This is a genomic window from Leptothoe spongobia TAU-MAC 1115 (genome assembly GCF_018739885.1).
In the GTDB taxonomy this organism is placed as follows: Bacteria; Cyanobacteriota; Cyanobacteriia; order Phormidesmidales; family Phormidesmidaceae; genus Leptothoe; species Leptothoe spongobia.
The window spans coordinates 57,672-98,605 of sequence record NZ_JADOES010000017.1 but is presented as its reverse complement, the minus strand read 5'-3'; the positions used below and the strand labels follow the sequence as shown (position 1 = coordinate 98,605).

At 47.2% G+C, this 40,934-nt stretch carries 25 protein-coding genes (1 of these 25 only partly in view); 14 read left to right on the top strand and 11 right to left on the bottom strand.

Features of this window, described 5'->3' with window-relative positions; translation table 11 throughout:
- Positions 1-231: 231 nt before the first annotated feature.
- Complete coding sequence (locus IXB50_RS10710) at positions 232-1,020, top strand: hypothetical protein (RefSeq protein ID WP_215608958.1); 789 nt, start codon at positions 232-234, stop codon at positions 1,018-1,020.
- 99 nt (positions 1,021-1,119) lie between these two features.
- On the opposite strand, the gene IXB50_RS10705 is transcribed toward IXB50_RS10710, so the two are convergent.
- Positions 1,120-1,491 carry a hypothetical protein gene (locus IXB50_RS10705; RefSeq protein WP_215608957.1) on the bottom strand — a complete coding sequence of 124 codons (372 nt, stop codon included), beginning with the start codon at positions 1,489-1,491 and terminating at the stop codon, positions 1,120-1,122.
- 414 nt (positions 1,492-1,905) lie between these two features.
- On the opposite strand from IXB50_RS10705, the gene IXB50_RS10700 reads away from it, so the two are divergent.
- Positions 1,906-4,059 (top strand): NAD-binding protein, encoded by a 2,154-nt coding sequence (locus tag IXB50_RS10700; RefSeq protein ID WP_215608956.1) that lies wholly within the window; start codon positions 1,906-1,908, stop codon positions 4,057-4,059.
- 166 nt (positions 4,060-4,225) lie between these two features.
- Here IXB50_RS10700 and IXB50_RS10695 read toward each other — a convergent pair whose 3' ends face one another.
- From IXB50_RS10695 to IXB50_RS10675, 5 genes are all read right to left on the bottom strand, one after another.
- Positions 4,226-8,452 (bottom strand): TIR domain-containing protein, encoded by a 4,227-nt coding sequence (locus IXB50_RS10695; protein WP_215608955.1) that lies wholly within the window; start codon positions 8,450-8,452, stop codon positions 4,226-4,228.
- 348 nt (positions 8,453-8,800) lie between these two features.
- Positions 8,801-12,775, bottom strand: coding sequence for a CHAT domain-containing protein (locus tag IXB50_RS10690; protein ID WP_215608954.1), 3,975 nt, complete (start codon positions 12,773-12,775; stop codon positions 8,801-8,803).
- A 288-nt stretch (positions 12,776-13,063) separates the two neighbouring features.
- Complete coding sequence (locus tag IXB50_RS10685; protein ID WP_215608953.1) at positions 13,064-14,167, bottom strand: tetratricopeptide repeat protein; 1,104 nt, start codon at positions 14,165-14,167, stop codon at positions 13,064-13,066.
- A 5-nt stretch (positions 14,168-14,172) separates the two neighbouring features.
- Positions 14,173-18,684: a TIR domain-containing protein gene (locus tag IXB50_RS10680; protein WP_215608952.1), complete on the bottom strand. Its 4,512-nt coding sequence runs from the start codon at positions 18,682-18,684 to the stop codon at positions 14,173-14,175.
- Between the two features lie 118 nt (positions 18,685-18,802).
- Positions 18,803-19,996, bottom strand: a complete 1,194-nt coding sequence (locus tag IXB50_RS10675; RefSeq protein ID WP_215608951.1) for a D-Ala-D-Ala carboxypeptidase family metallohydrolase — start codon at positions 19,994-19,996, stop codon at positions 18,803-18,805.
- Positions 19,997-20,605: 609 nt separating this feature from the next.
- On the opposite strand from IXB50_RS10675, the gene IXB50_RS10670 reads away from it, so the two are divergent.
- The 4 genes from IXB50_RS10670 to rpsU all read left to right on the top strand — a co-directional run bounded on the left by IXB50_RS10670 (position 20,606) and on the right by rpsU (position 24,134).
- Positions 20,606-22,153: a DUF4231 domain-containing protein gene (locus IXB50_RS10670; protein ID WP_215608950.1), complete on the top strand. Its 1,548-nt coding sequence runs from the start codon at positions 20,606-20,608 to the stop codon at positions 22,151-22,153.
- Between the two features lie 299 nt (positions 22,154-22,452).
- A complete protein-coding gene (locus IXB50_RS10665) occupies positions 22,453-23,268 on the top strand; it encodes a hypothetical protein (RefSeq protein ID WP_215608949.1) in 816 nt (271 codons plus the stop codon).
- A gap of 279 nt (positions 23,269-23,547) precedes the next feature.
- The gene (locus tag IXB50_RS10660; protein WP_215608948.1) at positions 23,548-23,826 is read left to right on the top strand and encodes an RNA recognition motif domain-containing protein; all 279 of its coding nucleotides are present in this window, start codon (positions 23,548-23,550) and stop codon (positions 23,824-23,826) included.
- Between the two features lie 95 nt (positions 23,827-23,921).
- A complete protein-coding gene (gene rpsU / locus IXB50_RS10655; RefSeq protein WP_006515070.1) occupies positions 23,922-24,134 on the top strand; it encodes a 30S ribosomal protein S21 in 213 nt (70 codons plus the stop codon).
- A gap of 184 nt (positions 24,135-24,318) precedes the next feature.
- On the opposite strand, the gene carB is transcribed toward rpsU, so the two are convergent.
- Positions 24,319-27,570: a carbamoyl-phosphate synthase large subunit gene (carB, locus tag IXB50_RS10650; RefSeq protein WP_215608947.1), complete on the bottom strand. Its 3,252-nt coding sequence runs from the start codon at positions 27,568-27,570 to the stop codon at positions 24,319-24,321.
- Positions 27,571-28,076: 506 nt separating this feature from the next.
- Entirely contained in the window at positions 28,077-28,472 is a 396-nt protein-coding gene (locus tag IXB50_RS10645) for a hypothetical protein (protein ID WP_215608946.1), read from the bottom strand.
- Positions 28,473-28,780: 308 nt separating this feature from the next.
- Between IXB50_RS10645 and IXB50_RS10640 the strand changes: the two genes are divergently transcribed.
- Complete coding sequence (locus IXB50_RS10640) at positions 28,781-29,890, top strand: ABC transporter ATP-binding protein (RefSeq protein WP_215608945.1); 1,110 nt, start codon at positions 28,781-28,783, stop codon at positions 29,888-29,890.
- A 96-nt stretch (positions 29,891-29,986) separates the two neighbouring features.
- On the opposite strand, the gene IXB50_RS10635 is transcribed toward IXB50_RS10640, so the two are convergent.
- Entirely contained in the window at positions 29,987-31,156 is a 1,170-nt protein-coding gene (locus IXB50_RS10635; protein ID WP_215608944.1) for an acyltransferase family protein, read from the bottom strand.
- A 245-nt stretch (positions 31,157-31,401) separates the two neighbouring features.
- Positions 31,402-32,289 carry a shikimate dehydrogenase gene (locus tag IXB50_RS10630; RefSeq protein ID WP_326520770.1) on the bottom strand — a complete coding sequence of 296 codons (888 nt, stop codon included), beginning with the start codon at positions 32,287-32,289 and terminating at the stop codon, positions 31,402-31,404.
- 142 nt (positions 32,290-32,431) lie between these two features.
- Between IXB50_RS10630 and trpB the strand changes: the two genes are divergently transcribed.
- The 7 genes from trpB (at position 32,432) to IXB50_RS10595 (ending at position 40,405) form a co-directional block, all read left to right on the top strand.
- Positions 32,432-33,688 (top strand): tryptophan synthase subunit beta, encoded by a 1,257-nt coding sequence (gene trpB, locus IXB50_RS10625; protein WP_215608943.1) that lies wholly within the window; start codon positions 32,432-32,434, stop codon positions 33,686-33,688.
- A gap of 80 nt (positions 33,689-33,768) precedes the next feature.
- Entirely contained in the window at positions 33,769-34,392 is a 624-nt protein-coding gene (locus IXB50_RS10620; protein ID WP_215608942.1) for a ribonuclease H-like domain-containing protein, read from the top strand.
- Positions 34,393-34,906: 514 nt separating this feature from the next.
- Positions 34,907-35,680: a glucose-1-phosphate cytidylyltransferase gene (rfbF, locus tag IXB50_RS10615; protein WP_215608941.1), complete on the top strand. Its 774-nt coding sequence runs from the start codon at positions 34,907-34,909 to the stop codon at positions 35,678-35,680.
- Positions 35,681-35,834: 154 nt separating this feature from the next.
- Positions 35,835-36,359: a dTDP-4-dehydrorhamnose 3,5-epimerase gene (gene rfbC, locus IXB50_RS10610; RefSeq protein WP_215608940.1), complete on the top strand. Its 525-nt coding sequence runs from the start codon at positions 35,835-35,837 to the stop codon at positions 36,357-36,359.
- Positions 36,360-36,464: 105 nt separating this feature from the next.
- Positions 36,465-37,778, top strand: coding sequence for an NAD(P)H-dependent oxidoreductase (locus tag IXB50_RS10605; protein WP_215608939.1), 1,314 nt, complete (start codon positions 36,465-36,467; stop codon positions 37,776-37,778).
- Between the two features lie 176 nt (positions 37,779-37,954).
- The gene (locus tag IXB50_RS10600; RefSeq protein WP_215608938.1) at positions 37,955-39,067 is read left to right on the top strand and encodes an NAD-dependent epimerase/dehydratase family protein; all 1,113 of its coding nucleotides are present in this window, start codon (positions 37,955-37,957) and stop codon (positions 39,065-39,067) included.
- Positions 39,068-40,405: a UDP-glucose dehydrogenase family protein gene (locus IXB50_RS10595; RefSeq protein ID WP_215608937.1), complete on the top strand. Its 1,338-nt coding sequence runs from the start codon at positions 39,068-39,070 to the stop codon at positions 40,403-40,405.
- 362 nt (positions 40,406-40,767) lie between these two features.
- On the opposite strand, the gene IXB50_RS10590 is transcribed toward IXB50_RS10595, so the two are convergent.
- Positions 40,768-40,934, bottom strand: the final stretch of a protein-coding gene (locus IXB50_RS10590) for a helix-turn-helix domain-containing protein (protein WP_215608936.1). The gene runs 439 nt beyond the window's last position; only the last 167 of its 606 coding nucleotides appear in the window; its start codon lies beyond the right edge, outside the window — the gene reads right to left on this strand; the stop codon is at positions 40,768-40,770.

The window sequence follows — 40,934 nt, the reverse complement described above, 5'->3', positions numbered from 1 at the left end:
TCTCTATTGAGCGTGATTGAAACTTGTCGATTGCGAAAGGTGAATCCTTGGCCATACATTGCTGAGGTGATTGCTCAAGGTCGAAAAGGCCTGCCTCCACCGTCTCCTCCTCAACTCCAAGAAAGTATTGGTTAGGGGAGGAAGTGAATTTATACAAATTTGCTATATCCTCGGCCATTAATAGGGTATTTTTTTCGCCCTAAGCATTTACCTCCAAGGAACACACATTCTATGGTTTTCACTCCAACCGCCCCCGCTCAGACTCTGACCACTATTCAAGGCGAGCCCGCTGTCCCCCTCGACGCCATGCCCGCTAGCTGGCAGCGCATCGCCACCGGAAACTGGATGAGTGAACCCAAGGTATATACGGCCATGGCCCAGGTATTTTTGGCTAAACACCAGCAGGGCAATGTGCTCTTTTGCGAGCGCCCAGAAGCAGCCCATCTCAAAAACGCCTACTGTGAAGGAAATGGCCAGCTAGCCTATGAAGCTGTCGAACACTATGGCAAGGCTTTTCTACCCGAAAGTTATCCAAACTTTAACGAGATTCGTCGCCAGGTAAGTTCATCCCAAACCCCAGAACGTATGGCTCTGATCGATACGGTCAGTGAATTGTTTGAGGAGCTGGGCTACGATGTCCCCGCTACATTTTATTGGACATTTTTACATCCGCTACAGCGAGACAATTTATTTGAAATTCGCTCCTTCCGTTTTAGTGAACAAGATCTAGGCGTTGCCCGACAGTTTGACGCCATTTTACACGGGGGCTATGTATCGATGTTACGACGGCTGATCGACAGTATTTCCAGTCGCCATGGCTATTTTATTGAGCATGGCTGTGGCTGTGAAAACCATCTCGCCAAGCTCAAACCCTGCGACTCTCCCTTTGAGTACCAGCTACCAGCTACCACTCGACGCAAAACTCTCCGGGCCTTTTTCTGGAGCATCATGGAAGAGTATCTCCTGTTTGAACAGCGAGCCGCGACAAAGCTAGTCTACGCGGATAGTGTTGATTTTTAGGCAGATATCAAAAGACAGGAGAGAACGTTAGGAATCAGGGTTCATAGGATCCAAAACAACGTAGAGTCGTTCCATGGAACGACTCTACGTTAAAAGAAATTACCTTGTACTTTTAACCGCTAATGCAGGCTGGACTGGATTGACATCACCAGCATTACAATAAACCTTCCAAGGGCTATCGTTACGGTGGAGCAAAGAGCCCTGTTCAGTAATACAAATAGCCACCGAAGCATCTTCGTTAGGGCCACGAAACAATGTGGCAAAGTGATATTGACTACCGCCTAGCTCGTACTGATTACAGTTGATCGTGATCTCACGAACAATAAAATTTTTCTCATAGGTAGCACAGTAGTCTTGAATATTCTCCAGGCTTCGTCGAATATATTGCTGACGCCTGGCCACAGGTAACTTTTGAGCTATGGTTAGAGTCTCTTGTAATAGACGACGTATTGTTTGTTTAACATGCTCCATGGTCTTCACCACCTAAAGGACTGCGGTGATGACCCTGATATTGATTATTAATAAAATGAGTGCGTTGCTGATTTACTAAAACCTGGCAACAACGAAGGTAGAATTACTGAAGATTTTCCGCTCTAATGAATTCTCCCAAGGGAGTTGAAACGACTAGCAATAGAGAACACGGGGGTAAAACTTAGTTTATAAAGTTCAGATGAACGATGTTTAAATTTCGCTGAACTTCCTAAGCCAGAAACAATATAACCAGTGGATTTTCAAATGGCAATCGCGGGTAGTCCAGAAGCTATAGTGTCTATTGATACTACATATTTAATCTCACAATCTGTTTTGTCGCTTAAGTGAGCCGCATGAGAGGATTGTAGATTTTCAGGAAATTTTGCCAAAAAAGTGCCACGTCAATAGTTCATAATGACTGAACCCTGTAAGTATATTGGACAGTCCATGGCGGGTGATGACAGCAATCTCAATCCTGTAACCTATATTCCCGATTTATCGCCTTCGGCGGAAGTACATCAGGATCACTTCATTGTCTGTGGCTTAGGCAGCTTGGGACAGCAGATTATTGTCAATCTGACTAAGTTTAGTCTTGATTCTTTCGAGGTACAGATTGCCGGTATTGATCGAGTACCGGTAACTGAGTGGGAATTAGAAGAACTACCCAATATGCTAAGTCAACCGCCCATTGTGGGGGACTGTCGCCGTGATCATATATTGCAAAAGGCAGGGATTGAACGATGCCGTACGGTGCTGATCGTCACCAGCGATGAAAGCATCAATGTGCAAACGGCGATTGCGGTGCGACGATTAAATCCTAAAGTGCACATTGTTGTACGGTCATCACGTCAGGGATTAAATCGGTTGCTAAGCCGTCAGCTGGGGCAATTTGTGGCGCTGGATGCCACCGAGCTACCGGCGATGACCTTTGCCCTAGCAGGGTTAGAGGACAATACCCTGAGTGTATTTAATATTGATACGTTTCAGTTTCGGGTAGTGGAGCGGCAAATTTCCGTTCAGGATCCTCAGTATTGCAAAATGCCAGTGCATCAACTGCATCGGCAGCATACACGACTGCTCAATCTAAAACCTTTTAGTAATCCGCATCAACCCATTGGCTGGGCCACGACGGCATCATCGATGTTTCATCGCTGGCAGCCCCACGTGCGGGTGCAGGCGGGTGACCAGGTTGCTTATGTAGAGGTGAAGACGCTTACCCCTAGCCAGATTATCAATATACCTAAACGCCCCGGTCCATGGCATAAGCTACGTCAGGGGATTGGGGATGTCCTTGATGGTGAGTGGCGACGACGACTATGGAATTTTTGGCGGAGTTCGGAACAGCAGTCATTACGACGGGTGGTTGCGATCGCACTTACCACCGCCCTCATTCTCTGGACCACCGGCACCTTCCTGCTTAAATTTAATATCATCGATATCAGCTGGACCCAGGCCATTGCACTGGGTGCTGTCCTCATCCTTGGTGGCTACGGAGATGTCTTTGGTGGATTTGAAGACAGTGGAGCCCCCGGCTGGGTGTTGATCGCCTGTTTGATGATTGCCACCACCAGTTTGCTCATGGTGATCGGTGTCTTAGGTTTACTAGCCGATCAGCTGCTCAGCTCCCGGTTCGAATTTCTACAGCGTCGTCCCAAATTGCCCAAAGCAAACCATGTGATTGTGGTAGGTCTGGGTCGAGTGGGTAAGCGTGTGACCCGGATTTTGAAAGATCTGCGTCAACCCCTGGTAGCCATCACCCATAATTTGGACAATCCGGCCCTGCGCAATCAAATCCCGCTGTTGGAAGGCCCCATGTTGCAACAGTTACAAGCGGCCAATCTCTCCACCGCCCGTAGCGTCATTGCCGTCACCGATGACCCCGTCCTCAACCTGGAAGTCGCCCTAATTGCAGCAGAAGCCTTAGAAAGCGAAGATCGCCCCTTTACCCCCGTCATTCGTACCCTCAGCCAGCTGTTTAGCGATAATATCAAATCGTTTTTACCCCAGGCTCGTTCGTTTTCCGTCTATGCCCTATCGGCAGAAGCCTTTGCTGGAGCTGCCTTTGGAGAAAACATTCTGGGACTATTTCGCCTTAACCACCAGACGATTCTGATTACGGAATACACCATCGAACATGGAGACACCCTCAACGGCAAGCCCCTGGCAGAGATCGCCTATGGCTATGGAGTCGTGCCTATTTTGTTGCGCCAGTGTCAACCCAATCGACAGTACCACAACTATCCGATGCCCTCTGATGATTTACGGGTACATCTTCGAGACAAACTTTATGTGCTCTCTTCCATCAATGGATTACGCCGAATCGAGCGGGGAGAGATGACGCCACCACGACAATGGCTGCTGGAAGTGGATGCGCCCCTCAATCCCAATATGTTGTCAGAGGCCGGTAGTGTCTTAGCCAAACTATCCAATGTAGACCTGGAGCACTGTCGTCGGCTGATGAAAACCCTCCCCAATTCCCTCCAACTAGCCCTCTATGACTATCAGGCCCATCGCCTCATGCAAGAGTTAAAGCGATTTGTGCCTATTCGACTGTCACCCTTGAGATAAGACTGCTGAGTATTGACACTTGTGAACGATATCAAATCCGAATTCCTCAACCCCGATTCAAAATGGACCATTCTGTAGGGGCATCCCCTTGTGGGTGCCCTTCGATATCGGGGGCTATCAGTCAGGATTTCGTATAAGACATTATTTGACTAAGCTCGAACCTTCACTAAGATGACGGACTACAGTAATTGTGAATGTCTTTGAGATTGTCGTCGATCTTCGTCCGATGATGGTTTTGTAAGTAATCCTCTAACCAGATACAGCTTTTATCTAGCAATTTAGTCAGTAGCTGCGTTTGCCCTCCTTGAATATCCAGCTCCCATAGCAATAATCGATCATCTTCTCCAACGGTCGCTAGTCGGCTTTTATCGCTACTAATACTGAGATTTGTTACCCGGTCCTCATGGCCCCGCAATGTTGTTAGCAGGTTACCGTCCGAGGCGGCCCACAGGTTTACGGTGTGATCGTAGCTACCAGTGGCAATTAGCTCATTGTCATGACTAAATTGAATAGTCACAACACCATCCTGATGTCCCTCCAGGGTTTTGAGTTCTTCTCCTGCCGTACTCCAGAGCTTGGCTGTACCGTCAGCACTGGCTGTAGCAATGGTTTGACCATCGGGACTATAGACTACCTCGTGGATCCATCCTTGATGCCCTTCTAATTTCTTGGGGGATTGTCCTTCAGCACTATCCCGAGGAATAATTTTGTTATCAGGATCATAAATAATTTCATACAACTCTTCTCCCGGCTGTGGAAGTTTTCCATCTATATTCCACAAACTGACAAAATGATCCCAGCCGGCAGTCGCTAAGGTTTTACCGTCAGGGCTAAAGGCAATACTCAAGACATCTTTAGGCAAATCAACAATTTTGGTGACTAATGTTCCATCCCGTCGCCAAATATGAATGCTACGATCGGCCGCTCCCGTGGCAATCAATTGACCGTCCTGGCTAAAGGCTAATGCGTACACCGGTCCTTCGTGATCGTCTAAGCTAGCTAACAAGTTGCCATTACGGTCCCAAAGTTTTGCTGTGTAGTCAGAACTCGCCGAGGCCAGAATCTTGCCATCTGGGCTATAGTCGACTTTCCAGACGACATCACTATGATCATCTAAAACCTTGATCAGGGTACCGTTTTGATTCCACAGACGAATATTTTTATCAGCGCCTGCTGAGGCGATGACCTGATCATCAGGAGAAAAAACAACACTGTAAACGTTGGCCTGATGGTCTCTCAAGGAGTTAATCAGAGGGCGAGCCAATTCCCAAATGCGAATGGTGCGATCGCCACCACCGGACACGAGCAATCCACTCTCTGGATTAAAATTCACACTGTGGACCTGGGCCGTGTGTCCAAAGACGGTAGAGATAGGCTCTCCTTCCAAGGTCCAGGTTCTGACAGTTTTATCCCAGCTGCCGGAGGCTAGATATTTACCATCCGGACTAAAGCTGACATCGTAAACCAGTGCATTGTGGCCTCGAATGTCTCGAATCAGTTGCCCCGTGCGACTACTCCATATCCGAATGGTCTCATCCCAGCTAGCGGAAGCCAGCATAGAGCTATCTGGGCTAAAGGCAATGCCCTTGACCTGAGCATTATGCCCCCGCAACGTTCTTAATATTTTCCCGTCTGGGTTGTATAGACGAATGGTGCGATCGTCTGCTGCCGAAGCCAGAATCTGTCCATCGGGACTGAAGGTAACGGAGCGTACAGAGGCAATATGGTCAGTTAGCTCGCTTAAGGGGGTGCCATCCTGTTGCCAAAGACGGACGGTTTTATCTTCACTGGCAGATGCTAATTTTTTCCCATTGGGGGAGAACGCCAATGATGTAATTGGCCCTGTATGAAATTCCATAGTGGCTAATAAGCGGCGGTCTTGCCCCAATTGCCAAAGCTGAATGTTGCTATTTTCTAGCCCCAGGGCTAGTTTTTTCCCATCAGGGCTAAAGGCCACACTTAGAACTTGTGTGTTCTCAACATTAAATCGATCAAGCTCTTTACCATCTGGACTCCAAATTCGTGCCGAGCCATCAGCACTGGCGGATGCAATCATCTGGCCATTGTCACTCACCGTGGTATCCCAGATAATGCCATCGTGGCCGTCTAGCCGATTGCGTTCTCTCACCCAAAAGATTGCCTGTTGCAGGGCGGTTAATACTTTGGCATTGGGTAATGCTTGATCTGGCTCGGCAGGCTGACGTTTTTTCAGGGCAATGCCCGCATGCATGGCTTCTAACAGTGCCTCAAAGGGCTGATGAGAACTAAATAAGGCTTCAGAAGTCTCCATCTGAGCCAAAATCTGTTGGGATTCGGCTTCTTTTTGGGCAGTTTCTGCTTTAACTTGAGCTCTGTCAGCCTTTAATCTTAATTGATTGGCAAAAATACCGAGCGCGATCGCAGCCAAAGACACCAGACTAATCACACCAATACCAATCCGCTGCAACCGAATGGCAGAACGCTGCCGCTTAATTTCTTCAGCCGCCGAAGCTGTTACAAAATCTTGTTGTAATCTTGTTGGCTGAGGCGTTTTCCCTTCAGCCTCCAGCAGCCAGGTTTCCGTTTCACGACGAGCTTTCCCCCTCAATAGAAGACTTTCATCACGGTCCTGCTGATCCCACTCTAGAGATTGCACCAACAAGCGTGTATGAAATCGCAAATAGGCTGGATCATTCTCCAGAGCCCGTAACAAGGTACTTAAATTCGTCTTAAAATTTTTCTGCTTGCCCTTGAAATCAATCCACTGCACTGACGCCAAGGCAGGGGGCAACTCCTTAGTATCCACAGGCCGGTACAGCACCGTCAGCATCCGTTTGTTTAGGCTATGGGCATATTCAACTTCCTCAGCACAATAAGGTGATTGAATAGCATTAGGAGAAATCACAAAGAGAAAGTGATCGGCACTCTCAATTCCATTAAAAATTTCGGCTTGGAAGTTAGCGGCCCCAGCCGCGATACTTTCTTGATCAAACCAGGTGGTTTTCCCATGTACCTGAAGCTCCTCATTGAGCTGACGGGCAAAGTCAGCATCGGCCCTGGAGTAAGAAATAAAGACGTCAATAGACTGATCGGGGGGCTGACGCAGACTCTCCTGAATAAAGTCTTCTTGTAGTGGTAGAACTCTCTGTTTGCCATGTTTCCGGGCTAGTTTTAGCCAGGCCTCAGCAGAGCGCAGATTATGGCCCCGTAACAACAAACTGGAGTTTTTCTCATTACGCTCCCATTTAAGGGCCTTGACAAGCAACTGCTTGTGCTGATGATAGTAATCACTGTCCTCTTGGAGCAGCTTCACCAACTTATCTACATCTCCACGGTAGGCACTGCCATCATGGTCATCTTTATTGACAAAGTTAATAAACTGAATCGCTCGCAAATCGTCAGAGACCTGATCCAAATCAACCTGACGCATTAATAGCGGAATAATCTGCTTATTTAGCTGCCGAGCATAGTCCAGTTCCTGCTGGCAGTATTTTGAAGCGAGAGAATCCGGTGAAATCAGGTAAACCATCCGACTGGCTTCCTCAATCCCCTTATTAATCGCCGCCCCAAAATCCACCCCCACTTTAATATCAGTGCGGTTAATCCAGGTAGTCAATCCTTCTCGCCTCAATGCCTGGCGCAGCCGATCCATCAGTGCCCTGTCCTTTTCAGAATAAGACAGAAACACATCGGTCATTAGACCGTTAGCATTTTTGATACTTTCACAGATAAATTCACACTGAAGCTCCGTGGGCTGACAAGGAGCCTGATCTAAGCTGTCAAATTTACGTGAGAGCCAACGTTCAGCCTGCTGACGGCTTTGTCCCAGGAGCAGATATTGAACCTGTTTTTGATGGCGTTTCCAGGCTAAGGCTTTCGCCAGAATAGTTGTATGGTCATGGACATAGTCTTGTTGCCGCTCAAAGATATCCAGTAGTCCCTGTAGCGAGGATTGAAAATCATCAATTCCTTCCCGAAAATACACCCAGTTTATTTTGCTAATAATGGGATGCATATTGGGAAAGCTGGAATGCAAGCCTTTGGCCTGATAGTTTTGCCAATCTGCTTCTGTACCATTGGGATTGCGCGTTTGCCAGGTCTCACGATCAATGCTTTCCACATGGAGCAGTGGGATAATGCGTTTTCCCAGACGCAGAGCATGCTCCACCTCTAAGCGACAATAGGGTGAGTTGACCGAGTGAGGGGCAATAACAAACAGAAAGTTCTTGCTACGCTCAATACCATCGTCAATTTGATTTTGATAATCCACACCCAAAGGAATGTCATCAAAATCAAACCAAACGTCAAGATTTTGTTCAAGGAGGCAAGCATTTAGCTTGCTAGCAAATGCTTTGCTATCGGCCCTACCGTAAGAGATAAATGCATCCTGTAAAGCAAATGAGTCTGATGTCATGAAATTAAAACCAACTCAAAATCCACCCACTCAGCAGTAAGGCATGCTGATGTGCCGTAGTCATATCGTTCCCCGGCATAAGTGCCGCTTTTTACATTAATAGCGCGCTCAGGAAAAAATGAAACTTGATTTGATAAATCCCTAACGGGATTTAATAAAAATGAAGCAAAAATATCCTGACAGATCACGTCTCTTCACCAATGTCTTTCAATCAGTACAGACATTGCCACGACTGATTTAGGGGATGCAGCATGAGGAAACGAAATCATCCGTAGTAATTACTATTTCTTACATCTCAAAGATTAATTCTTACTGAGAATCAGCAATGCCAAGAGTAAGTCTACCTACCTACCAGGGACTGCCCACCAAACTAAATGCAGCCCAATAATAAGGATGCCGAAAGTCGGCCCGACCTTCAATTGCAAGTTCGTCAGGCAGCTGGTGAGACTCGGCCAGACCTTTCAGCTGATCGTCTTCTATAGAAATATCGCCCCGTAGCATGGCTAACTGAGCTTGACGCAGCGCTTCAGCTTTGATAATGGGTTGATTTTCTTGCAGCTGCCGATAAAACTCAATCATGAATCCGGCTGAGGCTTCATCATTAACATTCCACAAACTAGCGATGGAGGTTTTGGCTCCAGCAAGCACTGCAAAGCCTGCAAAACCGAGTTCAGCTGAGCGATTACCTAAGGCGGTTTGGCAAGCACTCAAGGTGATCAGCTCTACAGTCGGTCGGTTTAGGCCAATGGTACGCAGCTGGTCTAGCCTTAGTCTTTCGTCATGCAAGTAAAGGTAGGACTGGGATAAGTCACCGACATTAAACTCCCCATGGGTAGCGAGGTGAATGATGCCATAGGGGATTTGTTGTCGCTCATTCTTGAGCATATCTAGACTAAATGCATCGTCCTTTAAAACTTTGCTAGGCCGTTCAGATGCGATCGCATCGATCTCAATCGACACCCCTGGGAGAGGAGCCTGATTAGCAAACGTAGAAGCCCCAGCCACTAAGGCACTGACATTATTGAGATCTTGATAGGTCAAGTCTGTCAGACTCAGACTAGGCATGAGCCCAATATTATAGTTTTGGATAATGAAATTCTGCCCATCATGAAGCGCTGCTAAGGGGATAGACCGCAAACCCGTATCAGTAATAAAACTGATCGTGTCAATATTTTGTGCTTTAAGCTCAGCTTCTAAAGGCTCAATCAACAATTTATACAGCCCTTGGCCTGGCTGTAGATATGTCTTGGTATTGATGCGAGTCGGTGTAGTCACCTGACGACGAAATCGTTGAGCTAATTTGAGGACTTCTCTTCGCGTAGCAGAGAGTTGTACATAGTGAGGTTCTCCTTCCGCTGTAACCAATAACAGTTCTAACGGATCTGACGCTGTGCTGGTCTGTAAAATATTCGCTGCATCTGCAGGGCTATCACTGGCTCCAAACACAGCATAAATTAGGGCTGGACGTTTGCCCGTTTGTCCCTGGACCTTACGAAGATTGGCCCGAGCGGTGGATAAGTCTGCTGCCGCTCCCCCTTGACCATTGAACATCGACAAACTGTCACCCTCAGCCAGGCTTGATTTTAAATGGTTGGCAACGTCTGAAGTAATTTTTTCTTCAAAACGTTTTATTAAAACTTCAGGCGTTAATAACGTATTAACGCCGCCGCCTGGGTCTCGTTCATCATGGGGCAGATTTACATCTGCCTGACAGTCAGTAACGCACGGGTCAATCTCGGGAGGCTCTACGACTGGAGGCTCTACGACTGGAGGCTCTACGACTGGGGGCTCTACGACTGGAGGCTCTACGACTGGAGGATCATCAGTTGTGATGATCTGAATATCACCAGCATCAAAACTGCCCAAAAATGGCTCATTAGGATTGCCATCTTCTAATGTGGTGGTACCGGTAGTCAGCGAGCCTGCCGTACCGTTAACAGTAGCATCGCCAATATCAAATGGAATCCTATTGCCGCCCCCATGGGTAATCGTGATAGTCCCATCTGAGGCAAATCCATCAGTTACAATTGTCGCACTGAGTTCTTCTGGATCTAAAACAATTATTTCTGGTTCTGGAACAATCACTTCCAAATCCTCTCCCTCAGGAAAAGGTTCAATAATCTCCCCTCCAGGCTCCGATGAACCACTGGGAGGTACAAAAGAAATGACATCTGTCCCCCGGACATTGCCAAGGCTAGATTCAACAATGACATCTCCCCCTGCTTCAGTCTCACTAATGGTGTTAATAAAACTAAAAACAACATCGCCTTGAGACTTGAGAGTCACCTGACCACCGTCAACATTAAATGCATTAGCCAATATTCCATCCACGGAGATAAAGTCTTGTGACTCAACAGTAACATCACCAGCAGCAGCACTCACCACCTCGAAAGGGCTTGTCGAAATAAACTCGGCCACATCTACCGAGCCTTGCAAAGCCGTCAGTGTAATATCTCCTCCAAAGCTACTAATACTGGGGAGCACTTCTATGGATTCTTCCTGCGCGGCAAAGTTAATGGAGCCCTGCTGGGTTTCTAGCAAAATATCATCACCAGCGGTAAATAACCCATCGGCCACAAAAATATTGTCATTAGCCTGAATGGTGATCTCTCCAGATACAACATTTCCTTCTACATCGATACCACCTGTGTTTATGTCAACAGCATTTACACCTGCTTGGTTACTAATGATAGAAACCTGACCACCCTGGGTAAGGATGCTGCCTTCAACGGTAATCTGACCATTTGCTGTGAGGTTAAGATTGATAGAATCTGACGGCAGAAATGAAAATTCTCCCTCTTCTGAAATGAAGTCGATTTCGTCAGAGCTATCAAAGATATCTTCTAAAATATTGATTTCGCCCTCGGCCAAAAGATTGAGCGTACCATTGGTGGTGTCGTAGTCCAGGGGCGTTTCCAGGGTAATGTTGCCATCGCCAGGTGTATCCCCCATTGTCCTTACTTCAACGTTGCCGCCATCGGCCAAGGCATTGAGAATAAGATCTACACCCAGAAGGGACTCATCCGCGCCAAAACCACTGGCATCAAAAGGATTAACCCCACTAATGTTGATAACAACATTACCTTCAACAATCCGAATGTTGGGAGGATCCAATAACCACAAACCACCCAAACCATTGACTGCAGAAATATCGGGGGCAATGGCAACATTCAGCTGACCTAGGCTACTGGTTTCAATAAAGCCACCATCACCACCGTTAGCACCACCACGAGCAAATAACTGCCCCGCCGAACTCAGCAAGTTCGTTCCCCAGGCAACTATCTTGCCACCATTGCCATTGTCTCGGGCATCGGCTCGAACGATAGACGTCTCGTCAATCACAGTTGCAGTAGCATTGGGAACGCTGCCAGCACCTGATTCGTCTCCCCCAATCAGTACTGTGCCGCCACCAATATCTCCTGACGCATCCACATTGGTACCGATTAGGGCAATCTGGTCACCGAACACACCAATATTGCCACTATCAGCATCTAGCTGACCGCTCACAACAACGGTGTTGCTATCTAGAGGCACCTGAAGGGAAGATCCAGACAAACTAACGGTACCGTCAAGATGAACGGTAATATCGGTCGCCATGCCCAGAGCGCTGGCCCCAGTCAACAACGTCGGTATGGTTGCAACTGTGAATGCAGATACCGGCTGAGCTGCCTCTACCGATAACGTTTCCAGTTCTAGATCCAGCAATGAACCCGTTTGGCTGAGCCGGACTCGATTTTTGCCAGGAACAGCCATCACTAAAACCTCACCCCCAGGTGCCGATAGCGGCCCTGTGTTGATCACCTGTCCCCCTAGCAGAGTCAAGGCCTGCCCTGACCCAACCGACAAATCCCCCGTATTCACCACTGCGCTTGCTTGCTCATGGTCAAACCCATAGCCAGTGGGGGTACCCGTCAAACGCGTATAGTCATTGGTACCCAAGACATCTAACAGTTCTTCGCCAAAGATCAGCCCGGTTGCTGTTGAAGCTGAGAAGGAACCACCCAGATTAAGCTGGGTATTCTCTCCTAGAAATATCCCGGCTGGATTGAGCAAATAAAGATTGGCATCGCCATTTACACCCAGTCCACCATCAATGATCGAGGCATCGCCACCGATTACCCGACCGACAATATTCTCAACCGTAACAGGGTTAGCAAATTGGACAGACTCTCCGGTGAGTAAACCAAACTGGTCAAAGCTATGGAAAAGGGTAGTGCTATCCCCCGATAAATTACCCCCATCGATTTGGAATTGGGTGCCATTTTGCTGAACACTGGTGACGGTGTCCGCTGACGTAATTGACTGAGCTTGAGCTGCTGCCACAACTGCAACAGGCCCAAACAAGCCGATCAAAAAAGGCAAAGCATAATGACGATTGAATAGACAAATCATGAATGAGCACTAGTGGAGGAACTAGATAAAAACGAACCTAGGTTCCACTATAAACAGTGAACAATGGTTCTTTCATAAATGCCCCCTATGCCGAACGTTAATATACGTCTCTACATAATTCTCTACCATGGACGACCAATCACACTAAACGCTGCCCAATCATGGGGATGGCTAAAATCTTGAACAGCGCCTTCCCCTAGAGTCAATTACTAATGAACGTTAAGGGGTAACCTCTTCTTGGTCCTGTCTCACTAACCGGGTGGAGATTAACTCAATCCGACGGTCTAATCTGGCAATTTCTCTATCTTCTCCAATTTGTTCATAAGCATCGCGGGCTTGGCGAAGATGTTGGAGAGTATTGTCAAATAACCCCAGAGTAGCGTAGACATCAGCCAAATTGACTCGAATAATCGCTTCACTAAGGGTATCAGCATTGGCTACAGCTAAGGCTAACGCCTGGCTATAGGCCTCAATGGCAAGCTGATTGAGACCGGTTTGACTGTAGGTATCCCCTAAGGCGGTATACACCAAGTCACTAGCTGCGGGGCTATCGGCCAACGACTGTAAAATGATTAACGCATCAGCATACATCTCCTCTAGAAAGAAGACTCCAGCCCTGGCTAAGGTAACTTCTTGGGTAGGACTTTCATCAACAATAGCAGAACCGTCAGACCCCGTAGGTGCAACATTATTGAGCTGGGCTCTTAACTCTTCATAATCTTCTTCAAAGAGTAACTGAAAGCCAGATTCATAATATCCTTCATCTAAATCAGAAGACACGCCTGTATCCGTGACAACCTCAATGGAGTAATAATTTCCAGGATCTAAAGGTATCAGTGGTGGAAACGCAAGGTGAGGAGTATTGTCCACTGTTGTCCCTTCCCATAGGGCCATCTCAGGTCGATCCCGCTCTAACGTCCAACGCCAGATCCTCACAGTATAGCGATGCGCGCCTTCTACTGGATTCCAGCGAATTGTGTAGGGCTGGTGTGAATTTGGCCGCCGGATCCAAGCATTACGAGGCGAGATTATATAGGGGACAGATGCATCATTACCACCAATCAGGCGGCCAGTGCGTTTACCTCCAGCACGAGTGTTAGTTGCCCGTCCCCGCGAGCGGGCGCAGGCCTGCCAAAAAAAACAAGCCTCTGCTGCAGGTGGATTCAAAGCAGGTTCTACGACACCTAATCCCACCCCAATGGCAAGGGCAAAAATAAGATGGCGATGGGAACGACGGCATAAAACAGGATGACGTAAAACGTGATGCTCAACTCTATATAACTTGGGCAATCGTGGCAGTATCATTGCTAAAAATCGAAACATGGTAATCACCCTTTACGTAAGCGATAGGTCATATAGCCCACTGCACTGCCGGTAATCCCCCAACCGACGAGTGCTGGTACCCAAGGCACCCAGATTACTGGACCCACCATGAAACCATAGCAAGCTAACGTCAATAATCCGACTGCCCCAAACCCGGCAGCCAGGAGTGGCCCTGGCCTAACAAATCGCCAAAAGACAAAGCCGCCAACACCAGACCACAGTAAAACCCAGCCTACTTCTCCTACAAATGGCCACCAGCGGATCAGAGGTCGCTCCTCCAAAACGGCATTGATCAATTGACTAATCATTTGTCCGTGGAGATAAATCCCAGGCACTGAATCACCATAGGGAGTGTTGAAATCGTCGGAGTTGCGATCGCTAAAGTCCGTGTAGCCAATCAGTATAATGCGATCTCGAATCAGTCCAGGATCCACCTCATTCTTAATCACAGCTTCAAGAGAAACCTGCTGAGCAAAATCTTTGAGCCGAGCCCCTATTTTCTCTTGAGTATTTGGATCCTGGAAGGTCCAAAAGTTAAGCAGAGTCTGACGCCCATCCAAGGTACTCCAATCTCGACTGCCTAGATTTTTCCAAGTTGATTCTCCGGTCTCAGTATGGTAAGCAGTACCATCTCCGCTAAGAGCGGGCGGCACTACATCTCCTAAAACAATTGACTCAATATACTCACCAAGGTGATCACTGTTGACAATAATGTCAACAGCAATATCCTCAGACTCAAGATAGGCTTTGGCTAATAACAGAGTAAACGATTCTTCTGCAACACAAGGACTACCATCAGCCGCCCACTGAGTTAGATAATGACGACGAACAATTTTGCCCCCATCCAGTAAAAGGTTTGCAAACCCAACGCGTTGTAAAGGTATCCCGTCATTGCCGATATCACTTACCTGATCACTAGCTGTCTGACAAATACCAAACAGATTATCGGTCCAAGCAAAATCATTACTGAGGGCTCCTTGAGCCGGAAAATCACGGAAAACGTCCAGACCAATCAAACGGGCATCATGGCTGTTCAGCACCCGAATCGCCTCAGAAAGAGCATCTTCAGGAATCGTGCCAATTCCAGGTTCATAGCGACCCTCAATTATTTGTTTCCGCAGCCACTCTCCACTAGGGGAATCCACCTTAACGATAAGCAACCGTTCATCCTGCTCAGTTTCGTTAGGACGCCACCGCAAAAACTGATCGTAGGCCCGAGTTTCCAGCGATTGAAGACCACCAAACAGGCTTATGGCAGAGACGGCTAATGTGGTAGCCATCGTGGCCAAAGCCACATAGCGAGCCTTAATTTTTTTAAATGGCAATGCCTGGCTTGCCTTAATATAGGTTTTCTGCAAATCTGTGACTGGCGGTACCTTATCTTTGGTCTGCTGTAGCCAACGCTCTGAGTCTGCCAGGTCATTTCCCCGTAGCAAAAAGCTATCATCTCGCTGGGCAGCATCCCACTCAGCCGCTTTGACCAAGAGACGAGTGTGCGATCGCACATGATAGGGCTCACTCTCTAAGGTACGAAATAACTCCCCAAAATTCACCAAAAAATCACCACCATGACGACGAAAGTCGCTCCACGGAAGAGAGCTAATATCTTCTGGCATGGAAGACTTCACCACATCTCGATAAACCACCGGTAGAACCCGCTTTTGACGAGATTGGGCATAGCTCAGCTGAGCTATGCAGGCATCACATCGCACCGAACTAGGTGACAACACAAAAAGAACATTCTCAGCATTGTCCACCAATTGCTGGGTATCGTCCCACCGTTCTGTCTCTCCAGCGGCCCCATCAGGAGACAACCAGCAACTTTTCCCCTGAATCAACAGGGTGTCATTGAGCCGTTGGGAAAAATCACAGTCATCAATATGGTGAATAAAAAATACTCCCAAGGTTTGATCGGGAGACTGCTGCTGACTAGCCTCTAGAAATGCCAGCTGCAAGGGTAATGCACCACCAAGGGTACGATTTTTAGCATTTTGAGCCCAGGCAAAATAGGTATCTTGCATGCGGCGCTGTAGCAGTAGACTAGGATTGCATTTCTGTCGTTCCCATTTTAGCGCCCGCACCAATAGACGTTTGTGCTGGTTGTGGTAGGGAGCATCTCGACGGATGCTGCGCAGCAGCTCTGCTAAATCTTTCTCTAGGTCGATAGATACCTGATTATCTGTCAAATTAATAAACTGTAATTTGCGGATCGTGTCAGGTATCTGCGTGAGATCCACATCCTCTATCAGCATCGGAATAATGCGCTTGTGGAGATCTAACGCCTGGTCAATCTCCATTTGACAATACTCTGATTCCAGCGAGGCCTGGCTAATTAGATAGACAACATTGTCGGCTTCCTCAATGCCTCTCTGGATAGCCATCTCAAAATCTTCCCCCATACGGATATCCACCGTATTGGTCCAAACGGTGATCCCCGCTTGCAATAAGTGATAGCGAACAATTTCCTTGGAAGCTAAGTCCTCTTCAGAATAGGAAATAAACACCTGAGTCATGCCGCCATCAGCGGTCTTAATACTCTCCGTAATAAAATTTGCCTGTAGCAAGCTGGGCTTACAGGGTGGTTGTTCATCACTAAACTCAGTCAACAACCAGGTTTGAGCCCTTAAACGATCTTCTCCCATCAACAGGTATGATGCCTGGTTTTGGTGGCGTTCCCAGGCGAGGGCACCGATCAAGAGTTCAGTATGCTGCTGGACGTAGTCCCCGTGGTGACGACAGAGCGTTACAAGTTCATTAACAGCAGCCGTTAGATCATCCACTCCTGCTCGAGCATTAAGCCAATTGATCTTACTAATGTCGGGATGCATGTTGAAAAAACTAGAATGCTTCCCTTGAGCTTTATAGGTTTTCCACCGATCCGGACTACTACCAGGGTTACGCTCTTTCCAGGTGGTGTAGCCAATTTCTTCCACCTGCAGGATGGGAATAATCCGTTTGTTATATTTCAGCGCTAGGGCGATTTCTTTGCCACAGTAAGGAGAATTAACCGAGTGGGGAGAAATTATAAATATAAAATTGTGGCTTTTTTCAATACCGTCGTTAATTTGCTCTTGAAAGTCTACCCCCAGGGGAATGTCATTTTGATCGAACCAAATCTGAAACCCTTGGTTATTCAGTTGTTGACAAAGATCTGTGGCAAAGGCTTTACTATCGACTCGACCATAGGAGATAAACGCATCGTAAAACTGGTTGATCCCCTGACTGGCTTTGATAAATGCTGTGTGTAGGTCGGTGGGCTCACTGCCCACAGGACTAGACTCCGATAGCCAGGTTTGGGCCATGGTAAAGTCACTGGATCTGAGTAGAAATTTGCGATCGCGCCCCTGACGCTCCCACACCAACGCCCTGACCAAAAAACGTTTATGCAAATCCACATAGTCCGCTGAGCTACGTAGAATGCGGATCAGTTCATCCACCGCCCGGTCAAAATGAATTTCAGACGCCAGGGAAGAAAAATCAATAAACTGAACCATACGTAGGTCAGTCGGCAGTTTCGCCACATCCATTGACCGCACCAGCAATGGGATGATCCGTTTGTGGTAACGGCGAGCATAGGCCAGCTCTTGTTGGCAATACTGGGACGCAAGGGAGCTAGGAGACAGCAGAAAAACAATATTATCGGCCTTCTCAATACCACGATTGATCGCCAGCTGAAAGTCTGTCGTGGTGGGAATATCCACAGTATTTACCCAAACTGTAAATCCCTCCCGCATCAAGCGCTTACGCACCTTCTCTTGAATGGCAATATCCTCTTCGCTGTAGGATACGAAAATCTGAATCATCTGGTCATTAGCACCCTTTAAACTCTCAGCAATAAATTCACAGTGCAGATCGGTAGGGAGACAAGGAGACTGATCCTCCTTAAAACGCGTATTCAGCCAGACATTGGCCTCAGCTAAAGTATCCTCTGTTATTAACTGACTGGGCTGGCGCTGTTGACGCTGCCAAGTAAGAGCCTGAACTAACAGCTGCGTATGTTGACGAACATAGGATTTATGACGTGCCAGAATGGTCTTTAGTCCAGTCATTCCTGCATCAAAGTCATCAACCCCTTCACGAAAATATACCCAGTTTATCTTGCTAATTTCTGGGTGCATATTCGGAAAACTACTGTGGACCCCTTTCTCTTTTAAAGACTGCCAGCCAAACTCACTGGCATCAGGATTCCTTTGTTGCCAGGCTTCATAGCTAATTTCCTCCACGTGCAGCAGCGGAATGATCCGCTTATTAAAAGCTAACGCCAGCTCGATTTCTTTAGCGCAGTAGGGCGAGTTAACAGAATGGGGAGAAATTATAAAAAGAAAGTTATCCGCTTTCTCAATACCGTCACTGATCTGGTTCTGATAGTCCACTCCCAGGGGGATATCATCAAAATCAAACCATACTGATAACCCCGCCTCTACCAGACAATCTTTGACTTGTCTGGCAAACAACCGACTGTCTGCCCTACCGTAGGAAATAAAAATATCCTGCAGGGAGGAAGATGGTAATGTCATAGGATTTCCAGGATCCGTTTAAATCACAGCTTTAGCTGGTGATGTAGCCAGCTATACCACCTATACCCAGTTTAAATCGAGACTGAGATCTGGTCCTAGAACTCAGATTAGAAGCAGATTAGAAACCATAGTCCCATCGAGCCCGATATCCCCGGGCATCAATATGGGTAAATACTGATGCGCTAGCTATACCACCTCGATCTCCCCACCAGGGCTCTAGCCTCCGATTAACTTCTGGAGGAGAAATGCCCTGTACCACAAAATCTACAGCATCCCCAGATAGATGTCTTGAACGACTAGCCCCACCCGCTTTGCGATTGGAGGCAGGATCACGGTACCAAGAATTTACGCTAATGGGACGTCCACCCAGATATTCTCTAACCTCTTCCATGGCTTCAGCAATTTGAAGAATGCCATTGACCACGTTCTCATCAACAGGAATGCGACTACCGTTTTTAGTGGCTTCAGCCCAGCTAAAGTGGCCATTTTCCAAAATAGGTTCCCCCAGATATACCTGACCCAGTTTGGGAACCGTAATCGGACGCCCCCGATCTTTCTCTGCAATTTTTGTTTCTGGCTCAGCGGGGGGATCCTTAGGTTTGTTATTAGGCTCAGTCCCTTCTAACTGAATATGCTGAGCAAAGACATACCAGTCCACGCGATCATCCTGTCCCATCAGCACCCCGTCAGGAATGCGCACTTTTACATGGTTAGCTTTATCGGGATCATCCCGAAGCAGTTCCAAACGGGTCCCGGCGGATACCCGAATCTTGTCCGCCTCTGATAGTTTGAAGCTCTGATCGGGTCTAAGCTTAAAGAGGGTGTCCGTCAGCACCAGCAGCTCAGTCGAGGTTTTTGCACTGCCCATATCGATCAGCTCCTGCAGCTGCAGATAGCGCACGATGGCGGCGGCACCAATACGAGATGTTTTTTGCTTTAGCACATTGGTGCCACCCCAAACCCAGGTTGATTCTTTCCCAGCCCCCGACTGAAAGCCATTCCACAGATCAAACCCCCATAAAAATGCGCCCATGGTGCGGGTCTTGGCCTGGTGGTACCTTTTGGCAATCAAGATATCGGTCACCTGGCGCTCAAACTGCTCTGGCTCCCGAAAGTTCCATTCGCTGTAGTGCAAAATCCCGACAAACCACCAGGGCACACCGATCACTTTTTCGACGGATTCGTAGTGCGATCGCAATTGCACCATACGCCCCACAATCCCCCTAACCGTAGGCTCTATCTCTGGCTGCAGAGCACAGTTATCAAACGCTGCCTTGTACACTGCCTCAAGTTTCTCTAGAGTTAAATCCATGGAAGTTTGTGTATGAAACAATCTGTCAAAAAATAAACAAAATTAAATTAATCCCTATTCGTACTAAGCAATTTCACTAGTTCTTTCTACCCATTCAATGAGTATTTCTTTACAAAGCTCTTCAAATCATTACGTCTGATGCCCCGTAACAAACTAGAGTTATAGCGTCAAAAAGCTTCTTTACTTCGACTTTTCATAGCTTTTGCGGATACAGCAAAACCAAGTAACATTTATAAAAACTTTATCCCTACTCAAACAATCGAATTTATACTGTAGCGATGGTATTCCCAACTAGATAATCAAGTTAAATTGTTCGTAAGTTAATTTTTATAAATCAGAAAGTCAGATATTTAAGCTAAAGCGTGTACCTTTGAGTTGCGCTCTATCCTGGTTAATTCCTTAGTTATTTATGTATTACTCCTAGCTGTTTAACTGACGTTATTCAACTATGTGGATAAACTCAGAGGGATAGTCCATCCCTATCTATATCCACGTAGTGTGAGTCTTTAATTTATATTGTCTCACTCACTCACATCCTTGGATTAGCACTGTCTGTTTGGATACCGCCCCATTGAAATTGTTTTTGCCCCGCATCTAAATCAAAACAAAATGGCCAAAAAAAATGCTTACAGCCAATACCTCAAAGAGACCTTAGGAGGACTGATCGACAAGCTTGAGGTTACAGCTCTGCATAAAGAGTTTCTCAAAAATCGTTGGTTAGACCAGGTAATGTGGCTAGAAGGACGTGCCACGAAAGAACGTAACCATCATTTCAGGCTGCGCATGGTAACCATTATTGGTGGCGTGCTTGTTCCAGCCATGGTGGGTTTCAAAAGTGATAGCGAGAACATTAATGTAACCGTTGGCTGGATAGCCCTTGGTGTCAGTCAAGCCGTGGCAATCTCGGCTGCTGTAGAAGAGTTCTTTGGCCATGGTGATAAGTATCGGAACTATCGTAGTACAGCAGAAACTATGAAAATCGAGGGCTGGCAATTTATGCAGTTGGCTGGTCCCTATCGCAAATTCAAAGTCCATGAAGATGCTTATAAAACCTTTGCCCAGAGGGTAGAGGCATATATCCAAAAAGACGTGGAAGGATTTGTTGCGCGTTTAGATGAGAAACAAGAAGACGATAAGCGCGATGCAGACGAGGCTACTCACAATTCAGAAAAAGCACTGATGCGCCTCAATCAAGAACTGGAAGAACGGGCTCAGCGTCTAGAATTGGATCGAGCGCGCCTTGCTGAACAGGCTAGCCAGCAACAGTCCATAGAAGACAGCGGTTATTCAGGGTCTTTGCTAGACATACAAATGCCCTCTGATATACCGGCAGAAAGCTTTGAGGAAAGCCCTGACGATGCTGCTATCGCCCAAGAGACATCAACCGGAATCCAGTCCCTAATGTCCTCCTCCCCAAGAGAGACAACGGGGCAACGCACCTCTCGTCCTTCATCTAATAAAACCATTAAATCCAGCAGTTCCCTACCGCCACTAGGTCAACATGCTCTGGAATGGGAGGAAAACGTTAATTTCCAGGCTCTAAAAACAATTTTGACTGAGCAAAACAGTGCTGTAGAAAGTGAGTCTCAGACTAACGGGGGAGCGACTGGAACTGCCATCACAAATCAACTAACTACCCCTGACCAGGTATCTCAGATTTTGGAATGCTCCCTGGAAGATTGCAAAACCTATCTACCAGGCATTCTAAATGCCATGAAAAAATACGATATTTATGACGGTTCAGTGCTAATCGGTTTATTAGCTACCATTCGCATCGAGACGGGCGGATTTAAACCTGTCCATGAATGGGGGGGAGAGAGCTACTGGAAACGCTATGAGGAACGAGCAGACTTAGGCAACGTGCGCCCCGGTGATGGGGTGAAGTATCACGGTCGTGGCTACATTCAGCTGACAGGTCGAGCTAACTATAGTACCTACGGGAAAAAGCTAGGGGTAGATCTGGAGGGTAATCCCGATCTTGCCATGGACCCAGAAGTGTCAGCCCAAGTTCTAGCTTGCTACTTTAAAGAACGCGGTGTGGCGACAGCTGCCCAGTCCGGTGACTGGCGAAAGGTCCGTAAGTTAGTCAATGGTGGGTATCATGGCTGGGATGTTTTCTCTAAATATGTTGAACGTGCCCAGGCACAATTGGGATAGACCACTAGAAGTTGCTCTCTGGGTTTTACTTCACCAAGAACTAAACGTTTAGTGGGACAGGGTTAAGATTTGGTCCCACTCAAAAAACAGTAATTATGTAATACTCACTAGAACTAAAGGTTTCTGTAATCTTGCGGGTAACTATTGCGCATATCCTCAGAAACCGACCATATATTTTGTAAACTTGCACAGGTTTGACAGGAAACTTGCACGACTTTAACAGGATGGGGGTATTTTGGGGATGTAAGTGAGTTAACAGATATAGGTCAGTTGGCCGCTTTTGTTAAGAGATATATGAAATGCCTAAGACTTTAGCCAGTGAACTCGTTAAACACAGGTTTTCCAATGGGCAACTTGCCAAGATTCTTAGGGTGGCCGATGGCACGGACTACGAAAAAGCTCTATCAACTGTAGGATTATATAGACCTACGTCAACATTGCTAGTCATTGGTGGCGCTAGTCATATGACTCAAGAGAGTCAGGCAAAGCTAATACAGTTTTTCAACGGTCCCTTAGCAACACTGTCAGAGAAGTTAGATATTACCGTATTAGATGGTGGCACTGATGCCGGGGTTACCCACATGATGGGGCACGCACGCCATTATATAAGCGGCCAATTTAACTTAGTTGGTGTGGCCCCCTTGAGAAGGATAATTTTTCCGGGTAAACATCAACCAAAGCTATTAGACAATATTGATCCCCAATTAACAGAAGAATACGATAAAGACTGTCCCCCGGTAGAACTCGAACCCCATCACACTCACTTTTTCCTAGTGTCTGGTTATAAGTGGGGAAGTGAGTCACGCTGGCTAGCAGAATTTTCTTCAGTATTGGCTGGATACAACCCATCCATGACTCTACTTATTAATGGTGGTCAGGTATCGCTGATGGATCTGAAGCTTAACTTAGAGTTAGGCAGAAAGGTTATTATCGTTGCTGGCAGTGGCCGCTTAGCAGATACGGTAGCCAACACAATCAGCGGGGTAAACCCTGATAATGAGACTATCCAGCATCTAGTTAAAACTTACTATCCCAGTCAGCTATCTGTCTTTGATCTCTTAGCGACTTCATTAGATGATCTAAGAGATCAATTAAGTATGTATTTCAATTGCTAATAAATAGCTGTAACCCTGAGGGGATTTTTATCGCTAGCCTAGGTATATTAGGGATCAGGAGGCTCAAAGCAAACGACCAAAATCAATTCTTAAGAATTGAAATCAGTACCTGACAAGGTATGCTAGAGTTCTATGGCAATACGTTACCATAATCGGTGACGCATAGTTTTCGGTACGATACGCTCACAGTTCAACTCGACCAGTTCAATTTCGACTTCGACTTGATTCTAGAGGGATCTCCCGTATAACTCGTTGCATATCAAACTTAGGAGATTCTCTATGTCCATTTATGTTGGAAATCTGTCCTACGATGCTACTCGTGATGACATTGATGCTGTCTTCGCCGAGTATGGAACAGTCCAGCGTGTCCATCTACCCACTGATCGGGAAACCGGTCGTCCTCGTGGCTTCGCCTTCGTAGAAATGTCTTCAGAAGACGAAGAAACTGCTGCCATTGAGGCCCTAGATGGTGCAGAGTGGATGGGCAGGGATTTACGAGTTAACAAGGCTCGTCCCCGTGAGCAACGCGGCGGCGGCGGCGGCGGCGGTCGCTTCTAAACCAGCCTAATTTTTGGGTGACGTGTTTGCAACTTCACCCTGTTCTATAATGGGGCGCTCAGGCTGCCCCATTTTTGTCGTTAAAGGAGAATACTATGGCCCAGGTTATCCTTGGGGATGATGAAGGTATTGAATCAGCACTACGAAGATTTAAGCGTAAGGTTGTTCAGGCGGGCATTTTTTCAGATATGAAAAAGCATCGCTACTTTGAGACACCTGCTGAAAAGCTCAAGCGTAAGGCCATTGCTAAGCATCGCCAGAAGCGTTGGAGTCGTAACCGCAGCAATCGCAATAACAACAGAGATTAGAGTTAGAGTTTCAGCAATCATTCATCATGATTCATAGGTGGCTTTCTTGAACTTGAGCAGGCCACCTTACTATGTAGTTTTTTGATTCCTAAATCGGATTACAATCTTTTTTAGCCCTAGAGAAAATGTCTCTTTTGATTAGACTATTTTCCCTGGGGCTATTTGATATCAAGCTAAATGCAAGTTAAACGAGATAATCTTGCAGGGCTTTAACAGCCAGAGTTTTCTGTTGTAAAGAACGGATGGCCTCAATGGCCGCCCGCGCCCCTGATAGGGTGGTAATCGTCGGAATTCGGTAATCAAGGGCCGTTCGTCGAATCATCCGATCATCTTCTTGGGCAGTTGCCCCCGTAGGGGTGTTGATAATTAACTGAATATCATTATTTTTGATGGCATCAAGCACATGGGGACGGCCTTCATGGACCTTGTAAACCAGACTGACCTCTAAACCATGTGTTTGGAGGACATGGCGCGTTCCAGCCGTAGCAATCAGTTGAAAGCCCAGGGCTGAGAGTTCCTTAGCGATGGGGACCACGGCTTCTTTTTCGCGATCATTCATAGAAATAAACGTGGTGCCTCTCAAGGGTAGCTCTTGACTAGCGGCCAGCTCAGCCTTGGCAAAGGAACGACCAAAGTCAACGTCAATCCCCATCACTTCTCCCGTGGAACGCATTTCTGGCCCCAATAGGGTATCGGTGCCTGGAAACTTACTAAAGGGGAGTACGGCTTCTTTGACTGATATATGGGTCGGGATCACCTCTTTGGTAACCCCTACATCCGCTAAAGTTTGCCCAGACATGATCAAGACAGCCGTCTTTGCCAAAGGAATACCGGTTGCTTTGGAAACAAAGGGGACTGTCCGAGAAGCACGGGGGTTGGCCTCTAAGATATAAACATCGTCATCTTTGACTGCAAACTGAATATTCATCAGGCCCACAACCTGCAACGCCTTGGCTAGCTTGACCGTCCAGTCACGAATGATATCAAGGGCTTGAACGCTAAGGGTAATGGTGGGTAGTGAGCAGGCAGAGTCGCCAGAGTGAATGCCCGCTTGCTCAATGTGTTCCATGATGCCACCAATCACCACATGACCAGAGAGATCGCAAATCGCATCCACATCAACCTCAATGGCATTCTCCAAAAATCGATCGATCAAAATCGGATGGTCAGGCTCTACCTGCACCGCCGTAGTCATATAGCGCTCTAAATCCTGATCAGAATAGACCACCTCCATGGCTCGCCCACCTAGTACATAGCTAGGGCGTACTACCACCGGATAGTTGATTTTTTGAGCCACCTCTAGCGCTTCTTGATAGCTACGGGCAATACCGTTAGGAGGTTGGGTAATATCGAGATCCCAGAGAATTTTTTCAAATCGCTCGCGGTCTTCAGCGGTGTCAATGGAGTCGGGAGAGGTACCCCAAATCTTGGTTTGAATGGGATTCCCATTAACCTCCGGCTCCGTAGCTAGATAGGCCTGCAGTGGCACCGCCAACTTTAACGGTGTCTGACCACCAAACTGAATAATCACTCCTTCTGGGTTCTCAGCCTCAATGATATTGAGCACATCTTCTTTGGTCAGGGGCTCAAAGTAGAGACGGTCGCTGGTGTCATAGTCCGTAGACACTGTCTCTGGATTAGAGTTGACCATAATGGTCTCAAAGTCATTGGCCTGCAATGCATAGGATGCATGGCAACAGCAGTAGTCAAACTCAATTCCTTGGCCAATGCGATTAGGGCCACCGCCCAAAATCATCACCTTACGCCGGTTTGATGGTTTGACTTCGGTCTCGGTTTCGTAAGTGGAATAGTAGTAAGGCGTATAGGCTTCAAACTCTGCAGCACAAGTATCAACCGTCTTATAGACAGGGATGATCCCCAAGGACTTACGCTGGACTCGCACCTGATCTTCGTCGGTGCTAGTGGCATAGGCAATTTGACGATCGCTAAAGCCCTGTTGCTTCACCGCCATCATTTGCTCAGGGGTAATGGCCTCCAAGGAGGTGCGCTTTAGCCATTTTTCAGTCACCAGTAGATCTTGGAGCTTATCGATAAACCAGGGATCTATACCGGTGAGTTCGTAAATATCTTGGGCACTCAGTCCCAGTTGTAGAGCATGGCGCAGGGCAAAGATTCGGTCTGGGTTGGGGGAGCGCAGACTGGAACGAACCTTGGCAATGGTGGGTAGCTTTTCTCTGCGATCGCATCCCCAACCCGACCGCCCTGTCTCCAAAGACCGTAAAGCTTTCTGAAACGACTCTTGAAACGTCCGACCAATGGCCATTGCCTCTCCCACTGACTTCATCTGGGTAGTCAATAGGGGAGCACTACCGGGAAACTTTTCAAACGCAAACCGAGGAATCTTAGTGACTACGTAGTCAATGGTAGGTTCAAAACTAGCAGGAGTTTTTTGGGTAATATCGTTAGAAATTTCACTCAGGGTATAGCCTACGGCTAACTTGGCCGCAAACTTAGCGATGGGAAATCCAGTGGCCTTAGAGGCAAGGGCCGAACTACGAGATACCCGAGGATTCATCTCAATCACAATCACCTCGCCAGTATCTGGGTTCACTGAAAACTGGATATTTGAGCCCCCAGTTTCCACCCCGATCTCACGAATAATCTTGATGGAAGCATCCCGCAAACGCTGATATTCCTTATCGGTCAGGGTTTGGGCTGGCGCTACCGTAATCGAATCCCCGGTGTGAATACCCATGGGATCAAGATTTTCAATCGAGCAGATGATCACCACGTTGTCAGCAAGATCCCGCATGACCTCTAGCTCATATTCTTTCCAACCCAGCAGTGATTTCTCAATCAGGATTTGCGAGACCGGACTCGCATCTAAGCCTGATTTAGCAATAGTTTCAAACTCTTCTTGGTTGTAAGCAATCCCGCCGCCAGTCCCTCCCAGGGTAAACGCAGGACGAATAATCAAGGGATAGGTACCGATGTCATGGGCAATGTCACTGGCCTCCTCCATGGTCTCCGCCAATCCCGACGGACATACCCCCACCCCGATGCGCTCCATCGCCTCCTTAAAGAGACGACGATCTTCTGCCATTTCGATCGCATCTAGCTTGGCCCCAATTAGTTCCACATTATGCTGAGCCAGAACTCCACTTTTAGCCAAATTAACCGCTAGATTGAGGGCAGTCTGTCCCCCCATGGTGGGCAATAGCGCATCAGGTTTTTCCTGCTCAATCACGCGAGCCACTATTTCAGTTGTCAAAGGCTCAATATAGGTACGATCCGCTGTTTCGGGATCGGTCATGATGGTAGCCGGATTGGAATTGATTAGAACCACCTCATAGCCTTCCTCCCGCAGAGCTTTGCAAGCTTGCGTGCCCGAGTAGTCAAACTCACAAGCCTGACCGATGACAATCGGACCGGAACCAATTAACAAAATCTTGCTGAGGTCATTGCGGCGAGGCATAAGCGAACGTTGGGAAAATCGAAGGACAAGTCTGGGATTCCTGAGCGCAGGGCCAGATCAACAAATCCAAATTATTGTAGGGCTTTCTTTCACTTCCAAGGCGGAGATTTTTCAGGAGTTTGCAACCACCCTCAGGGGTAAGCCCTATTTTCAATCGGCAATTTGTCTTAGGTAACAAGCGCATAACTCATGACCAAGGCATAGCCGCTGCTAATTTAGAAGATGGGTCGATCGATTAAAAATGCCCTATAGCACCATCTTCCAGAGAGAAATCACACCAAGGATCAGCAATGCCTGGGAATATATTGGTTCAATATCATGGCTGGGATTCATATTAGTTTTGACTTAAAAAATTGGTATCTAATTTTCTGCCCTACGCTCAATAAAAATGCCCTTATAAATATGGAGGATTGCTGACACCAATGCCAGCAATCCTCCATTCCCTAAAAGCACAGCTGATAGGATTTACTCCCACCTACCATGCTCTCAATGAAGCAGATTAGCGATTAACCTTCACCGCCTTCACCGCCTTCACCGCCTTCATCGCCTTCACCAGTAACGGCATCTTTGGTTTCTTCTACAGCATCCTCAACGGTTTCTTTAACATCACCAGCAGCATCACCAGCGGCATCGACTGCTTTACCAGCGGCATCGCCAGCAGCGTCTACGGCATCACCAGCAGCATCGCCAGCAGCGTCTACAGCATCACCAGCAGCATCGACTGCTTTACCAGCGGCATCACCAGCGGCATCACCAGCGGCATCGACTGTTTCACCAGCAGCATCAACTGCATCACCAGCGGCATCAGTCGCATCTTTAACAGCATCGGTACCACCACCACAGGCTGCTACTGCAGTAGCTACACCCAAGCTCAAAAATAGTTGAATTGCACGAGTCTTCATTTTGATTATCTCCGTTTTGCTTATCCCACTTAAGGGGGTGATTAAAACCACCAAATGATCATTTTGCCTACAAACCAACCATTTCCTTTCTTTGATAAAAAAAACTGTGGTGATTTACAGAATTGAATAAGCCAGTCAGGGAATGAATTTCAGTCATACGGACATTTTTAGAGGCGATATTTTCAAAAATAGGGGTCTATTGCAGCAGATGGTTATGCATAGCTATATGATTACTTTAGGTACTATTGCTTTCTAGTCTCAATAACTGCCTTTCCCTAAACCATTTTGTTTGTTTTCCTTCAGCCCTTATGCCCACGGCTTCGCAGGTTTCGAATGTAACCACAACACCTCTACCCACGGTACTAGAGCTGCATAATGTTACTAAGCAGTATCAACAGCAAACAGTTCCCGCCATCAATCAAGTCAGTCTGCAATTGCGTCAAGGTGAACTGCTAGCCCTATTGGGACCCTCAGGTTGTGGTAAAACAACTTTGTTGAGAACCATTGCAGGGTTTGAAAATCCTGAAAAAGGTTGGATTGAACTAGCAAAACAGCCAGTATGTGGTCAGGGAACTACCTTGCCACCCGAGCGTCGAGATGTTGGCATCGTCTTTCAGGACTATGCGCTGTTTCCCCATTTGTGCGTTATTGACAACGTATCCTTTGGCCTTAAACATCTCGGTCGTCATCGCCGATTACCTAATGCACAGATCCAGACCCTAGCCCAAGAAGCCATTAGCCTGGTGGGTCTGGCTGGGTTTGAGCGTCGCTATCCCCATGAACTATCTGGAGGTCAACAGCAGCGGGTAGCGTTGGCACGAGCACTGGCCCCTCGCCCGTCATTGGTTTTACTGGACGAACCCTTTAGTAATTTGGATGTCCAGGTGCGTCTGTACCTACGTCAGGAAGTTCGTAGCATTCTAAAAGGCGTAGGAGCATCAGGAATTTTTGTCACCCATGATCAGCAGGAAGCCCTGGCTATTGCCGACCGAGTCGCTGTGATGCGAGCTGGACGGATCGAGCAACTGGCAAGCCCGGAAGAAATTTATGAGCAGCCTGCCTCTCAATTCATTGCAGATTTTGTCACCCAGGCAAATTTTCTAAAAGCCCAGCGCTCAGCAGGTGGATGGAAAACGGCCCTGGGACTGGTAGATACGGCTATGGTAAATCCGACGGATGCGACCCAAGGCATGTTGATGCTGCGCCAGGAAGAGCTGTATCTCAAAGCGGTGGAAACTGATGCAGAGATGGTATTAGTGATTTGCGATCGCGAATTTCTAGGCCGTGAATACAAATACACCCTCAACCATCCCAGTCTAGGGAAGTTAAAAGCCCGGACCCCCATTAGGTTTGCAACGGGTGATACCGTTCAGGTTAGTGTTAAGCCCAATCCCTATGGGTTAAGGGTGTTTGTTTAAATCGAATGCAGAGATGCAAGCAAGAGAGCAGGGGAAATAAGGGAAAATACGTCTTTATCCCTCAGTCCTTTAGTCCTTTATTAAAACTGACTATGCCTATCGAAGTAGTTGCGGCAAAAGGGGACCTCTTAACTTAGGTTTACCAATTAGCTGGGGAAAAAATCTATGGAGCAGCTGAATCACCGGAACACTAACCAAAAAACTGATCAGCGTTAGCGCCGTACAAAAGACTAGTACAGCCCAGCCATTATCAAATACCGACAGTCCAATTTTTTCAATCACTGGTTTTGCAAAGCCAGCAAAGAAAAAATTAAGCCCCAACAAAATCAATGTGTTTTGACCAACAAAGGTGAGCCCCTTGCCTGCAGGTATAAAAAGCGACAGGGTGATTATAAAAAGAGAACCGGTAATGGCTGTTATCGAAAAGAGGAAAAGATTGCCATAGCTGGCACCTGCCATCAGCACCAGACTCCTGTCTGCAGCAAACGGACCTTGATTTAGCCCAAACAGCGCCAAAGTTGAAATCAGAGTTAGTCCCAATGCTAAATATCTATAAAAAGAATTTTGCACTAATGTCATAAACTCTGACTGCTTGAGAATAAAACCAATCTGATAAAAACTAAACCCAACCAGGGCTTGGTTAAAGTACCAAAAATCAAACCCTCGAAGCGGTAGCCCCTGTAGAGTATTGGAGTTTAGCCCGATAAAATAGCCACCCAAAAGTGTTAAGGCGGCTAAGCCCCCTCTGCGCCATACATCAGCCTTAACGAAGGGGCGAGCAATGTAGTTTAGCAACTCTACCGTAAAGAGACAGAACAGAAACCAGGTAATAAAATTGCCAAACGGATATCCCGACAAAAAATCCAGCAAGACATTGGTCTCTTGGTAACGCTCATAAAAGCCAGAGCCTCCACCAGCTAAGAGAAATTGAATGCAGACAGCAACTAGGTTAAAAAATATTGCTGGCAGGATACGTGTTAAAAGTCTATGGGTCAGAAATGATGAGAATTTCTGTTTTCTATCCTTGTAAACAAACCCTGACAGGATAAAAAACAGGGGCATGTGAAATGCATAAATAAACTTGTACTGAGAAAACGCAGCTGTACCAACAACAAACCCCTGCAAGTCTGAGATTCTTTCTACAAAGTGGCCATAGTACACCAAAAACATCCCATAGGCCTTTGCCGCATCTAACCAGGCTAGTCTCGCCGTCATCGGGGGCTGGGCTGGGGAGGACTGGCCGACAACAGGGAAAGGAAATCGCATAACGTTTTAACTTTGTAGTGAAGACATTAAGTAGCGCAGGCATTAATGTCAGAGCTTTGACCGGAGTAGTGGACGATGCCGTAGTGGGATATCAGTACAACAGTTACGCAGAACCTTTCCAAAAGCGTAAAGTTCCAGTCTCACGGAATGAATGCCTTAAAGTTTGTATTCGCCTGTTCTATTCGCCTGTTCTATTGCCTGTTCTAATAATGCCCTTTCTGTACGTACTAATGACTAGTTTGGCTCTATGCCTGCGATGTCCGCAAATAATCTACAAGTGACTGTCGCATTACGTCCACGGGGGATGGCTGCTGCGTCCAGATTTCTAAAGCAGCTGCCCCCTGCTGGACCAGCATTTCTAAACCATCAAAGGTGCCCAGTCCAACGCTACAGGCCTGTCGCAAAAATCGAGTGGGGCTAGGCGTGTATATCAGATCGTATGCAATCGCGTGATCAGGAAGCAGATTAATCTGAGCATCCGTTAGGGGAGAAGCCTGGATCTTGGGAGCCATCCCCAATGGAGTTGAGTTAACCACCAAACTTACCTTGGGCAATAGGTCATCTAATTGCTCCCAGGTATGGATCGAAATTGGAGGTTTTAAGGGGGACATTTGCCAGCTTTGAGCAAACGCTGCCAACTTTTCAGCATTACGACCCACCACCATGATTTCTGGAAAGCCCAACTGATGACAGGCCGCAACAACAGCTCGGGCGGCACCGCCATTGCCCAGCACCATCGCTGGCGACTGACTCCAGTCTCGATCTAACACCTGTAACGGCGCAATAAAACCAGCAGCATCGGTATTAGTACCACACCAACCTCGATCGCTCCACCACACGGTGTTGACTGCGCCAATCGCCTGAGCCACATCAGAAATAGTTGCCAACAAAGGCATGATGGTCTGCTTGTGGGGAATGGTGATGTTAAATCCCTTTAAACCGACAGCGGCAAAGCCATCTATGGCAACGTTGAGTCGCTCAGGGGCAATGGGAAAAGGCAGATAAACGTAGTCTATACCCAGGGTTGAGATCGCAGCATTGTGCATAATCGGCGACATCGAGTGCTTGACCGGAGAGCCAATCACCCCCAATAGTTGGGTCGTTCCTTTAATAATCAACGGTTTGGTATCCACAGGATTATCCTGAATCGTTAAGGATGCGTAGCGTTCTCAATTACTTATAATGAAATCTGCGACCTGGCAAGAAACTTCATTTTCTCAAAGGTTTTCACCAGGATTTCATTGCCTCGATCAACCACCAGCTCTAACAATCATCGTGACTGCCACTCCGCTTTCTACTTCTGTCCCAGCCAACCTGACTGCCCCTGAGGTGCGCCCCGATAAGTTAGGTCGTTTTGGCCGCTTTGGTGGCAAGTATGTCCCCGAAACGCTAATGCCTGCATTGACGGAACTGGAGGAGGCCTTCTACACCTATCGCCATGAAGCTGGGTTTCAATCTGAGCTAAATGGACTGCTCAAGGACTATGTGGGTCGAGCAAATCCCCTATATTTCGCTGAGCGTCTGACTGAGTATTACGCCCGTCCCGATGGTAGCGGCCCAAAGATTTATCTCAAACGCGAAGACCTAAACCATACCGGTGCCCACAAAATCAACAACGCCCTGGGTCAGGTGCTGCTAGCCAAGCGTATGGGTAAAAAGCGGATTATTGCTGAAACCGGTGCCGGTCAGCACGGCGTTGCCACAGCTACGGTCTGCGCTCGATTTGGCATTGCCTGCGTGATCTACATGGGTGTCCATGACATGGAGCGTCAGGCCCTGAATGTATTTCGCATGCGACTGATGGGAGCCACGGTACAACCCGTTAGCGCTGGTACCGGCACCCTCAAAGACGCCACCTCAGAAGCCATTCGCGACTGGGTCACCAACGTGGAAGATACCCATTACATTTTGGGGTCGGTGGCCGGTCCCCATCCCTACCCCATGCTCGTGCGAGAGTTCCACGCCATTATCGGTCAAGAAACCCGCGCCCAGTGCCAGGAAAAGTGGGGTGGTCTGCCCAATATTTTGCTCGCCTGCGTCGGTGGGGGGTCTAACGCCATGGGGCTGTTCCACGAGTTTGTTAATGAGCCCTCAGTAAGGATGATCGGCATAGAAGCCTCCGGCGAAGGTGTCAGTACTGGCAAACACGCCGCCACGCTGACCGAAGGACGGGTAGGTGTGCTCCACGGAGCCATGAGCTTTTTACTCCAGGATAGTGATGGGCAGGTGGTTGAACCCCATTCTATTAGTGCAGGCCTCGATTATCCCGGTGTCGGTCCCGAGCACAGCTACTTCAAAGATATTGGTCGGGCAGAATACTACGGTGTCACCGACAAAGAAGCTCTAGACGCCTTTCAGCTCGTCTCTCAGCAGGAAGGCATTATTCCCGCATTGGAAACTGCCCATGCCTTTGCCTATCTAGAAAAGCTATGCCCGCAGCTAGAGGGCAATCCCACCATCGTCATCAACTGCTCCGGACGGGGCGATAAGGATGTACAGACAGTGGCAAAAATACTAAAGTTTGACACCTAATGGAAGGTTTAAGGTTTCCCACCATACCTCTGCGCCAATACTGATATAGCCAACTGATATAACCAAAGGACACCCTAAACTTGGAAAACTTTGAGGTTTGCGATCGCGACATTCCTAAATCCCTACTTGAGCGCTATCTAGCCTCAGATGCGATCGCAGTCGATACCGAAACCATGGGTCTCAATCCCCTGCGTGACCGTCTATGCTTGGTACAACTCTGCGACACCAAGGGTTACAGTTCTGCCGTCCGCATTGAGCGGGGCCAAAGTAGCGCCCCTAACCTACAACAGCTACTCGAAATCCCCAGCATCCTCAAAATTTTTCACTTTGCCCGGTTTGACCTAGCCACCCTAAGTCATCACCTGGACATTGATGTCACCCCCGTCTTCTGTACCAAAATTGCCAGTAAGCTAGCCCGCACCTACAGCCCTCGCCATGGCCTCAAGGAGCTAGTCAAAGAAATCGCAGGCATCGATCTAGATAAAACCGCCCAGAGCTCTGATTGGGGCAACGTCCATGACCTCAGCGATGAGCAACTGGCTTACGCCGCCAACGATGTTCGCTATCTGCATGAACTCTCTAAGCGCCTCACACTAATGCTGCAGCGAGAAGGACGTTGGTACCTAGCAGAGGAATGTTTCCAGTGTTTACCCACTTTTATCCACTTAGATCTGCTGCAGTATCAAAATATTTTTGAGCACTAGACGTTATAAAGTTTGAGCACCCTGTCAATAATAGTGTTTGACGACAAACATTTGCTACACGCTAGGTTTTTCAAAAAAACTGACTTGACCGCTAAGGGATAAGGATTTTATAAGATCCAAAAATTATGTCTGAAGAGGCGTCCCATGGAACGCCTGTACATCAAAAGATAGAACCTAATTGAATCCTCATTCCTAAGTACTGTGCTGCCCGTGTTTATCTTGTCATCGAACAATTGCTTAGACCCTAACGTCTAGAGAACATATACCGTATCTGTGGATAATACTGCGACTAACAAAATAGAGACAATACCGATAGCTGAAATTTGCGTAATATTCCGGAACGCCCAGTGATCCAGGAGTTAAATAATGAGGTATCTATTTTTCTAGTCTAAGGCCGCTTTATTGAGGCTCTCTTATATATAGAGTTTCCTTAAAGAAGTTTATCTACTAATGGTTTTTGTTATGTTCGTACGCCATTAATGGCATAAAAGGTGTTCATTAATCTTTTAACTATATGAAAGCTGTCATACTAGCTGGTGGTTTAGGGACTCGTCTCAGTGAAGAAACTGCCATTAAGCCAAAGCCTATGGTAGAGGTTGGTGGTAAGCCAATCCTTTGGCACATCATGAAAATCTACTCCCACCATGGCATCACCGATTTTGTTGTTTGCTGTGGCTATAAGGGATACGTCATCAAGGAGTATTTTGCCAATTACTTTCTCCACATGTCAGACGTCACCTTTGACATGCGCTTCAATCAAATGAATGTGCACGCTGGAAAAGCGGAACCCTGGCGCGTAACCCTAGTAGATACAGGGGATTCAACCATGACCGGTGGTCGTCTCAAGCGGGTAAGAGAGCATGTCGGCAACGAAGACTTTTGCTTTACCTACGGAGACGGTGTATCAAATGTCAACGTTACTGAGTTGATCGAGTTTCACAAACAGAACGGTACATTAGCAACATTGACGGCCGTTCAGCCTCCCGGACGATTTGGCGCAATTTCTCTAGAAAAAGACCAAACCAAAATCACCCAGTTCCAAGAAAAGCCTGAAGGTGACGGAGCCTGGATCAATGGTGGCTTTTTTGTTCTCAATCCCCAGGTCATTGACTACATTGACGATGATTCCATTTCTTGGGAAAAAGAACCGCTGCAAAAAATAGCTCATATGGAAGAGCTATCAGCCTACAAGCATGATGGTTTTTGGCAGCCCATGGATACCCTTCGAGATAAGCGGTATCTAGAGAAACTGTGGCAAGAAAATGAGGCTCCTTGGAAAGTGTGGTAAGGCTCACTCTGCCTAGATAGTTAGAAGAGTTTCCCATGCTCACTCTCTAGGCAGTTGTCCTACTTATTGAGCCATCGTTTGCCATTGCTGATTTGTAGGATAAATTGATCCAAACCTCATTTCCCATTGCCTTCAGTGCAAACAAACTATACCTATGAAATTTATAGAAACTGGCTTAGAGGGAGCATTCGTTTTAGAATTGGAACCCCGTTCTGACGATCGTGGCTTTTTTGCCCGTGCCTTCTGCCAGAGAGAATTTAAAGAGCATGGTTTAAACCCAACCATTGCCCAATGCAACTTGGCGTTTACAGAAAAAAAAGGCACCATCAGAGGCTTACATTACCAGACCCCTCCCGCCACAGAAGCTAAATTATTCCGATGTATTAGTGGCTGTAATTTCCATGTCATTGTTGACATGAGGCCTGATTCGCCCACATATCTAACCCATTTTGGAGTTAAATTATCTCCCCAAAATCGTCGAGCCCTCTATGTTCCTGAGCTCTTTGCCCATGGATACCAGACCCAAGAGGATAACTCTGAAGCACTGTATCAAGTCAGTGAATTTTATTCCCCTGGAAATGAAGCAGGGCTAAGATATGATGATCCCAAGCTAGCAATCGATTGGCCAAGTCCTATAAGTGTCGTATCAGACAAAGATACTGCATGGCCTTTACTTTAAGAGATTTCGATAGCACTGGCGACCCCAGGGGTAGGCAAAACACATCAAAATTTAGACAGTCAAATTACTGACAACAGTTAAATTATTGTATTGGGAGATATCTTTATGATTATTGTTGACGATGCCCTAAAAGCACGCCATGAAGCAGGTAATCCGGTCCGCGTGGGAATGATTGGCGCGGGGTTTATGGGTCGTGGGATTGCCAACCAAATTGCCAACTACATGCCAGGAATGGAATTAGTTGCCATTGCCAATCGTACGGCTAACAATGGGTTGGACGCCTATGGTGCAGCTGGCATTACAGATGCTAAAGAAGTCAGCTCCCTCACCGATTTAAATCAATCCATTGCCGATGGCAAGTATGCCGTCACGTCGGACCCATCTCTCCTCTGCCAGGCCGACAACATCGATGTGCTCATCGAGGCCACAGGCCATGTAGAATACGGAGCCCAAGTTACCATTGATGCCATCAAGCACAAAAAGCACATGGTGCTGATGAATGCAGAACTCGATGGCACAGTTGGCCCCATCCTTAAGGTAAAAGCCGATCAAGCTGGTGTGATTCTGACTGGCTGCGACGGTGACCAACCGGGTGTCCAGTTAAACCTCTATCGCTTTGTCAAAACTATTGGTTTACAGCCCCTACTGTGCGGCAATATCAAAGGCCTACAGGATCGGTATCGTAACCCCACAACCCAGGCCAGCTTTGCTAAAAAATGGGGACAAACACCCCACATGGTTACGAGTTTTGCTGATGGTACAAAAATCTCCTTTGAGCAAGCCATTGTTGCCAATGCAACAGGGATGAAAGTTGCTCAGCGAGGCATGTTGGGCTACGAAAGCAAAAAACATGTGGATGACATGGTCGATCTCTATGACATTGACCAAATGAAGGAACTAGGTGGCATTGTCGATTACGTTGTCGGCTCTCAACCTAGTCCTGGTGTGTTTGTCTATGCCGCCCGCAATGATGCTCATCAGGCCCACTACCTAAACTATGGAAAGTTGGGAGAAGGCCCGCTTTATAGCTTCTATGTTCCCTACCATCTGACCGTATTTGAAGTGCCCCTATCCGCAGCTCGGGTAGCCCTATTTAACGATGTGGTAATTGCCCCCATTGGCCCCCAGGTCGTTGATGTTGTAGCTGTTGCCAAGATTGATCTAAAGGCTGGAGAAACCTTAGACGGTCTGGGCTACTACATGACCTACGGCATGTGTGAGAACTGTGACATCGTGCAAGCTGAAAACCTCTTACCTATGGGTTTGGCTGAAGGTTGCAAGCTAAAGAATGATGTGCCCAAGGATCGAGCCCTCACCTATGACGATGTAGAATTACCTGGTGATCGTCTTGCCCACAAGCTCCGGGCAGAACAAGATGCTTATTTTGCACCAAAGAGAACTCTTGCAGGTGTGAAATAAGCACATGATCATCTTAGGAAAAAGTTAGAAGGAGGGTTAACAGCCTTTATCTCTCGTCTAACTGTTGTCAGGGTACATCTTTCTCCCCCATTGCCCGATCGGACAATGGCTTAAATATGGTTTTCCTGATCAGATTGGAATCCCAAACTTTCCCTAAACTCTAGAGCTTAAAATTTATGAAAACGGCCCAAGACGTTATTCAAATTGATCTCGATTATATTTGTGGCAACCTACAAGAAGAATTTTCCTGTATTGCTGGCAAGAGACTTTTAATTATTGGTGGTGCAGGTTTCCTCGGCTATTACCTAGTCCAGTCGATTTTGCACTGGAATACCAAGGTATCCGCTGATAAAATCATTGACCTCACAGTCTACGACAACTATATTCGTGGCATTCCTGACTGGTTGACTGCTCTGGAAGGCAACCCTAATCTCACGCTACAAAAGCATGACATCACCCATCCCTTGCCTGACAACATGGGTGATTTTCAGTACATTATTCACGCCGCATCCATTGCATCCCCAATCTTTTACAGGAAGTATCCCATTGAAACAATGGATGCGAATGTCAATGGCTTACGCAGCTTGTTAGAATACTGCCGTTCTCAAAAAGAGAAGGGCACTCCCGTAGAAGGTTTCTTATTCTATTCCACTAGTGAGATTTATGGTGATCCAACTCCTGAAAATATTCCAACTCCTGAAACCTATCGCGGCAACGTCTCCTGTACCGGTCCCCGTGCCTGCTACGACGAATCAAAACGATATGGCGAAACCCTGTGCGTCAACTTTGCCGAACAGTATGACCTGCCCATCAAGATTGCCAGACCATTCAATAACTATGGTCCAGGACTAAAGATTACCGATCGTCGAGTCCTGCCAGACTTTGTCCGTGATGTCTTAGCTGGCAGAGACATTGTTATGCTGTCCGATGGCTCCCCCACTCGCACCTTCTGTTACATCGCAGACGCGATTGTGGGCTACTACAAAATTCTGACCAATGGCCAGTCTGGAGAATCTTACAACATTGGCATTGAAAAGCCAGAAATCTCCATGGCAAACCTGGCTGATCGCGTTGTTGAAGGTGCCAAAGAACTATTTGGCTACCAGGGCAAGGTCGTCAAGCAAGTCAGCGAAGATAAGGACTACCTGGTGGACAACCCTAATCGACGCTGTCCCATCATCGAAAAGGCACGGACTCAGATCGGTTATAACCCCTCAATTTCTGTTGAAGATGGGTTACGTCGAGCGTTGGTTTGGTACAAAGATAATTCTCAGGCGGAGGATGCATAAATGAAAGTTTCTATTGTTGGAACCGGCTATGTTGGCCTGGTCTCTGGCGTATGTTTGGCAGAGAAAGGGCATCAAGTGACCTGTGTTGATATTGACCAGGCTAAGGTTGATCAGATCAACCAGGGAATCCCCCCCATTTACGAAGATGGGCTGGAAGAGTTGCTAAAAAAGAATATTAAAACCAATCTTCAGGCAACCACTGATTTGCGTCAGGCGGTAATGGATTCTCAGGTGTCTCTGATTGCGGTAGGTACGCCCTTTGATGGCCAGGAGATCGATCTCCGATTCATCAAAACCGTAGCGCGACAAATTGGCGAGGTACTCAAAGATAAGGATGACTACCATGTTGTCGTGGTCAAAAGTACCGTTGTCCCAGGGACTTCTGATGAGGTTGTCCTACCCATCGTCGAGGAAGCGTCTGGCAAAAAAGCTGGTGAGGCCTTTGGCATCGGCATGAACCCTGAATTCCTGAAGGAAGGGGAAGCCATCGTTGACTTTATGAATCCTGACCGAATTGTGCTCGGTGGCATTGATCAGAAAACGCTGGCCGTGATGGAAGAACTGTATGCCGTCTTCCCTGAGGTGGATCAGCTCACCACTAACTGCAAAACGGCAGAGATGATCAAGTACACGGCTAATTCTTTGTTAGCTACGATGATTTCCTTTTCCAATGAAATCGGTAATCTATGTGCGGCAACTGGCAGCATAGATGTGGTCGAAGTCATGAAGGGCGTTCACCTTGACAAACGTCTAACACCCATTTTGGAAACAGGTGAGCGCATTATCCCCAGTTTCACCACCTATCTAGGTGCAGGCTGTGGTTTTGGTGGTAGCTGTTTTCCCAAGGATGTCAAAGCCCTAAAAGCATTTGGAGAGCAGCGGTTATCCCCCATGCCTTTGTTGGGGGCTGTTTTAAAGGTCAATGCCGATCAGCCTTACAAAATGCTCACATTACTTCAAAAGTATGTGGCTGATTTAGCCAATGTTCGCATTGCTATTCTAGGGTTGGCCTTCAAGCCTGGCACCGATGACATGCGGGAATCACCTGCTATTCCAGTGATCAACGAACTACTGGCCAAGGGAGCTGTGGTACAAGCTTATGATCCCATTGCTCAACATGAGGCTGAAAAGATCTTTGATGCTGGAAAAGTTGCGTATGCCGACTCCCTAGAGACTGCAATCAAAGATGCTCAGGCGATCTTGATCATGACCCGGTGGTCTGAGTTTAATGCTCTCCCAGATCTGCTTAAAGCCCTGAACAACGCCCCTGTTGTCATTGATGGCAGACGGATGCTGGATAAACAGGAATTGGCTAAATACGATGGCATAGGTCTTTAAGGCCAGCCCTGTAAAGGTCAAATGAATACTTTTAATAATTCTGAAAAGCCTTTCTATTTAAGAAATTTAGCTTTTCAGAGCTAGAAAAGTATTATCTACAAATCAAAACTTCCTGATAGCAATAGCTGATTTGTTTAGGATATTTTTCCTGAAATAGTCTTAAACTGCCTGAATTCTCCTGAATTTAGTACATCTAAACTAGCGGGCTAGATGGCAAAGTTTGGTCCTAATCCATGAGCAATAATGGTTTTGTCCAAATATAAAGCTCATTGCTAGTACACCTTGAAAGGGCTGGTCTTTAAGGCCTAGACTCTGATAAGTCGTCCCTATCTAAGGACGACTTATCAGAGTTCATGATATGACTAACTTGCGATCGCACCACCATATCCTTCATCACCGAAAACACGTCGCTTAGCAAGAATACTCTTCACATGCTTCTTGACGGTATTCTCAGTGATAAACAAAGTATTAGAAATAGCCTCATAGGATAAATTCCGTAGGCGTAACTCCCATACATCCACCTCACGCG

Excerpts from the sequence above, each read along its gene's own strand:
- IXB50_RS10710 (WP_215608958.1), top strand. The coding sequence starts at position 232 with ATGGTTTTCACTCCAACCGCCCCCGCTCAGACTCTGACCACTATTCAA.
- IXB50_RS10705 (WP_215608957.1), bottom strand. The coding sequence starts at position 1,491 with ATGGAGCATGTTAAACAAACAATACGTCGTCTATTACAAGAGACTCTA.
- IXB50_RS10700 (WP_215608956.1), top strand. The coding sequence starts at position 1,906 with ATGACTGAACCCTGTAAGTATATTGGACAGTCCATGGCGGGTGATGAC.
- IXB50_RS10695 (WP_215608955.1), bottom strand. The coding sequence starts at position 8,452 with ATGACATCAGACTCATTTGCTTTACAGGATGCATTTATCTCTTACGGT.
- IXB50_RS10685 (WP_215608953.1), bottom strand. The coding sequence starts at position 14,167 with ATGTTTCGATTTTTAGCAATGATACTGCCACGATTGCCCAAGTTATAT.
- IXB50_RS10680 (WP_215608952.1), bottom strand. The coding sequence starts at position 18,684 with ATGACATTACCATCTTCCTCCCTGCAGGATATTTTTATTTCCTACGGT.
- IXB50_RS10675 (WP_215608951.1), bottom strand. The coding sequence starts at position 19,996 with ATGGATTTAACTCTAGAGAAACTTGAGGCAGTGTACAAGGCAGCGTTT.
- IXB50_RS10670 (WP_215608950.1), top strand. The coding sequence starts at position 20,606 with ATGGCCAAAAAAAATGCTTACAGCCAATACCTCAAAGAGACCTTAGGA.
- IXB50_RS10665 (WP_215608949.1), top strand. The coding sequence starts at position 22,453 with ATGCCTAAGACTTTAGCCAGTGAACTCGTTAAACACAGGTTTTCCAAT.
- IXB50_RS10660 (WP_215608948.1), top strand. The coding sequence starts at position 23,548 with ATGTCCATTTATGTTGGAAATCTGTCCTACGATGCTACTCGTGATGAC.
- rpsU (WP_006515070.1), top strand. The coding sequence starts at position 23,922 with ATGGCCCAGGTTATCCTTGGGGATGATGAAGGTATTGAATCAGCACTA.
- carB (WP_215608947.1), bottom strand. The coding sequence starts at position 27,570 with ATGCCTCGCCGCAATGACCTCAGCAAGATTTTGTTAATTGGTTCCGGT.
- IXB50_RS10645 (WP_215608946.1), bottom strand. The coding sequence starts at position 28,472 with ATGAAGACTCGTGCAATTCAACTATTTTTGAGCTTGGGTGTAGCTACT.
- IXB50_RS10640 (WP_215608945.1), top strand. The coding sequence starts at position 28,781 with ATGCCCACGGCTTCGCAGGTTTCGAATGTAACCACAACACCTCTACCC.
- IXB50_RS10635 (WP_215608944.1), bottom strand. The coding sequence starts at position 31,156 with ATGCGATTTCCTTTCCCTGTTGTCGGCCAGTCCTCCCCAGCCCAGCCC.
- rfbF (WP_215608941.1), top strand. The coding sequence starts at position 34,907 with ATGAAAGCTGTCATACTAGCTGGTGGTTTAGGGACTCGTCTCAGTGAA.
- rfbC (WP_215608940.1), top strand. The coding sequence starts at position 35,835 with ATGAAATTTATAGAAACTGGCTTAGAGGGAGCATTCGTTTTAGAATTG.
- IXB50_RS10605 (WP_215608939.1), top strand. The coding sequence starts at position 36,465 with ATGATTATTGTTGACGATGCCCTAAAAGCACGCCATGAAGCAGGTAAT.
- IXB50_RS10600 (WP_215608938.1), top strand. The coding sequence starts at position 37,955 with ATGAAAACGGCCCAAGACGTTATTCAAATTGATCTCGATTATATTTGT.
- IXB50_RS10595 (WP_215608937.1), top strand. The coding sequence starts at position 39,068 with ATGAAAGTTTCTATTGTTGGAACCGGCTATGTTGGCCTGGTCTCTGGC.